The organism is Curtobacterium citri, assembly GCF_030362955.1.
Taxonomy (GTDB): Bacteria; Actinomycetota; Actinomycetes; order Actinomycetales; family Microbacteriaceae; genus Curtobacterium; species Curtobacterium citri.
On the sequence record NZ_JAUCML010000003.1, the window covers coordinates 113,722 to 169,485 of the forward strand.

Consider the following 55,764-nt stretch of genomic DNA (forward strand, 5'->3'; position numbering starts at 1 on the left):
GAGGTCGTGAGGACCCGGAGGCCCGGCACGGCGGCGAGCAGGTCGGCGGTGCAGCGGGCCACGTCGTGCAGCAGGTGCTCGCAGTTGTCGAGGACGAGCACCGTCGGCCCGTCGTCGAGGGCCCGGACCACGCGGCCCCACAGGTCGGTGACGACGGCGTCCTGGAGCATCCGCGCCGACCGGACCTCCGCGATCCCGAGCAGCGCACCGAGCGCGGGCAGCAGGTCCTGCCCGTCGCCGATCGGCGCGAGCTCGCACACGACCACACCCGTGGTGGCCGGCAGCGCTCCGGCGACGGCCTGCGCCAGCCGGGTCTTCCCGAGTCCGCCCGGGCCGAGCACGGTGACCAGGCGGTGCTCGTCGAGGAGCCCCGAGACCGCGGCGAGGTCGTCCTGCCGGCCGACCAGCTCGTTCGGCGCGACGCGGAGGCCGACCCGTCGGACCGGGTCGTCGGCGGCCACGGACCGCCGGAGCAGTTCGGCGTTGAGCCGCACCAGTTCGCCGGACGGGTCTGCGCCGAGCCCGTCCGCCAGGCGTTCCCGGTGCGCGGCGAACACCGCGAGCGCCTCGGCCGTGCGGCCGTCCGCGTCGAGCGCCCGCATCGCCCCCGCCGCCGCGGTGTCGTCGTAGGGCGACGCCTCGGCCTCGGCGACCCAGATCGTGGCCGCCGCACCGGTGTCCCCGTCCGCGAGCAGCAGCGCGCCGAGCCGCCGACGCAGGGCGTGCTCGGTCGTCGCGGCCCGGTCGGTCAGCGCGGTGCCGAGGTCGCCGTCGACGTCGGCGCCCGGGCTGCCGCGCCAGCGGTCCAGGGCGTCGCGCACGGTCGTCGGGTCGGCGTCGTGCACGGCCTGTTCCGCGGCCACGAGGTCGATGCCGTCGGGGTCGCCGCCGAGTGCGTACCCCGTGCTCGTCGAGACGACCAGGCCGTCCGCGGTCGTGCGGCGCAGGCGCGAGACGAGGGTCTGCAGCGCGGCCCGGGCGCCCTTCGGCCGGTCCTCGCCCCAGAGCTCGTCGATGAGCGCATCGGTGCCGAGGGCGTGCCCGGGGGCGAGCACGAGCGCCGTCAGGAACGACCGGGCGAGCGCTCCCGGCACCGGGAGCGCGGTGCCGTCCGGACCCGCGACCGTGACCGGTCCGAGGACGGCGACACGGGAGGCGACGGGCACGGCCCGATCCTAGTGAGCGTGGCCGCCGGTCGAGCGGCCGAACGGCCCGGTCTTCGTGTCGACGTCCTCCGTCGCCCGCTTCTCCGACTCGAGGATCCCACGCAGCGCCACGATCGCACTCGCCGTCACGGTGACGTGCGACGGGTTCGAGCGGCTGGCGTCGAGCGCCTCCTCGAGCCGTGCGATCGCCTCGTCGCCCTCGTCCTCCGGGCAGTCCCCGCGTACCACGCAGGCGACCTGACGCAGCGCCCCGGCCATCGGCTCCGCGAACGTCGGGTCCGGCCGGCCGATGTTGTCGGCCACCGGACCGGACCGTGCCACGAGCTCGGTGAGGTCCGTCGTGTACCAGGCCGCCCGTTCGAGCGCGCGGAAGCGTGCCCCGTCCGTCGCCAGCCGGGCGCGGGAACCACGGAGGGCGCTGCGCGGGTTCATCCGACGACTCTCCTGCGCCACCGAGACCCGGTCCCGGACGTCGGCGATCGCCTTGTCGAGGCGCCCCTGCTGCCGGTCCCAGGCCGCGGTGTCCGGCTCCCCCTGGTCGAGCACGTCCGCGAGGTCGTCGAGGTGCTGCGCGAGCACCGCGTTCACCTGGTCGATGCGACGTTCGGCGTCCCAGAAGTGCAGCGGCGGCACGATCGCGAAGTTCACCGCGAGGCCGATGGCGATCCCGATGGCCATCTGCACGACGTACGCGAACGAGTAGCCCTCGGCGTTGCCGCCTCCGATGAGGAGCACGAACAGCGCCGCCATCGGCACCCAGGAGTACCCCTCGCCGAGGATCCGGAAGCCGCTGACGAGGACACCCAGGCCCACGACCAGCGCCACGGCGACGACCCCGGGGGCGTCCACGAGCATCGTGAAGCCGGCGATCAGGATGCCGAGCGTGATGCCGACCAGCGTCTGCACGCCCGCGCGGATGCCGGCGAACACCGTCGTCCGCATGGCGACGATGGCCCCGAGCGGTGCGTAGTACGGGTACTCGGCGGCGACGCCGGGCGCGTACTTCGCGAGGGTCCACGCGATCACGGCGGCGACCGCGGCCTTGGCCGCGAGGAGCAGGCGCGGTTGCGTCCCCGAGTCGCGGCTCCACTGCCACAGTCGGCGCCCCGCGCCGGTGATCCGTTCTGCTCGTGCCATGACGGGATCACCGTAGGCGCGGTCGGCTGTGAGGGCGGACGGGAGGCGCTGCGCACGACCGGCGCGCGCCTCCCGTCCGCCCGTGGTCACCTCCGGACGCGACGGAACCCCCGCGACGTGCGTCGCGGGGGTTCCGTCGTGTGGTGGTGCTGGACCTACTTGGCTGCGTCGTCCGACTTGGCAGCGGCGTCGGCCTCGACCTCGGCGGCAGCCGGGGTCTCGGTCTCGGCCTCGACGGGAGCGGACTCCTCGGTCGTCTCGGTCTCGTCGACCGGGGTCTCCTCGGCGGGCGTCTCGTCCGCGACCGGCGCAGCGGCAGCGGCCGGGGCGGCGTCGCGCTTGACCGGGGCAGGCCCGCCCGAGACCGGCTCGAGCACGAGCTCGATCGAGGCGAGCGGCGCGTTGTCACCCTTGCGGAAGCCGAGCTTCGTGATGCGGGTGTAACCGCCCTGGCGGTCCTCGACCTGCGGCGCGATCTCCGTGAACAGCGTGTGCACGACGGACTTGTCACGCAGCTGTGCGATGACGCGACGGCGCGCGTGCAGGTCGCCACGCTTCGCGAACGTGATGAGACGCTCGGCGACGGGACGGAGGCGCTTGGCCTTCGTCTCGGTGGTGGTGATGCGGCCGTGCGTGAACAGGGCGTTGGCGAGGTTGCTCAGGAGCAGGCGCTCGTGGGCGGGGCCGCCACCGAGGCGGGGGCCCTTGGTGGGCTTCGGCATGTCAGTTCTCCAGTGGTGATGGTGGTGCGCACCGACTCATCGGTGCGCGTGCGCGTGAGCGCGAGGTCAGTTGTTGGACTCGTCCTCGTCGTACCCGCTGTAGAAGTGGGCGCCGTCGAATCCGGGGACGGTGTCCTTGAGGGACAGGCCGAGCTCGGTGAGCTTGTCCTTGACCTCGTCCACCGACTTCTGACCGAAGTTGCGGATGTTCATGAGCTGCGTCTCCGACAGGGCGACGAGCTCGGACACCGTGTTGATGCCCTCCCGCTTGAGGCAGTTGTAGCTGCGGACCGACAGGTCGAGGTCCTCGATCGGGGTCTGCAGCTCGTTCGAGAGCACCGCGTCGACCGGCGCGGGGCCGATCTCGATGCCCTCGGCCGCCGTGTTCAGCTCGCGGGCGAGACCGAACAGCTCGACCAGCGTGCGGCCTGCCGACGCGATGGCGTCGCGCGGCGTGATCGCCGGCTTCGACTCGACGTCGACGACCAGGCGGTCGAAGTCCGTGCGCTCACCGGCACGCGTCGCCTCGACGCGGTAGGTGACCTTGAGGACCGGCGAGTAGATCGAGTCGATCGGGATCTGACCGGCTTCGCTGAACTCGGAACGGTTCTGCGTCGCCGACACGTAGCCGCGGCCACGCTCGATCGTCAGCTCGAGCTCGAACCGCGCGGTGTCGTTCAGGGTCGCGATGACGAGGTCCGGGTTGTGGATCTCGACGCCGGCCGGGGCGGAGATGTCCGCCGCGGTGACCTGACCGGCACCCTGCTTGCGCAGGTACGCGGTGATCGGCTCGTCGTGCTCGCTGGAGACGACGAGGCTCTTGATGTTGAGGATGATCTCGGTGACGTCTTCCTTGACACCGGGGACGGTGCTGAACTCGTGGAGGACGCCGTCGATGCGGATGCTGGTGACAGCCGCGCCGGGGATCGAGGAGAGGAGCGTGCGGCGCAGCGAGTTGCCGAGGGTGTAACCGAAGCCCGGCTCGAGCGGCTCGATGACGAAGCGCGAGCGGTACTCGGAGATCGACTCCTCGGTCAGGGTGGGGCGCTGTGCAATGAGCACTGTGGGATTCCTTTCGGCGGAGTGTCCGCTATATGACACTCGGCGGTACGACGGGGCCGACCGGGCCCCGACGGGTCTGTTGAGTTGTGATCACGCGGACGGGCGGACCGGAACGGCCCACCGCCCGCGATCGAACGACCAGGAATGGCCGGCCCCGCTCGCCCCGGTCAGGGGACGAGCGGGGAACGGCCGGTTGCTCCTCGCGTCAGACGCGGCGACGCTTCGGCGGGCGGCAGCCGTTGTGCGCCTGCGGGGTGACGTCGTTGATCGAACCGACCTCGAGGCCGGCGGCCTGCAGGGAACGGATCGCGGTCTCGCGACCCGAGCCCGGGCCCTTGACGAAGACGTCGACCTTCTTGACGCCGTGCTCCTGCGCCTGACGCGCAGCGGACTCGGCGGCGAGCTGCGCCGCGAACGGCGTCGACTTGCGCGAACCCTTGAAGCCCACGGCACCCGAGGACGCCCAGCTGAGGACGGCACCCGACGGGTCGGTGATGCTGACGATGGTGTTGTTGAACGTGCTCTTGATGTGGGCCTGGCCCACGGCGACGTTCTTCTTCTCCTTGCGACGCGGCTTGCGCGCGGCAGTCTTGGGGGTAGCCATGATGATCTCCTATCGGGCCTTCTTCTTGCCTGCCACGGTGCGCTTCGGTCCCTTGCGGGTACGCGCGTTGGTCTTGGTGCGCTGACCACGCACCGGGAGACCACGACGGTGGCGGAGACCCTCGTAGCTACCGATCTCGACCTTGCGGCGGATGTCGGCGGCGACCTCGCGGCGGAGGTCACCCTCCACCTTGAAGTTGCCCTCGATGAAGTCACGGAGGGCGACGAGCTGGTCGTCGGTCAGGTCCTTGACGCGGATGTCACCGGAGATACCGGTCTCGGCGAGTGCCTGGACCGCGCGGGTACGGCCGACGCCGTAGATGTACGTGAGTGCGATCTCCACGCGCTTCTCGCGCGGGATGTCGACGCCTGCTAGACGTGCCATGTGCTGGCTGCTCCTGTTGTCGATGGAGGTCTGGCGCAGTACCGGTGCCCGGGCCTCCGCCCCGAGGTGTCCCCCGCGGCCGGAGCCACGGGATCTGGTACTGCGTGTTCAGTGTTGAGTTGTGGGTCCTGCTGGGAGCTCAGCCCTGGCGCTGCTTGTGGCGCGGGTTGCTCTTGCAGATCACCATGACGCGGCCCTTCCGGCGGATCACTCGGCAGTGCTCGCAGATGGGCTTGACGCTGGGGTTGACCTTCATGGTTGTTTCCTCGTGCTCGCTGGCTTCGTGCCCGGCGGGTTCGCCGAGCCGTTCCTTTCCAGCTCGCGGATCACTTGTAGCGGTAGACGATCCGGCCGCGGGTCAGGTCGTACGGGCTCAGCTCCACGATCACGCGGTCCTCGGGGAGGATGCGGATGTAGTGCTGGCGCATCTTCCCGGAGATGTGCGCGAGGACCTTGTGTCCGTTGGTCAGCTCAACGCGGAACATCGCGTTGGGCAGAGCTTCGAGCACCGAGCCCTCGATCTCGATGACGCCGTCTTTCTTGGCCATAGCCTCACTGTCGCTTGGTTGGATTACCGGTGTGATCCCCGAGCCGGTCTGCGGGTCGGGCGCCACGCCGAAGGGCATGGCACACCAAAGGTCGATCCTATGTGATGGCGGCGGTATTGCCAAGTGCCGGCTCCCTCCGGCCGCGCGCCACGAGGCTGAGTGTTCCCCAGTGGACCGTCGGCGACTTCCCGGTTCCCCGCTCCGGGTCCGCCCGTAGCCTGGCGATCGACGTCCGTCCCCCGCGCCGGACCACCGATCGGAGTCCCCGTGCCCCACGCACCACGCCGTCCCCTCGCCCGTCACGGCCGCCTGCGCCGCCACCGCGGCTGGGGCACCGCACTGGGCCTCGTGGCATCGGCCCTGGCGGTCGTCCTGGTCAGCGGGACGAGCGTCGCGGCGATCGCCGGCGCGCAGCTCGCCGCGGCACCGCACACGGTCGAGCTGAGCTCGGACGACCAGGACACGGCGAAGACCGCCGACATCACCGCGATCAAGGGCGGCGCGAACATCCTGGTCGTCGGGAGCGACACCCGGATCGGGCAGTTCGACTCCGACGAGAAGGTCGAGGGTGCCCGGAACGACGTCACGATCCTCGTCCACATCTCCCAGGACCACCAGCAGCTCACGGCCGTGAGCTTCCCGCGCGACCTCGAGGTGCCGATCCCGGCCTGCACGAACCCCGAGACCGGGACGACCTACCCGGCCTCCGACGGCGAACTGCTCAACGAGTCCCTCGGCCACGGCGGGCTCTCCTGCGTCGTCGACACCGTCGAGAACCTGACCGGCCTCACGATCCCCTACGCCGGGCTGATCACCTTCGACGGCGTCGTCTCGATGTCGAACGCCGTCGGCGGCGTGGACGTCTGCGTGGCCAAGCCCATCGACGACACGTACACCGGCCTCCAGCTCTCGGCCGGGCAGCACACCCTCGCCGGGCAGGACGCCCTCGCCTTCCTGCGCAGCCGTCACGGTGTGGGCGACTCGAGCGACCTCGCCCGCATCAGCTCGCAGCAGGTGTTCCTCTCCGCCCTGCTGCGCAAGGTGACCTCGGACGGCACCCTGTCGAACCCGGTCACGCTCTACAAGCTCGCCGGCGCCGCCCTCGGCAACATGACGCTCTCCGACGGGCTCGCGCAGACCCGGACCCTCGTCGGCCTCGCCTCCACCCTCCGCGGGATGAGCACGGCGAACATGCTGTTCGTGCAGTACCCGGTGGTCGACGACCCGCAGGACAGCGCGCACGTGCTCGTCTCCACGGACCCCGCGCACGCGCTCAACGTGGCGCTGCAGGAGGACCGGAGGACGTCGTTGTCCGACTCGACGACCGGGCGGGCCTCGGAGGAGTCCCCGACGGCCGGCAGCACGCCGACGCCGAGCACCGGCACCGCTCCGTCCACCGGCACGGCACCGTCGAGCCAGTCGCCGGCGACCGGCACCGCGCCGTCGAGCAGCACGGGGTCGGGCGGCAGCGGGACGACGACGACCGCTCCGAGCGCGACGCCGCTGCCGTCGAGCATCTCCGGACAGGCCGCGTCCGAGCAGACCTGCACGGTCGGGAACTGACACCTTGCGGAGGGTCCCCGCCGTTCCACGGCGGGGCGCGCCTCCAGGCCGGTGCGACCGGGGGGACTCGCGCTACGTGATCGGGACGGGCGTGACGCCGAGCGGCACGAGGCCGGAGGCCCCGCCGTCGGTGGCGGTCAGGACCCAGATGCCGTCCGCGTGCACGGCGACCGAGTGCTCCCAGTGCGCCGCGTCCGAACCGTCGAGCGTGCGGATCGTCCAGTCGTCGTCGTCCGTCGAGCTGTCGATCGTGCCGGCGGTGATCATCGGTTCGATCGCCACCACCAGACCGGGCTTCACCGCCGGACCCGCACCGCGGACCCGGTAGTTGAAGACCGGCGGCTCCTCGTGCATCGAACGGCCGATGCCGTGCCCCGTGAAGTCCTCGACGATGCCCCACGCACCGGTCTCGTCGACGGCGTCCTCGACGACCGCGCCGACCTCGTTCAGGGAGCGCGCGTGGGCGAGGGCCGCGATGCCGTGCCACAGCGCTCGCTCGGTCGTGTCGGAGAGCGTCTGGCGCGCCGCGGTCAGCGGGGCGTCACCACCGGGCAGCACGGTCGTGAACGCGCTGTCGCCGTTCCACCCGTCGACCTCGGCACCGGCGTCGACCGACACGATGTCGCCCGGCTGGAGCACGCGGTCGCCGGGGATCCCGTGCACGATCTCGTCGTTCACCGAGACGCACAGCGTGTGCCGGTAGCCCGGCACGAGCTGGAAGTTCGGGATGCCGCCACCGTCACGGATCGTCCGCTCGGCGATCGCGTCGAGCTCACCCGTGGTCACCCCCGGCCGGAGCGCCTCACGGACCGCGGTGAGCGCGGCCTCGGTCAGCAGCCCCGGACGGACCATCGCCCGGAGTTCCTCGGGCGACTTGTAGATCGACGGCTTCCGACGGCGCACGACGCGGACTCAGACGCCCGCGGTGAGCCCGCGGGACGTCAGGGCCGCCTGGATGCGGTCGCCGACCTCGTCGATGCCGCCGAGGCCGTCGACGTCCACGACGAGCCCGCGCTCCGCGTAGGCCGCGACGATCGGCGCCGTCTGCTCCGTGTAGACCTGCTGGCGACGACGGATGGTGTCCTCGTTGTCGTCGGTGCGACCCTGGTCCTGGGCGCGCTTGAGCAGGCGCTCGACCAGGGCGTCCTGGTCGGCGACGAGCTGCACGACGGCGTCGATCCCGGTGCCCTGCTCGGCGAGGAGTGCGTCGAGGTACGCCACCTGACCGACGGTGCGGGGGTAGCCGTCGAGCAGGAAGCCCTGCTCGGCGTCCGCCTCCGCCAGGCGGGACTTGACGAGCTCGTTGGTCAGCTCGTCCGGCACGTAGTCGCCGGCGTCCATGATCGCCTTCGCCTGCACCCCGAGCGGCGTGCCCTCGGAGACGTTCTTGCGGAAGATGTCACCCGTGGAGATCGCGGGGACGCCGAAGCCCTCCGCGATGCGACCGGCCTGGGTGCCCTTCCCGGCTCCGGGAGGTCCGACGATGATGAGACGTGCGCTCAACGGAGAAGCCCTTCGTAGTGACGTTGCTGCAGCTGCGAGTCGATCTGCTTCACGGTCTCGAGACCGACACCCACGATGATGAGGATGCTCGCGCCGCCGAACGGGAAGTTCTGGTTCGCGCCGAACAGCGCCAGTGCTGCCAGCGGGATGAGCGCGATGAGACCGAGGTAGAGCGAACCGGGCAACGTCACCCGGGTCAGGACGTAGTCGAGGTACTCGGCCGTCGGACGACCGGCCCGGATGCCCGGGATGAAGCCGCCGTACTTCTTCATGTTGTCGGCGACCTCTTCGGGGTTGAAGGTGATCGCGACGTAGAAGTACGTGAACCCGACGATGAGCAGGAAGTACAGGACCATGTAGAACCAGTTGTCACCCGAGGTCAGGTTGTTCTGGATCCAGGTCACCCACGCGGCCGGCTCGGTGCCGTCGGAGGGCTGGTTGAACTGCGCGACCAGGGCCGGCAGGTAGAGCAGCGACGAGGCGAAGATGACGGGCACGACGCCGGCCATGTTCACCTTGATCGGGATGTAGGTGTTGTTGCCGCCGTAGGTGCGACGACCGACCATGCGCTTGGCGTACTGCACGGGGATGCGCCGCTGCGACTGCTCGACGAACACGACGGCCATCATGATCACCAGGCCGACGAGGATCACGAACAGGAAGAGCTCGAAGGACTGCGACTGCTCGATGGCCCAGAGCGCCGACGGGAACTGCGCCGCGATCGAGGTGAAGATGAGGAGCGACATGCCGTTGCCGATGCCGCGCTCGGTGACGAGCTCGCCCATCCACATGATGAGGCCGGTGCCGGCGGTCAGCGTGACGACCATGAGCATGATCGCGTACCAGCTGTCGTTCGAGATGATCGACGAGCAGGACGCCGAGGCGTTCGTGCCGAACAGGGCGCCGGAGCGGGCGACCGTGATGAGCGTGGTCGACTGCAGCACACCGAGCGCGATGGTGAGGTAGCGCGTGTACTGCGTCAGCTTCGCCTGGCCCGACTGCCCCTCCTTGTAGAGGGCGTCGAAGTGCGGGATCACGACGCGCAGGAGCTGCACGATGATCGACGACGTGATGTACGGCATGATGCCGAGCGCGAAGACCGAGAGCTTCAGCAGCGCGCCGCCGGAGAACAGGTTGATCAGGTCGTAGAGGCCGCCGGAGGACGACGCGCTGGCGAGGCAGCTCTGCACGGCGGCGTAGTCGACGAACGGTGCGGGGATGTACGACCCCAGGCGGAACAGCGCGATGATCGCGAGGGTGAAGCCGATCTTCTTCCGAAGATCTGGGGTGCGCATGATGCGCGCGACCGCTCTGAACACGAGGACTCCGAACTTCTGGGACCGCGCGACCCGACCGGGCGTCACGGTTCGGTCGGCAGCGCCGACCAGGCCGTCGGACGACGGCCACTGTCAAGGAAACCGTAACGGCGGCCCGTGCGCAAACGCACGGGCCGCCGACGGGGGTTACTGGGAGACGGTGCCGCCAGCAGCCGCGATCTTCTCGGCGGCGGACGCCGAGACCTTGTCGACCGAGACCGTGAGCTTCACGCTGATGTCACCCTGACCGAGAACCTTGACCTTCTCGTTCTTGCGGACGGCGCCCTTGGCGACCAGGTCCGCGACGGTGACGTCGCCACCGTTGGGGTAGAGCTCCGCGATCTTGTCCAGGTTCACGACCTGGTACTCGACACGGAACGGGTTCTTGAACCCGCGGAGCTTCGGGGTGCGCATGTGCAGCGGCATCTGCCCACCCTCGAAGCCGACCTTGACCTGGTAACGAGCCTTCTGGCCCTTGGTACCACGGCCGGCGGTCTTGCCCTTGGAGCCCTCACCACGGCCGACACGGGTGCGGTCCTTCTTGGAACCGGCAGCCGGGCGGAGGTGGTGCAGCTTCAGCACCTGGACCCGCTCGTTCTTCTCGTCGCTCATGCGTCGACCTCCTCGACCTTCACGAGGTGCGCGACCGTCGCGACGTACCCGCGGTTCTGGGCGTTGTCCTCACGCAGGACCGTACGGCCGATGCGCTTGAGGCCCAGGCTGCGCAGGGTGTCGCGCTGGTACTGCTTCTCGCTGATAACGGACTTCGTCTGCGTGATCTTCAGCATCGCCATCACGCACCTGCCTTCTCGGTCGCGGCACGCAGTGCTGCGGCCTCGGCCTGGAGCAGACGCGCCGGGACGACCCGGTCGACGTCGAGGCCACGACGGCTGGCGACGGCGCGGGGCTCCTCGAGCTGCTGCAGCGCCGTGACCGTCGCGTGCACGATGTTGATGGTGTTCGACGAGCCGAGCGACTTGCTCAGGACGTCGTGGATGCCGGCGCACTCGAGCACGGCGCGGACCGGACCACCGGCGATGACACCGGTACCGGCAGCGGCCGGACGCAGGAGCACGACACCGGCAGCGGCCTCACCCTGGGTGGGGTGCGGGATCGTGTTGCCGACGCGGGGGACGCGGAAGAAGTTCTTCTTCGCCTCCTCGACGCCCTTCGAGATCGCGGTGGGGACTTCCTTCGCCTTGCCGTAGCCGACACCGACGAGGCCGTTGCCGTCACCGACGACGACGAGCGCCGTGAAGCTGAAGCGACGACCACCCTTGACGACCTTCGAGACGCGGTTGATGGTCACCACGCGCTCGAGGAACTGGCTGTCGCCACCGCGGTTGTTGCGGTCGCGGCCCTGCTGACGGTCACGCCCGCCGCCACGACGGCCGCGCTGGTCGGCGTTGTCGCGGTTGTTCGACGCGGAACCCGCGGCGGTCTCGACCGGACGCTCGGCGACGGCGGCGGTGTCCGCCTCCTTGCCGGTCGTGGCCTTGGCCTCGGTCGTCGCCTCGGCCGCAGGAGCGGTCTCGGTCTCGGCCGCTTCGTTGTTGTTCGCGATGTCGCTCACAGGTTCAGCCCTCCTTCACGGGCACCATCGGCGATCGCGGCGACGCGACCGGCGTACTTGCTCCCACCGCGGTCGAAGACCACGGCCTCGACGCCGGCAGCCTTCGCACGCTCGGCGACGAGCTCGCCGATGCGACGGGCCTTGGCCGTCTTGTCGCCGTCGAACGAACGGAGGTCGGCCTCCATCGTCGACGCACTGGCCAGGGTGTGGCCCTTCGCGTCGTCGATGACCTGGACGAACACGTGACGCGACGACCGGGTGACGGCGAGACGCGGACGCGCCTCGGTGCCGGTGATCTTCTTGCGGAGACGGTTGTGACGGCGCGCCTTGGCGGCCGACTTGCTCTTTCCTCGGATACCGAGAGCCATGATCACTTACCTGACTTTCCGGCCTTGCGGCGCACGATCTCGCCCGCGTAGCGGACACCCTTGCCCTTGTAGGGCTCGGGCTTGCGCAGCTTGCGGATGTTGGCAGCCACCTCGCCGACGGCCTGCTTGTCGATGCCCGACACGGTGAGCTTGTTGTTGCCCTCGACGGCGAAGCTGATGCCCGCCGGCGGCTCGACCGTGATGGGGTGGGAGTAGCCGAGCGCGAACTCGACGTTCGAGCCCTTCGCCGCCACGCGGTAACCGGTGCCGACGACCTCGAGGCCCTTGGAGTAGCCCTGGGTGACGCCGACGATGTTGTTCGCGATGAGGGTGCGGGTCAGGCCGTGCAGGGCACGGGACTCGCGCTCGTCGTCCGGGCGCGTGACGAGGACCTGGTTCTCCTCGACCTTGGCCTGGATGGGCTCAGCGATGACGAGCGAGAGCTCGCCCTTCGGGCCCTTGACCGCAACGGTCGAACCGTCGACGGAGACGGTCACGCCGGCGGGGATGTCGATGGGAAGACGTCCGATACGAGACATTGTCGGTCACCACACGTAGGCGAGGACTTCCCCACCCACGCCCTTCTGCTCGGCTTCACGGTCGGTGAGCAGTCCCGACGAGGTCGAGAGGATCGCCACGCCGAGGCCACCGAGGACCTGGGGGATCTCCGTCGACTTCGCGTACACCCGGAGACCGGGCTTCGAGACGCGCTTGATGCCGGCGATCGAACGCTCGCGCTCGGGGCCGTACTTCAGGTCGATCGTGAGGGTCTGCCCGACGCGGGCGTCCTCGATCTTCCACTCGCTGATGTAACCCTCGCGCTTGAGGATGTCTGCGATGTTCTTCTTCAGCTTGGAGCTGGGCAGCGAGACGGCGTCGTGGTGCGCCGAGTTCGCGTTCCGCAATCTGGTCAGCATGTCTGCGACCGGATCGGTCATCGTCATGATGGTCGTCCATTCTTCGCCTGGTTTCGACACCCGTTCCACGAATGCCGACCTGAGCGATCGGGTGGTCTCCGAGCGGTTCCCGGAGACCTGGAGGCCGGCGGCTGACGCCGACGGCCGGTGTTCGTGCGTGCGGGCCGGAGGACGTGAATCCTCCGGCCCGCAACGCCCGGACTATCTTAGACCGTCTGGTCGGCCGAACGGAACGGGAAGCCGAGCTGGCGGAGCAGCGCGCGGCCCTCGTCGTCCGTCTTCGCGGTGGTCACGACGGTGATGTCGAAGCCACGCACGCGGTCGATGCGGTCCTGGTCGATCTCGTGGAACATCGACTGCTCCGTGAGACCGAAGGTGTAGTTGCCGTTGCCGTCGAACTGCTTGTCGCTCAGGCCGCGGAAGTCGCGGATGCGGGGCAGTGCGAGGGTGACGAGGCGGTCGATGAACTCCCACGCACGGTCACCACGGAGGGTGACGTGCGCGCCGATGGCCTGGCCCTCACGCAGCTTGAACTGCGCGATGGACTTGCGGGCCTTCGTCACGACCGGCTTCTGACCCGTGATCGCCGTGAGGTCCTTGACGGCCCCCTCGATGATCTTCGAGTCACGAGCCGCCTCGCCGACGCCGGTGTTCACGACGACCTTGACCAGGCCGGGGACCTGGTTGACGTTCGCGTACCCGAACTGCTCGGTGAGAGCGGTCTTGATCTCGTTCTTGTACTTCTGCTTGAGGCGCGGCTCGACCTTGGTCGCCGGCGCGGCAGTCGTGTCGGTCATCAGAGCTTCTCACCCGACTTCTTGGCGTAGCGGACGCGGACGGTCTTCTTGACGCCGTCCTTCTCCACCTCTTCGATGCGGAAACCGACGCGCGTCGGCTTCTTGGTCTTCGGGTCGACGATCGCGACGTTCGAGACGTGGATCGGAGCCTCGTGCTGCTCGATGCCGCCCGTCTTCGAACCACGCTGCGTCTGGCCGACGCGGACGTGCTTCGTGACGAAGTTCACGCCCTCGACGACGACCCGGTTCTTGTCCTTGAGGACCTCGATGACCTTGCCCTGCTTGCCACGGTCGCCGCCGCGCTCCTGCTTGGCGCCCGTGATCACCTGGACGAGGTCGCCCTTCTTGATGTTCGCCATGGCTTACAGCACCTCCGGCGCGAGCGAGATGATCTTCATGAACTTCTTGTCACGGAGCTCGCGACCGACCGGACCGAAGATGCGCGTACCGCGCGGGTCGCCGTCGGCCTTGAGGATCACTGCCGCGTTCTCGTCGAACTTGATGTAGGAGCCGTCCTGACGACGGGTCTCCTTCTTGGTGCGAACGATGACCGCCTTGACGACGTCACCCTTCTTCACGTTGCCGCCGGGGATGGCGTCCTTCACCGTGGCGACGATGACGTCACCGAGACCGGCGTAGCGACGACCCGAGCCACCGAGCACGCGGATGGTCAAGATCTCCTTGGCACCCGTGTTGTCGGCGACCTTCAGGCGGGATTCCTGCTGAATCACTGCTGTCTCCTATTCCGAAGCAGGCCGGGGCCTACTTGGCCTTCTCGAGGATCTCGACCAGGCGCCAGCGCTTGGAGGCGCTGAGGGGACGGGTCTCGCTGATGACGACGAGGTCGCCGACACCGGCGGTGCCGAGCTCGTCGTGCGCCTTCACCTTGGACGTGCGACGGATGATCTTGCCGTAGAGCGCGTGCTTCACGCGGTCCTCGACCTCGACCACGATGGTCTTGTCCATCTTGTCGCTGGTCACGTAGCCGCGACGCGTCTTGCGGTAGCCGCGGGTCGAGGCGGCGGAGTTGTTCTCTTCGTTCGCCATCAGTTCTCCTCGGCGGTAGCGGCCTCGGTCGACTCGGCGGGCTTGTCAGCCTTCTTCGTCGTCTTCTTGGCCTTGGTGGCGGTCTCGACGGGCGCGGGGGTGGCACGGATGCCGAGCTCGCGCTCGCGGAGGACGGTGTAGATGCGTGCGATGTCGCGCTTGACGGCACGGAGACGGCCGTGGCTCTCCAGCTGGCCGGTGGCCGACTGGAAGCGGAGGTTGAAGAGCTCCTCCTTGGCCTTCTTCAGCTCGTCAGCGAGACGCTCGTTCTCGAAGGTGTCGAGCTCCGTCGGACGGAGCTCCTTGGAACCGATCGCCATTATGCGTCGCCCTCCTCGCGCTTGATGATGCGTGCCTTGAGGGGCAGCTTGTGGATTGCACGGGTCAGCGCCTCGCGAGCGATGTCCTCGCTGACGCCGGAGAGCTCGAAGAGCACACGACCCGGCTTGACGTTGGCGACCCACCACTCGGGCGAGCCCTTACCGGAACCCATGCGGGTCTCAGCCGGCTTCTTGGTGAGCGGGCGGTCCGGGTAGATGTTGATCCAGACCTTGCCGCCACGCTTGATGTGACGCGTCATGGCGATACGAGCGGACTCGATCTGACGGTTGGTCACGTAAGCGGGGGTCAGCGCCTGGATGCCGTAGTCACCGAACGACACCTTGGTGCCACCGGTCGCCTGGCCCGAGCGCTTCGGGTGGTGCTGCTTGCGGTGCTTGACTCGACGGGGAATAAGCATGGTTACGCCTCAACTCCTGCGCCGGCCGGCGCGTCCTGCGGGGCCTGCTGCTGACGGCCGCCGCGGTCGCCGCCACGGCGGTCCCCACGGTCGCCGCGCTCGCCACGCGGGCCGCCACGACGCTCGGGGCGCGACGAACGCTGGTTCGCCTGCTCGCGAGCGAGCTCCTTGTTCGTGATGTCGCCCTTGTAGATCCAGACCTTCACGCCGATGCGGCCGAAGGTGGTCCGAGCCTCGTAGAAGCCGTAGTCGATGTTCGCGCGGAGCGTGTGCAGGGGCACGCGGCCCTCGCGGTAGAACTCCGAGCGCGACATCTCGGCGCCGCCGAGACGACCCGACACCTGGATGCGGACACCCTTGGCGCCGGCGCGCTGTGCACCCTGCAGGCCCTTGCGCATGGCGCGACGGAACGCGACACGAGCGGAGAGCTGCTCGGCGATGCCCTGCGCGACGAGCTGGGCCTCGGTCTCGGGGTTCTTGACCTCGAGGATGTTGAGCTGGATCTGCTTCTTGGTGAGCTTCTCCAGCTCGCTGCGGACGCGCTCCGCCTCGGCGCCGCGGCGACCGATGACGATGCCCGGACGCGCCGTGTGGATGTCCACGCGGACGCGGTCGCGGGTGCGCTCGAGCTCGATGCGGGCGACACCGGCGCGGTCGAGGGTCTTCTTCAGGTACTCGCGCACCTTGATGTCCTCGGCCACGTAGTCGGCGTAGCGCTGACCGGCCTTCGTGCTGTCGGTGAACCAGTGCGAGACGTGGTCCGTCGTGATCCCGAGACGGAAGCCGTACGGGTTGACCTTCTGGCCCATTACTTGCTCGCCTTCTTGCTCGTCGCGGCGACCTCGGCCTCTTCCGGCGTCGCGAGGACGACCGTGATGTGGCTGGTGCGCTTGTTGATGCGGAAGGCGCGGCCCTGTGCACGCGGCTGGAACCGCTTCAGGGTCGTGCCCTCGTCGACGAAGACGCGGCTCACGTAGAGGTCGCGCTCGTCGAGGAAGCTGTTCGTGCCGTCCGCCTTGACGCGTGCGTTCGCGATCGCCGAGGCGACCAGCTTGTACACGGGCTCCGAAGCGGCCTGGGGGGCGAACTTCAGGATGGCGAGGGCCTCGTGGGCCTGCTTGCCGCGGATCAGCTCGATGACGCGACGGGCCTTCTGAGGCGTGACGCGGATGTGTCGCACGCGTGCGATCGACTCCACCATTTCGTTCCTCCTCTTCGTCCCCGCGTTAGCGGCGACGGCCCTTCTTGTCGTCCTTCACGTGACCACGGAAGGTGCGGGTCGGCGCGAACTCGCCGAGCTTGTGACCGACCATCGACTCGGTGACGAACACCGGGATGTGCTTGCGGCCGTCGTGCACGGCGATCGTGTGTCCGAGCATGTTCGGGACGATCATCGAGCGACGCGACCAGGTGCGGATCACGTTCTTGGTGTTGGCCTCGTTCTGCGTGACGACCTTGCGGAGCAGGTGCTCGTCGACGAAGGGGCCCTTCTTCAGACTGCGTGGCATCTTCTGAACTCCTACTTGCGCTTCTTGCCGGCGTTACGGCGACGGACGATGAGCTTGTCGCTCGGCTTGTTCGACTTGCGCGTGCGACCCTCGGCCTGGCCCCAGGGGCTGACCGGGTGACGACCACCGGACGTCTTGCCCTCACCACCACCGTGCGGGTGGTCGACCGGGTTCATCGCGACACCACGCACGGTCGGGCGGACGCCCTTCCAGCGCATGCGGCCGGCCTTGCCCCAGTTGATGTTGGACTGCTCGGCGTTGCCGACCTCGCCGATGGTGGCGCGGCAGCGGGCGTCGACGTTGCGGACCTCGCCCGACGGCAGGCGGAGCTGCGCGTAGGGGCCGTCCTTCGCGACGAGACGCACCGAGGCGCCGGCCGAACGCGCCATCTTCGCGCCGCCACCGGGGCGGAGCTCGATGGCGTGGATGACCGTACCCACGGGGATGTTGCGCAGCGGCAGGTTGTTGCCGGGCTTGATGTCGGCGCCGGGGCCCTGCTCGATGACGTCGCCCTGCTTGAGCTTGTTCGGCGCGATGATGTAACGCTTCGTGCCGTCCACGTAGTGCAGGAGCGCGATGCGCGCGGTGCGGTTCGGGTCGTACTCGATGTGTGCGACCTTGGCGTCCACGCCGTCCTTGTCGTGACGACGGAAGTCGATCACGCGGTACTGGCGCTTGTGGCCACCACCGATGTGACGCGTGGTGATGCGGCCCGAGCTGTTGCGGCCACCGGTCTTCGGCAGCGGACGAAGCAGCGACTTCTCCGGCGTCGAACGGGTGATCTCAGCGAAGTCGGCGACCGACGAGCCGCGACGACCAGGGGTCGTCGGCTTGTAGTTACGAATAGCCATGATTTATCCCTTAAGGTCCTCAGCCGACAGCCGTGAAGATGTCGATCGAACCGGACTTGAGCGTCACGATGGCACGCTTGGTGTCCTTGCGCTTGCCCATGCCGAACTTGGTGCGGCGGGTCTTGCCCGGGCGGTTCAGCGTGTTGATGCTGGCGACCTTGACGTCGAAGATCTTCTCGATGGCGAGCTTGATCTCGGTCTTGTTCGAGCGGGGGTCCACGATGAACGTGTACTTGCCCTGGTCGATCAGGCCGTAGCTCTTCTCCGAGACGACCGGCGAGATGATGATGTCGCGCGGGTCCTTGTTGAAGCCGCTCATGCGGAGATCTCCTTCGCGGTCTTCGACGCGATGAAGGCGTCGAGTGCGCTCTTGCTGAAGACGAGGGCGTCGGCCTTGAGCACGTCGTAGGCGTTGAGCTGGCCGTACGACAGCGCGTGGACGTTCGCCAGGTTGCGGACCGACTTGAGCGTCAGCTCGTCGTCCGACTCGAGCACGACGAGCACGTGCTTGACGGGCGCGACCTTCTCGATGAGCGTCCGGGCGGTCTTGGTCGACGGCACCTCGGCCGCGACGAAGGACTCCACCGCGGAGATGCGGCCACCGCGGGCGCGGTCCGAGAGCGAGCCGAGCAGGGCTGCGGCGATCATCTTCTTCGGGGTGCGCTGCGAGTAGTCGCGCGGGGTCGGTCCGTGGACGACGCCACCGCCGGTGTGCTCCGGAGCGCGGACCGAACCCTGACGGGAGCGGCCGGTGCCCTTCTGCTTGAACGGCTTGCGACCGGCACCGCGGACCTCGCCGCGGTTCTTGGTCTTGTGCGTGCCCTGACGCGCGGCGGCGAGCTGCGCGGTGACGACCTGGTGGATCAGCGGGACGTTCGTCTCGACGTCGAAGAGCTCGGCGGGCAGCTCGATGCTGCCGGCGACGGCTCCGGTCGCGTCGAGGACGTCGATCGTGGTTGCGGTCTCGGTGGCCATGATCACTTACCCTTCACGGCGGTGCGGACGAAGACGGAGCGGCCACGAGCACCGGGGACGGCGCCCTTGACGAGCAGCAGACCCTTCTCGGCGTCGACGGCGTGCACCGTGAGGTTGAGGACGGTCACACGCTCGCCACCCATGCGACCGGCCATGCGCATGCCCTTGAAGACACGCGACGGGGTCGACGAAGCACCGATCGAACCGGGCTTGCGGTGGTTGCGGTGGGCACCGTGCGAAGCGGACACACCGGCGAAGCCGTGGCGCTTCATGACACCGGCGAAGCCCTTGCCCTTCGACGTCCCGACGACGTCGACCTTCTGGCCGGCCTCGAAGGTGTCGACGGTGAGCTCCTGGCCGAGGCTGTACTCGGCGGAGTCGTTGGTGCGGATCTCGGTGAGGGTGCGACGCGGGGTCACACCGGCAGCCTCGAAGTGGCCGGCGGCCGGCTTGTTCACCTTGCGCGGGTCGATGGCGCCGGCGGCGATCTGGATCGCCTCGTAGCCGTCGCGCTCGACGTTGCGGATCTGGGTGACCACGTTCGGGCCGACCTCGATCACGGTGACGGGGATGAACTTGTTGTTCTCGTCCCACACCTGGGTCATCCCGAGCTTCTTGCCGAGGAGGCCCTTGACGGTCTTGGTTGAGTTCGCCATTGGTCGGTCCCCCTTACAGCTTGATCTCGATGTTGACGTCGGCCGGGAGGTCGAGTCGCATGAGCGAGTCGACGGCCTTCGGCGTCGGGTCGACGATGTCGATGACCCGCTTGTGCGTGCGCTTCTCGAAGTGCTCGCGCGAGTCCTTGTACTTGTGAGGGGAACGGATCACGGTGACCACGTTCTTCTCGGTGGGGAGCGGCACCGGGCCGACCACGGTCGCACCGGCACGGGTCACCGTGTCGACGATCTTCCGGGCCGACGTGTCGATGACCTCGTGGTCGTACGACTTGAGCCGGATGCGGATCTTCTGTCCCGCCATGTGTCTCTCTGTCCTCTCTGCGCCGCGCACCCTCGGGCCGCCTGACGCCGCCGTCACCGTGCATTCCTGCAGGGCTTGGCTGTTTTCCTGAACCAACCGGCCGCATCCTCGGGGGATGACCGCTGTTCTCCTGTCAACCGCGCAGGGCGACCGTGGCCGTCCAGCGTGGGCATGTCGCTTCCCCCGCACCCGGACACAGCAGTGGCCAGGCGCTCACGAGGGACTCGATCGTGTTCTGCTGCCTGCGGCCCAACCCAGCTCCGCTGGACGGAGGGGTTGTGCACTGCCAGAGCAGTGATCCTGCGCGCGCGAACGCCCGCGGAATTCGGAACCGGACAAGTCTCGCACAGGCACGGCCATCCGTGCAACCCGGGCGTGTCGCGGTCCGGTGGGACCCCGGACCGCCCCGCTTCCCCGGAACCACGCGGTTCCGCCGGCCTGGAGGCCCGGGCCACCCCGGGCGCGTCGGCTGCGGTCGCCGAGGCGGTCGGCTGGGGCGGATCCAGCCCGCTCGGCGGAGCACCGTGGGACGGAACGTGCCCGCTCGGCGAGGCCGGGCGGGCACGGTGTCGGTTCCGGAACGGTCCGGGGTCAGAACTCTTCGGAGAGCGGCGGCACGAACCACGGCGGGAACACGGCGACGCGCGGCGCGTGCCCACGGTGCTCGGCCAGGAGTGCCTTGACCTGCTGCCGGACGCGGTCGTTCGGCACACCGACCACGGCGACCGAGGAGAACGGCACGCTCGGGCCCGCGAGGAGCTCGAGGTCGTGCATCTCCGGGTCGGTGAAGTCGGTCCGGCGGATCAGGTTCGTCGCCGCATCCGGGCCGACGGCGAAGCGCACGTCCTCGGCCTCGGCGTCCTGGTCGGCGACGATGACGGACGCCCCGAACGCCGTCACCGGCACGACGAGCACGACGTACTCGGTCGCGCGGGTACGGCGGGCGGCGTCCGACCACCGCTCCCCCTCCGCACCGTGGCGGAGCTCGTCCCACCGGGTCGCGTCGGGCGACAGGGTGAACGGGACGTGCCCGGAGACGGGGCCACCGTCGGGAGCGGACGCCTCGGCACGGGCGGTCCGCGTGGCGGTGGAGCTGACGTCGACGACCGGGGTGGCCGTGTCGGCCGCCAGGATCACGCCGTCGGTGACGATGGACGCCAGGTTGTCGACGTGCGTGGCGTGGTGCGCGCGGAGCGACGCCCACACGCGGGGCTCGGGCAGCTCGGGCGCGGCCGGTGACCGCAGGGACGAGGAGCCCCGGGGCGGCGCGGGGGTCGAGCGCAGGTCGGTGGTGATCCGGGTCCGGCGCGGAGCCGGGGTGGAGGTCGCAGGCACCTCGGCCTGACGGGGGGAACAGATGTCGCAGAGCTCGGTGGGGAAACCGTGGATGCACTCGTCGGTCACGACTGGGAGGGGTCCTTCCGTGCCCGTGTGGGGGTGGTCGGGCACGGTGACCAACCGTACGTCATCTCCCGCCTCCCCGCGGTCACTGTCGGTAGAGCAGGGCACGGACCTCGGACTCGGCCGCGTGCAGCCGCTCCGGGTCGATGGTCTCGCCGTGCTCGTAGGCATCGAGCAGGCGCGGGTCGATGTAGCTCTGGCGGCACACCGTCGGCGTGTTCCCGAGCTCCTCGCTCGCGGCCTTGACGGCGTGGGACACCGCCTTCTTGCGCTTGGCCTGGGTCGGCTGCGGCCCGGTCTTCGCCAGGTCGACCGCCGCGGAGACGGTCCCGTGCAGCGTCCGGAAGTCCTTCGCGGTGAACTCGTCACCGGCGCGCTCCTTCACGTACTCGTTGATGTCCTCGGCCGCCAGCGGCTCCCACTCCGCGCCACGCTCGGCCCGGAACGACAGCAGCCGGGCGTTGGGCCCGCGCCGCTTCATGCCGGCGATCACGCGGGCCAGGTCGTGGTCGTGGATCGTCGAGGACCACTCCTGCCCGCTCTTGCCGGGGAAGTCGAGCTCGATGTCGTCGCCGGACACGTGCGCGTGCGCACAGAGCAGCGTGGAGAGTCCGCGGCTGCCGTGCTCGGTGGCGTACCGCTCCGAGCCGACCCGCAGCGACCCCTGGTCGAGCATGCGGAAGGCGGCCGCGAGTGCACGGCGGCGGTCGGGCTCCGGCCGGCGGAGGTCCTGCGTCACCATGCGGCGCGCCGACGGCAGCGACTCCGCGAGGGCGAGCGCTCGGTCGTACTTGATCCGGTCCATGCGCTCGCGCCAGCCCGGGTGGTACATGTACTGCCGCCGACCGGCACCGTCGATGCCCGTCGCCAGGATGTGCCCGTTGTCGTACGGCGAGATCCACACGTCGTCCCACGCGGGAGGGATGACCAGCTCGTCGAGCTTGTGCCGGACCTCCTTGTCGGCGACGGTGGCGCCGTCCGGGTCGCGGTACGAGAACCCCTTGCCGCTGCGGACACGGTGGTACCCACGGCCGTTGGTCGCGGAGCGGCGGAGACGAGTCACCATGACGATGGTGCCCGGTCGCACCTGTGACCGACCCCCGGGAACGACGAAGCGGGGCCGAGCCCGAAGGCCCGACCCCGCTGACGCAGTGTCTTCCGGAGAACCGGGAGTTACTTGACGATCTCCTCGACCGTACCGGCGCCGACCGTACGACCACCCTCACGGATGGCGAAGCGGAGGCCGGCCTCCATGGCGATCGGCTGGATCAGCTCGACCGACATGGCGACGGTGTCGCCGGGCATGACCATCTCGGTGCCCTCGGGCAGCGTGATGACGCCGGTGACGTCCGTGGTGCGGAAGTAGAACTGCGGACGGTAGTTCGCGTAGAACGGGTTGTGACGACCGCCCTCTTCCTTGGTCAGGATGTACGCGTTCGCCTTGAACTCGGTGTGCGGCGTGACCGAACCGGGCTTGACGACGACCTGGCCGCGCTCCACGTCCTCGCGCTTGAGGCCACGGATGAGCAGACCGGTGTTGTCGCCGGCCTCGGCCTTGTCGAGCAGCTTGCGGAACATCTCGATGCCCGTGACCGTGGTCTTCTGCGTCGGGCGGATGCCGACGATCTCGACCTCGGAGTTCAGGTCGAGCGTGCCACGCTCGACACGACCGGTGACGACCGTGCCACGACCGGTGATCGTGAAGACGTCCTCGATCGGCATGAGGAAGGGCTGGTCGGTGGCGCGCACCGGGTCCGGCACGTTCTCGTCGACGGCGGACATCAGGTCCTGGACGGACTTGACCCACTTGTCGTCGCCCTCGAGCGCCTTGAGCGCCGAGACCTGCACGACGGGGGCGTCCTCGTCGAACTCCTGCGAGCCGAGGAGCTCACGGACCTCGAGCTCGACGAGCTCCAGGATCTCCTCGTCGTCCACCATGTCGGACTTGTTCAGCGCGACGACGATGTAGGGGACACCGACCTGGCGGGCGAGCAGGACGTGCTCACGCGTCTGGGGCATCGGGCCGTCGGTGGCGGCGACCACGAGGATCGCGCCGTCCATCTGGGCCGCACCGGTGATCATGTTCTTCACGTAGTCGGCGTGACCAGGAGCGTCGACGTGCGCGTAGTGGCGCTTCTCCGTCTGGTACTCGACGTGCGAGATGTTGATCGTGATGCCGCGGTCGCGCTCCTCGGGAGCGCTGTCGATCTGAGCGAAGTCACGGGCCTCGTTGAGGTCCGGGTACTGGTCGTGCAGAACCTTGGTGATCGCCGCCGTGAGCGTGGTCTTGCCGTGGTCGACGTGACCGATGGTTCCGATGTTGACGTGCGGCTTGGTCCGCTCGAACTTGGCCTTGGCCACTGTGGGTCCTCCTCAGGACTCGGAAAGCATGCCCCCGGTACTCGACCGTTGGCGTGCAGGGTGTGTGTCTAACTGTACTTGGTGGCGAGGGGCCCGTCGCCGGGCACCCTCGCCTGTGGAGAGAACGCCGGAGCGTTACTCTCCGCTGTTCTTCGCGATGATCTCCTCGGCGACCTTGGCCGGGACCTGGCTGTAGGTCTCGAAGGTCATCGAGTAGACCGCACGACCAGAGGTCTTGGACCGGAGGTCCCCGACGTAGCCGAACATCTCGGACAGCGGAACGCTCGCGCGGACCACCTTGACGCCCGAGGCGTCCTCCATCGAGGCGATCTGGCCACGACGGGAGTTGAGGTCACCGATGACGTCGCCCATGTACTCCTCGGGAGTACGCACCTCGACGGCCATGATCGGCTCGAGGATGGCGGGACCGGCCTTGCGGGCGGCCTCCTTGTAGGCGATCGAACCGGCGATCTTGAACGCCATCTCGGACGAGTCGACGTCGTGCGCCGCGCCGTCCTTGAGGATGGCCTTCACGCCGACGGTCGGGTAGCCCGCGAGGATGCCGACCTGCATGGCGTCCTGGATACCGGCGTCGACCGACGGGATGTACTCACGCGGGACGCGACCACCGGTGACGGCGTTCTCGAACTCGTAGACCTTCTCGGCCGTGACTTCCATCGGCTCGAGGGCGATCTGCACCTTCGCGAACTGGCCGGAACCACCGGTCTGCTTCTTGTGCGTGTAGTCGTAGCGCTCGACGACCTTGGTCAGCGTCTCGCGGTAGGCCACCTGCGGCTTGCCGACGCTGGCCTCGACCTTGAACTCGCGCTTCATGCGGTCGACGAGGATGTCGAGGTGGAGCTCGCCCATGCCCTTGATCGTCGTCTGACCGGTCTCGGCGTTGAGCTCGACGCGGAACGTCGGGTCCTCTTCGGCGAGCTTCTGGATGGCCGTGGAGAGCTTCTCCTGGTCGGCCTTCGTGTTCGGCTCGATGGCGACCTCGATGACCGGCTCCGGGAACGTCATCGACTCGAGGACGACCTGGTCCGACGGGTCGCACAGGGTGTCACCGGTGGTGGTGTCCTTGAGACCGATGACCGCGTAGATGTGGCCGGCGGTCACGTTGTCGACCGGGTTCTCCTTGTTGGAGTGCATCTGGAAGATCTTGCCGATGCGCTCCTTCTTGCCCTTGGTCGAGTTGATGACCTGGGCACCGGACTCGATCGAGCCGGAGTACACGCGGACGTAGGTCAGACGACCGAAGAAGGGGTGCACCGCGACCTTGAACGCCAGGGCCGAGAACGGCTCGGTGGCGTCGGGCTTGCGGATGATCTCCTTCTCCTCGTCCTTGACGTCGTGGCCGATCATCGGCGGCACGTCGAGCGGGGACGGGAGGTAGTCGATGACCGCGTCGAGCATCGGCTGGACGCCGCGGTTCTTGAAGGCCGACCCACAGAGGACGGGGTAGACCTCGGAGGCGATCGTGAGCTTGCGGATCGCGCCCTTGATCTCGTCCTTCGAGAGCTCCTCGCCACCGAAGAACTTCTCGAGCAGGGCGTCGTCGGTCTCGGCGACGCGCTCGATCAGCTTCGCGCGGTACTCCTCGGCGCGGTCCTTGAGGTCCGCGGGGATCTCCTGGACCTCGTACTGGGCGCCCATGGTGACGTCACCCTTGGCATCGCCCGGCCAGACCTTGGCGTGCATCTCGATGAGGTCGACGATCCCGACGAAGTCGTTCTCGGCACCGATCGGGAGCTGGAGCACGAGCGGCTCCGCACCCAGGCGGTTCACGATCGTGTCGACGGTGAAGTAGAAGTCGGCACCGAGCTTGTCCATCTTGTTGACGAAGCAGATGCGCGGGACGTCGTACTTGTCCGCCTGACGCCACACGGTCTCGGACTGGGGCTCGACGCCCTCCTTGCCGTCGAACACGGCGACCGCACCGTCGAGGACGCGGAGCGAGCGCTCCACCTCGACCGTGAAGTCCACGTGACCGGGGGTGTCGATGATGTTGATCTGGTTGTTGTCCCAGAAGCAGGTCGTCGCGGCCGACGTGATCGTGATGCCGCGCTCCTGCTCCTGCGCCATCCAGTCCATCGTCGCGGCGCCGTCGTGCACCTCACCGATCTTGTGCGTGATGCCCGTGTAGAACAGGATGCGCTCGGTGGTCGTGGTCTTGCCGGCATCGATGTGCGCCATGATGCCGATGTTGCGGACCTTGTTCAGGTCGGTGAGCACGTCCTGTGCCACAGGTTCCTCCGGAAGAGTTGTAGGAGAGGTTGGCGGCCGGGCGGGCGCCGACGGTTCATGACCGACGACGCCCGACCGGTGCCGGGACGACCAGCGCCGGACTTACCAGCGGTAGTGCGCGAAGGCCTTGTTCGACTCGGCCATCTTGTGCGTGTCCTCGCGGCGCTTGACCGCGGCACCGAGACCGTTCGACGCGTCGAGGATCTCGTTCATGAGACGCTCGGTCATCGTCTTCTCGCGACGGGCCTTGGCGTAGGAGGTCAGCCAGCGGAGCGCGAGGGTGTTCGCGCGGTGCGGCTTGACCTCGACCGGGACCTGGTAGGTCGAGCCACCGACGCGGCGGCTGCGGACCTCGAGGGTCGGACGGACGTTGTCGAGCGCCTTCTTCAGCGTCGCGACGGCGTCCTGCTGGTTCTTGGCGGTGACACCCTCGAGTGCATCGTAGACGATGCGCTCGGCGAGGCCCTTCTTGCCGTCCAGGAGGATCTTGTTGACGAGCTGCGAGACGATCGGCGCGCCGTACACCGGGTCGGCGACGACGGGACGCTTCGGGGCGGGACCCTTACGAGGCATCTACCTCAACCCTTCTTCGCGCCGTAGCGGCTGCGAGCCTGCTTACGGTTCTTGACGGCCTGGGTGTCCAGGGCACCACGGATGATCTTGTAACGCACACCGGGGAGGTCCTTCACACGACCGCCGCGGACGAGCACCATCGAGTGCTCCTGCAGGTTGTGGCCCTCACCGGGGATGTAGGCCGTGACCTCGGTGCCGTTCGAGAGCTTGACACGAGCGACCTTGCGCAGGGCCGAGTTCGGCTTCTTGGGGGTGGTGGTGTAGACGCGGGTGCAGACACCACGCTGCTGGGGGTTCGCCTTCAGTGCCGGCGCCTTGGTCTTGACGACCTTGGGCGTGCGACCCTTGCGAACGAGCTGCTGGATGGTAGGCAACTGTTCTCCTGGTTCTTCGCTCGTGCTCTGGCCGACGCGGTCCGTCGGCTTCCTCATCCCACGCTGATCACCGCCTGACGGCGGAGGAGAGACGGTGGGATGGATGGACCCCGGTACGGTCTCGTCGAGGTCGACGAGCATGGGCCGGGATTCCGGGCGCGCCCGAGGGCGCACACCCGGTAGAGACTACCCGCGTCACAGGGCGAAATCAATCCGGGCGCGTCGCCCGTGGAGGCCCGTGGTGACGCCACGGGCGGACACCCGCCCGGTGCGGGCGGGCCGGCCCCCGACGGGCGACCGGCGACCCCCGACCGGCGACCGACGTATGGCGACCACCGACCGGCGTGACCGGACCCGGGTCGGCGACCCGCGCCTCCCGTCCGACGGACCGACCACGCCGTGTCCGGAGCCGGACCCGAGACGGGCCGTCCTGCGGACCGTCGCCGGTCAGGACCCCGAGTCGGACGCGCCGTTGCCGATCGCCGACTCGAACGTGGCGCCGGAGTCGGAGAAGCCCGAGATGTACCCGCTGGCGTTGACGTTCATCGGTCCGGCCGAGGCGGTGCCCACGCCACCCGGTCCCGAGATGTCCGCGGTGTAGGTCGCCCGGCCCGCCTTCGTGGTCGAGACCGCCCAGCCGCGTGCCAGCCAACCGCCGACCGTCACCTCCGGTCGCTGCTCGAGGGACCACTTCTGGTTCGAGTAGGTGTACGCGGGGTCCTCGCCGTAGGCGTAGAAGCTGCACCCCGCGGGCGCCGCATCCGTCGACGCGACGCACCCGTCCACCCAGCGATCGACGGCCTGCTGCGCGGCCTGCTGCCCCGCGTCGGTGAGCGACGTGGTCATCGCCACCGGCGCGGACCCCGCCGCACCGAAGCCGGCCACCCGCGCCGAGCCGTCCTCGGCCGTGAACCACTTCCCGCCGTCGACCGTGACCGGGTAGGTCCCGGGCAGTGCCGCGAGCCGGGCGGTTCCGTCGCGGGAGGTCTCCACGCGCTCCCCCGCGACCTCGACCGCGGTGCTCGCCGGCCCCTCGACCGAGACCTCGACCCGACCGAGCTCCGGCGCCTCGAGCTGCCACACCGGGAAGACGCCCCAGTCGGTGTCCGTCCGGTCGAGCGTGAAGGTCGTCGGCACGTCACGCCCGTCCTGCCGCAGCACCGCCTGGACCGTCGCGGTGTCGCCGTCCGTCCGCGTTCCCGCGATGCGGTACCCGGTCACGTGGTCCGAGGCCTTCGCGTACGCCGCGTCGGTGAGCAGGACGTCCTGGTCGTCGTGGTCGATCCCCGCCGCGTCGAGGGCGTCGGTCACCCGACCCGCCGTCAGGTCGTCGAGGAAGGCCCGGACCGGCCGGTCCGCGGCGTGCGACGACGACTGCACGGTCCACCCGACGACACCGGTCACGGCGAGCAGGAGCACGACCGCGCCACCCGCGACGATGCCGACGAGCGTGCGCCGACGCAGTCGCCGGCGGGGCCGACCGGTCGCCGCGGGGGTCGGGACGGGGGCCGCGGGCTCGCGGGTGCCGCGGATGCCGTCGACGTGCGGGACCGCGGCCCACCCGTCCGGATGCTGGTCGGTCATGGGTCCCCCGTCGTGCTGCGTGCCTGCTCCGGGATCCTACCGCCGGCGGGGGTTCCGGTCCGGTGGCGCGGGGGTGCCGGTCGGGTGCGGGGGTGCCGGTCGGGCGCGGGTCGCCGGTCAGGCGCGGTCGTGGTCCGGAGCCGTGCCCGCGGTCGACGTGTCCCGGGCCTGGTGCCGCGCGGCCGCGATCCCGCCGACGACGCACAGGAGCGCGACCACCACGGAGCCGACCACGAACGGGCTGAGGGCGGAGCCCGCGGGGAAGACGAGCAGCTCCGTGCCGTCGCCCCGGACGATCGCGTACCCGACGGACCCGACGCCGAGCATGACGAGGTACGTGCCGGCGGCGGCGACGAGACCCGTCACGCCGGGGTTCCCCTCGCGGATGCCGGCCGCCGTGGCCAGGAAGACGACCAGCCCGGCGCCGACCACCATCGCGGGGCCGAGGTAGGGGCTCGCGTCGGGCTGCGGGATGGCCTCGACGTCGGCGAGCAGGGCCTCGAAACCCGTCACTGCGATGACGAGCGCGATGAAGAGCACGGACGTCATCGTCGCCACCAGCCATCGGGACATGGCACGAGCGTACTGCCGACAGGGGCGTGCGGGCCGGACGCCGCGGTCGGTCGCCCGCTCGCTGGCGCTGCTGGCTCGCCGGCGCGCTGGCTTGCTGGCTTGCTGGCTTGCTGGTCAGCGCTGCGCGGCGTCCTCGCGCTCGGGTGTCGGTTCCGGGTGCTCCTGCATCCCGTGCTCCGCGTGCTGCTGCGCGGCGGCCACGAGCGCGAGCGCGATCGTCGCCGTGATGACGGGGACAGACTCGGTCATCGGTGCGGCCGGGGCGGCGTCGGTGTCGGTGTCGGCCTGGAGGCGCGGCGCGGGCCCGGCGGCGTCGGTCGCCTCCGCCTCGTGGTCGCGGAGCGCAGGGCCCACCACCGGCAGGACCGCGGTCGTCGCCGGCGGCTCGGTGTGCAGGACGACGTGCTCGGCAGCCGCGGGCACCTGCGTCGCACCCTCCCTGGTCAGGCGACGGGCTCGCGCCGTCTTCACCAGGACGACGACCGCGATCACGGCCCACACCCCGTTGACGATCGTCGACGGGATCGCGTGGTGCGCCGCGACGTTGATCGCGACGGAGAGTCCGCCCACGAGGTTGAGCACCTGGTACAGCGGCCCGTTCGGGATCTTGCCCAGCGAGAAGAGCAGGTAACCTGCGAGAACGGTTACGGCACCGAACCAGCCGAGGAACTCCACGATTCCGACCAACACGCGCGACTCCGGGCACGACGAGGAACGGCCGTCCTGAGGCGACCGTCCGAGAGGGGGGTGAGCAGCCGCGAGTGCGGCGTCGGCAGCATCGTAGGCACACCGACGGGTGTCGCGGAAGTGGGTGCGGCGTGGCGCGGCGCACCCACTTCGCGGGGTGGTGTCCGGGGCGGTGTCAGCCCGCGGTGGGGGTGGCCGTGGCGGTGGCGGAAGCGGTCGCGGCGGCCGGCGCCGAGAGGACGTAGAGGAACCCGCCGAGCGTCCAGGTCTGGCGCCCGGCCCCGTCCGGTGCACCGTCCTCCGCCGAGGTCGAGGACGACGACGTCAGCGTCGTGATGAGGAAGAGCCGCTTGCCGTCCTGGACGCCGCCGGTGAAGGCGAGCGCCTGGTCGTAGGACCCCTCGATGCTGATCGAGACCGGGATGACGGAGAAGTTCGCCGGCGTGACCAGCGGGTTCGTCGTGACGCTGGGCGCTGCCGGCGCCGTGGGACTCGCCTCGGCCGACGGCTCGGCCGTGGCGGTGGCCGACGGCGAGGCCGCAGCGCCCGGCGCGGCCTCGGCGGTCGCCGGGGCGGTGCCGGACGCCGGGGCGGAGTACGCCTGGGCCTCCCCGACCGACACGGACGAGACGGCGGCACCGGACGTTCCCGCGACGGTGTCGAGGGAACGGATGAACGCGTCGGTGTCGGCCGTCGCCGGCACCGAGTCACGCAGCCCGTCGAGCGACGCCTGCATCGCGTCGAGCGTGGTGAAGCGCTCACGGAGCCGGTCGAGCTCCGCCCGGCTGGTCGCGTTCGTCTGGTCCGTCTGCGTCTGCTGCGCCTCGTCGGCCGACGCGGAGGCGAGCTGTGGCTGCACACCCAGGAAGAACCCGCCGACGGCGATCGCCACGGCGGTGAGCGCTGCCAGGATGAGGGAGAGCCGGTTCTTGTTCACGTCACTTGCTCTTCTCTGCGTACTTGCCGTCGTAGGCGCCGTCGTTGACGTGCAGCGAGATCGAGGCCTGGTACGTCGACGAGGAGGTGCCCGCCGTGTCGCCGACGACCGATCCGCGGCTGATCGAGTCGATGTTCGAGTCCACGTACCCGGGCAGCTTCGTGAGCCGCTCGTTCCAGTCGGGGACCGACGGGATGGAGGGGCTGCTGACGGTCACGTTCAGCGTGGCGACACGCATGCCCTGGAGCGGAGCGGTCGACTGGTCGAAGCTCTGCATCGGGCTCGACGAGTCGATGTTGAGCGCCGTGATGGCGACCCCCTCCGGCAGGAGCTGCTGCACCTGGCCGAGGTAGCTCTTCCAGTCGATCTCCGTCGACCCGCCGACCTCCTGCGCGGCAGCTGCGAGCGCCGTGTCCTGCTCGACCCGACGGACCTCGCCGTACTGCTGCTGCTGCTGCTGGATGGAGGTGGTCTCGGCCTGCGCCGCAGCCAGGTCCGAGCGAGCACCCATGCTCTGCACGGTCGCGGCCGCGGTCGCGATGACCACCAACGCGGCGACGATACCCGCACCGAACCACGTCCGACGGGCGATCGCGCGGCCACGGCGGTCCTGGTGGACCTCCACCGGGAGCAGGTCGACCCGTGGCTCCTGGCCCGGGGTCACCCCGGGCACGTTCCTGCCGCGGCGGGCACCGCGCTGCGGCGCTCGATCCTCGGCTGCCCCGGTCGCCGGCCGGCGCCCGATCCCGAAGACACCGGCACGCGCTGGTGCCGCGACGGACTGCACGGTCTCGGTCATGCTGCTCTGCTCCCGACTGCCAGGCCGAACGCGACGGCCACGGCGTTGCCGCGCTCGGCGAGCGCGTCCGGCGTGATGGACCGTCCACGTGCGACCCCGGCGAAGGGGTCCGTCATGTGGACGGGGATGCGTGTGTGGTCGCTGAGCGCCTGCGCGAACCCCGGCATCTTCGCTCCGCCGCCCGCGAGCATGACGCTGCGGACCTCCTGGCCTGGCCGGGTGTTGACGAAGTAGTTGATCGTGTTGCGGAGGCTGGCGAACAGTTCGCTGCACGACTCCGTGATCACCGCGACGGCGCGCGCGTCGTCCGTCGTCCGGGCGCCGCCGCCGAGCCCGAAGTGCCGCTTCACGGCCTCCGCCTGCTCCCAGTCGATGTCGAACCGGCCGGCGAGCACCTTCGTCATGTCGTTCCCGCCGGTCGGGATGATCCGGACGAACTGGGGGACGCCGTCCGTCAGGATCACGACGCTCGTCGTCTCCGCACCCAGCTCGACCATCGCGACGGTACCGGGGACCCGCTGTCGCGTGACGGCGACCCGGCTCAGCGCGAACGGGATGAGGTCGACCGCTGCCGGGTTGAGGCCGGCGAGCTGGACCGCGCGGACGTTCGCCAGCACCGCGTCCTTGATCGCGGCGACGAGCAAGCCGTGCAGGACCGGTCCGTTCTCGCTCTCCGCCTCGGCGACGGGGTAGAAGTCGAGGATCGCGTCACCGACCGGCACCGGCAGCATGTCCTGCACCTGGAACGGGAGCGACTCACGGATCTGCTCGCGGGAGCTCTTCGGGATCGTCAGGTCACGGGAGAGGACCCGCTGGTTCCCGACGCCGAGGACGACGTCCTTCGTGCGGAACCGACCGAGCTGCCAGAGCTGCTTGAGTGCTCCCGCGACGGTGTTCGGCTCGATGACCTCGCCCTTGCGGATCGCTTCCGGAGGCGTCGGCACCTCGGCGAACCGGACGACGGTCGGGCGTGCCTTGTCGGCGTCGGCGACCTCGACGGCGCGGATGGTGTCCGCGGTGAGGTCCAGCCCGACGATGCTCTTGCCCATGCTTGGCGTCCTTCTGGTTGGCAGGTGGTCGGCGTCAGCCGAGTCCGAGGGCGCCGAGGTAGGCAGCCCAGATCACGGGGCCGAGGAAGATGCCGAGCCACGCGCCGGCGAGCATCCAGGGGCCGAAGGGGATTCCGCTCCGTCGACCGGCCCGGCCGGTCGACATGAGCACGAGCGAGAAGGTACCGCCGAGCAGGAAGGCGGCGAAAGCTCCCACTGCGAGGGGTCCCCATCCGAGGTACGCGAGCACGAACCCGAGGACACCGGCGAGCTTCACGTCGCCCATGCCCATCCCCCCGGGTACCGCGAGCGCGAGCACGAGGTAGACGGTGCCGAGCCCGACGAGCCCGATCCCGGCACGCACGAAGGCGCCCCAGTCCCCGGTCACCGCCGAGGCTCCCCCGAGCAGCACCACGACGACCACGTAGGCCGGCAGCACGATCACGTTCGGGAGACGGTGGGTGTCGATGTCGATGAGCGCGAGCGCCACGCTGATCGCCATGAGGTAGAGCAACGCGAGCAACAGCCCGGCACCGCCAGCGGAGGACCCGCCGTCGGTGATCGTCGGCACGAACACCACCGCCACGACGGTGAAGAGGACCGCCGTCGCCAGCTCCACGGCCGGGTACCGGGCCGAGATCGGCGCACGGCAGTCGCGGCAGCGCCCGCGGAGGGCGATCCACGAGAGCACCGGCACGTTGTCGAACCCGCGGATCTCGTGGCCGCAACCCGGGCAGGCGCTCGGCGGGCGGACCACGGAGATCCCCGCGGGGACACGGTGGACGACGACGTTGAGGAAGGACCCGACGAGCAGGCCCATCAGCGCCGTCGCCCCGGTGACGACGGCGATCACTGGCACGTCCCCGAGCTCGTCCTCGAGCACGAGCCGTCCGCGTTGAAGGCGGCGTTGACCTCGACCTGGGTGGTGATGCCGTAGCTCGTGCTCACCGGCTGCAGGAACTTCGGCGGTGCGATGCTCTGGAACCGGTTGTCGTACCCGTACGCCTTCGTGAAGCCCGTCTGGTGGTCGACGACGGTCTGACCCCAGCCGTTCGTCGTGGAGTAGGTGACGCCGACCGCGCCGCGGTACTTCTGTGCGATCGAACCGAGCACCGTGAGGTCACCCATCTGCGGTCCGTACCCGTAGTTCTGCACCTGGAACGTCCCGGTGTTGCTCGCGATGGCCGCGTTGATCGTGACCTTGCTCCCGGCGCCGTACTGGAGCTGCGAGGTCGACGACACCGCGGTGTCGCAGGTCTTGAGCGTGACGGTCTGGGTGCCGCTCCGGGCGGTCTGGTACTTGTTGCAGGAGATCGGGTTGGAGACGGTCACGGCCCGCTGGCCGACGAGCCCGAGCACGCTCTGTGTTCCCGGCGCGTAGGTGATGTTCGACGTCACGTAGAGGAAGTTGGCCGCGCCGACCGTCATCTTGCCGTTGACGACCCCGGACACGAACGCATCACCGGCCCGGCAGTTGTAGAGCCCGTCCGCGCCGGCGTTGCCCACGTACTCGTTGGCGCGGGGGTAACCGAGGCCGTTGCTGTAGGACTGACCGACCTGGCACATCGCTCCGCTGGCCGACCGCTCGTCTCCCGGCTTCGTGTAGTTGGGGTCCCCGGTGTCGGTGGGTACGCCCTGCACGTACGCCAGGTTGTCGTCGAGGACGGGGATGGTCGCACCGGAGGAGCTCTTCAGAGCGGACGGGGATCCGCAGAGCACGTCGCCAGAGCCGTCCGGCTGCGGGCGACCGGCGTTGTCGAGCCGGTACTGCGTCGCCTTCGTCAGCGGGGACTTGATCGTGACCTTGTTCCCGGAGAACACGAACGAGGTGGGACCCGTGTAGAGACAGCCGGGACGCGGGACGTTGACCCGGTCGTTGGTGCGCGCCTCCTGCGCCATGTTCGCGATCGTCGACGGCGGGTCGATCGACTGCACGTTCTTGGGCGGACCGCCCGTGAAGGTCGCGGTGGACCGGCACCGCCGGTCGTCGGTCGACCCGTTGGAGTACGGCGTGCGGTAGACGCCGTCCGCCGCGGTCGACTGCACGGTCGAGGTGAAGGTCGTCCCGCACAGCATGAAAGTGTCGTTCGTCCGGACGGGACCCGTCAGGGTGTCCCGCTCGGTGAACCGGACGGGCGCGCACGCCCTGCTCGAGTCGTACTGCCCGGCGAGGGTGCTGTAGTGCTGCGGGATGCAGAGCTTCGAGCCGTCCGCGGTCTGCGTCTCGCCGGTGATCGTCGGGTCGCTCGACTCGAAGTCGGTGAAGTACAGGTAGTCGACGAAGCCGTCGCCCTTGAGGTCGGCGACGATGGACCGCGTCACGCCACCGGCCTTGCCCGTGACCCGAACACGCACGACGCCCTCGGCCGTGTAGTCGGTGTTGTCCACCTCGTACCGGTACTGCGCGCGTCCGCCACCGTTGGCGACCTCCGCCCACCGGGACCCCGACGTGGCGAAGGCCGGGTTCGACGACCAGTCCTTCGAGAAGGCACTGCTGCTGCTGAAGGAGGCGCCCGAGTTGCCGACGAGCTCGTAGCTGTTGTCGGCCGTCAGCCGGCTCTGGTAGTCGGCGAGCCCGGCGTACGCGGCCTGGATGGCGAGGTTCCAGCTGCGGTCCGCCGCGGTCTTGACCGAGCCGCTCACCGAGACCGACGCCATCGTCGCGACGAGGATCATGAGCACCGCGCCGAGACCGACGACGGATGCGAGGGCCATGCCCTCGTCCCCACGGACGCGGCCGTCGCGGGCGCGGCTGAAGAAGGCGGCGATCCGACGCATCACGGTGTAGCTCCTGCACGTCCGAGGTTGAGGAGTCCGACCATGTTCTGCAGGTGCGCGTTGCTCCCTGCTCCGGCCGTCGCGGATCCGAGTTCGAGGTTCACGGTGACGAAGCGCACGGCCGTCCGCTGGGTCGCGCTGAGTTGGCCGTCGTCCCCGATCGCGAGCTGGTCCTTCTTCCCGCCGGCGCCCTGGTAGGTGAAGAGGGGGACGTCGTCGGAGGTCGGCGACGCGATCGGTCCGCCCAGGCGGGTCGTACTGGTGACGGATGGGCACGAGTAGTAGCCGTTGGCATCCGCGCCGCACGCCGAGAGCTGCTGGACGAGCTGCCGCGACGTCGGGTCGACGAAGTACCGCGCGAGCACCGGTCGTTCGGCGGTGCGCTTGGCGATGTCCGGATCCTCGATCAGGTTGATGTACGCGTAGAACGTCAGGTCGGTCGGGGTGGCCTTGACGATCGCGCTGTCCGGCACGAGGCTCGAGGGCACGTCGCGGGTCGTGGCCGCGCGGAGGTAGCGGGACATCGCGTTGATCGCGTTCGTGGCCTGCCGGATGTTCGTGTCCGCGCCGGCGTTCGACGCGCTTCCCTTGATCGCCGCCACGAAGAACCCGGCGAGCGTTGCGAGGATGATGACGGTGACCGACGCCGCGACGAGCAGCTCGGCCATGCTGACCCCGCGGTCGTCGCGGTGCGCACGACGGAGCGCCCGCGCCAGCATCACGGCGCCTTCCGCGGGTCGAGCGTGACGGTGTCGCCCCACTTGAAGATCAGGAAGCCGGCGTTGTTCGTCTGGCCGCCGCCGTTCGGGTAGGTGATCTTGTTCGACGCGGTCTGCACGATGTTCTTGCTGTTCGACGACGCCGTCGAACCGGGGCTCTTCGACTGGTAGATCGACCACGTGCCGTAGGGCAGCGCGATGCCGACGTTGCCCGCGGTTGTCCCGGAGAACGTGAGTGTCTTGGGACTCGGGGCGTTGCACCCGGGGTCGAAGTCCGGCGCCGCGCTGTCGCTCACCGCCGTGATGTACGGGTAGTCCTTGTCGACGGGGACGACCACGATGCCCATCGGCACGGTGACCTTCTGTGAGGCGGAGTCGACCACGCCCGCTGGGGCGTTCATCGCCTCCGGCGCTTGTCCGATCGCTCCGTTCGTCGCCGTGGTCCACTTGCCGGGATTGGGGCTGAGGCAGGTCGCACTCCCACCGCCGTCGGCGGTCACGAACGCGCCCGCCATGAACTGGTACCCGTCCCGGTAGGGGAACGCCTTGATCGTCCTCGGGGTGCCCGGGAAGACCGAGCTGCCTCCGACGCCGTTGTAGAGCGTGGTGCTGAGGTTGGTCGGCAGCTTCGCCGTCCCGCCCGGGTAGCTCGTGGCGTAGTCGACCTGGAACGTGTGCGCCTGGTCGTAGGTGAACGTCACGGCGGCGTCGGTACCGGCGGCAACCGTCACCGTCTTGTTCGTCGCGACTTCCTGCTGCGTGGTGTCGATCCCGCCCGGCGTCGACGCCGAGACCGTGTAGCTCCCCGGCTGGACCTGCAGGGCGTAGGTGCAGCCCGAGCCGTCGGTCGGTGCGGGCTGCTTGACCGTCGCGCCCCCGCCGCCCGGGTTCGCCGCGATCGTGACGGGGATGCCCGAGGCGCCGGTCCCCGCGGCGTTGCGGATGGTCACCAGGATCGCCCCGGTCCCGTCGGCGTTGATACGGGAGTTCGGCGCGACGAGCGTGTCGAGGGCCACGGAGAGGGGCTTGCCCTTGCCGTTCTGCCAGGTGACCGTGCTGGTGATGCTCTTGTACGCGAGGGTCGTGCCGTCGGTCCCGCACGAGCTGGAGTTGCCGGCGCTGTCGACCCATTGGGTGGTGCGGGTGAGCACGTACTTCTGGCCGCCCACGGTCGACTCCAACCGCTCGTCCGTGGCTGTCGACCGGATGTCGAACGGGTTCGCGTAGGACCGCAACTGGTCGAGGTCCTCGGACGCCAGGTTGAGCGCGGTCTGACGCGCGCGACTCTCCTGTGTCAGCACGAGGGCGTTCGTGATGCCGTACGCGAGGCCGATCGACATGAGGGCGAAGACCATCATGGCGACCAGGACCTCGGTGATCGAGAAGCCGCCGTCAGCAAGGAGACGCCGTTGCAGCGCGAGGAGAAGGCTGCGCATGACTACTCCGTTCCTGGTTCTCGACGGCGTGCAGCCGAAGCCGCGACACCAAGCGATGTCGCGGCCTCGGCTGGCATCAGGGTGATCAGGCCTTGCAACCTGCGGGAATGCTGTCGGACTTCACCTTCGTCGTGCCGACCTTGTCAGTCGCGTAGAAGTAGGTGTCGTTGGTGCTCTGCCCGATGACGCAGTAGGTGCCCGTGCCCGTGAAGAGGGTCACCGACTTGGTGTTGCTGGAGCCGGTGACGCCGGCGTCGGTCCAGGACTGCGTGCTTCCCGCACCGGGCGACGTGGTCGAGACGGTACCGTTCGTGACGAGGGCACCAGCAGTCGGCATCGCACCGAGGTTGGTCTGCACCGACACGACCGCGATCTTCGCGTTCGTCACGTCGGTCTGCGTCGCCGAGTCCTGCGCGTTCTTCTGCACACCCAGGTACACCGGGATGGCGATGGCGGCGAGGATGCCGATGATGATGACGACGACGAGGAGCTCGATCAGGGTGAAGCCCTTGTCGTTCTCTTCGAGGAGGCCCTTGCGGCGAGCATCGAGCTTGCCCATGAGTGCTGCGTACATTGTCTTCCACTCTTTCGGGAGTTGGGTGCGGAATGGGATCGGGGCTGTGCTCTGCCGCCACCGTCGAGCGTATTCAGGGGAGATTTTCCGCATAATCCCGAGAACGGGGGCCAAACGGCAGGAAAATGCCCCCAGTACCGGGGGTCCGGTGTCGATGAATGCACCCCGATAGAGGGTCGTCGGCACCGGACGAGCGTGTGCGCGCACACGACGAACGCCCCCGACGGTCGGGGAATCCGAGGTGAACCGGGCGTCAGTGGATGAGCGAGGTGATCTGGAAGATCGGCAGGTAGAGGGCGACGATCATTCCACCGATGACCACACCCAGGAATGCGATGAGGAGTGGTTCGATCAATGACGTCAGCGCTTCTGTCGTCGATTCCACTTCGGCGTCGTAGAACATTGCGATCTTCTCGAGCATGATCTCCATCGAACCGGCGTCTTCACCGACGGCGATCATCTGCGAGACCATCTGCGGGAAGACCGGTTCCTTGCCGAGCGGCTCCGAGATCGATTCGCCCTTGCGAACGGATTCCGCCACCCGCCCGAGCGCCCGCTCGACCACGAAGTTGTTGGACACCTCGCCGACGATCTTGAGCGCTTGCAGGATGGGCACACCGGCGCCGATCATGTTCGAGAAGTTCCGGGCGAACCGAGCGATGACGATCTTCTTGCTGAGCGGACCGAAGACCGGGAGCTTGAGCCGGATCGGGTCGAGGAACCCGCGGACCCGGTCGGTGTTCTTGTTCGCCCGGTACCAGATCCAGGTGACGGCGATCGCCACGGCGAGGATCGGGCCGACCCACACCATCGCGTGTGACGCGTAGACGAGCATCATCGTCGGGAGCGGGAGCTTGCCGCCCAGCGAGGAGAACATGTCCTGGAAGATCGGGACGATGAAGATGAGCATGATCACGACGCTCAGCAGCGACATGATCAGGACGACGGTCGGGTAGGTCATCGCCGACTTGATGGTCGAGCGGAGCTTGTGCTCCTTCTCGAAGTTCGTCGCGATCGAGTCCATCGCCTTGTCGAGGAAGCCGCCCGTCTCGCCGGCGCGGATCATGTTGATCATGATCGGGGGGAAGTCGACCGGGTACTTGGCGACAGCGTCCGAGAAGGCGACACCCTGCTCGACCTCGTCGCGGACCTTGCCCAGGATGCCCTTGAGCTTCTTGTTCTCGGTCTGGTCCGCCAGGATCGTCAGCGCCCGGAGCAGGGAGAGTCCCGACGAGAGCATCGTCGACGCCTGCCGAGCCATGATCGACAGGTCCTTGAGCCCGGCGTGCTTCTCGAACCCGGGGATCTTGATCTCGGTCTGCAGCCCGGTGCCGGCCTTGACCTCGGCGAGCGAGATCGGCGAGATGCCCATGAGGCGGAGGCGCGCGACCGCGGCTCCCTCGCTCGCTGCGTCGAGCTTGCCCTTGACGAGCTTGCCGCCGCCGTCACGACCGCGGTAGTCGAATGCCAGTGACATCAGTAGCCCCCTGAGAACTTGTCGCCGAAGTCGATGCCGCTCGCGGCGATGGCGGACGCGGACTCCTCGGACGGCGACTCGACACGCTGGACCAGCCGATCGAAGCCCTCCTCGTCGTGCACCTTCTCGAGCGCGGCCTTGCGGGTGATCGTGCCGACGTTGACCAGCTCGGCGAGGTCCTGGTCCATCGTGTGCATGCCCGTGTCGCGCCCGGCCTGCATGGCCGAGGTGATCTGGTACGTCTTGCCCTCGCGGATGAGGTTACCGATCGCCGGCGTGGTCTTCATGATCTCGGTCGATACGACGCGGCCGACCCCGGTCGCCTTCGGCACGAGCGTCTGGCACACGACGCCCTCGAGCGTCGCGGCGAGCTGCGTGCGGATCTGCCCCTGCTGGTGCGGCGGGAACACGTCGATCACGCGGTCGATCGTGCCGGGCGCGCTCTGCGTGTGCAGGGTCGCGAAGACGAGGTGGCCGGTCTCGGCGGCGGTGAGCGCGACGGAGATGGTCTCGAGGTCGCGGAGCTCGCCGATGAGGATGACGTCGGGGTCCTGGCGGAGGACGTGCTTGAGCGCCCGCGCGAACGAGTGCGTGTCCGCACCGACCTCGCGCTGGTTGATGATCGCCTTCTTGTGCTCGTGCATGAACTCGATCGGGTCCTCGACCGTCACGATGTGGTCGGCACGGGTCTCGTTGACGAGGTCGATGAGCGCCGCCAGCGTGGTCGACTTGCCGGAACCGGTCGGACCGGTCACGAGCACGAGACCGCGGGGCAGCTTCGCGAAGTCGCCGACCTGCTCGGGGATGCCGAGCTGCTTCAGCGTCTTGATCTTCGTCGGGATGATGCGGAAGGCGGCACCCCAGTTCCCGCGCTGCTGGTAGTAGTTCACGCGGAAGCGGTACTCGGGCGACAGCGAGTACGCGAAGTCGAGCTCCTGCTCGTGGTCGAACTGGCCGGCCTGCTCGGCGCTCAGCAGCGTCTTGAGTGCCGCGACGACCTTGTTCCGCGCCCACGGGCCTCCCGGCACGGCCGGTCGGAGCGAGCCGTCGACGCGCACCGTGGGGGCGGCGTCGGCGGTGACGTGGAGGTCGGACGCACCCTGGTAGACCACCTGGGCGAGCGCGGTGACCAGGTCGGCGTCCGCGACCTCGCGTGCGTGCCGGGTGAAGGCGATCTCGGCCTGCCCCTCGGGGGCACGCCCGCGCAGCGTGGCAGTCGTCGCGACCGGAGCACCGAGTGCCTCGGTCTCCGCCTGCGCGTAGCCGTAGGAGGCCGTGGACGGCGGGACGGCGGCGGGGGGCGTCGCGGGGACGGAGTGCGGCTGCGCGACGGGCACGGCGACGGCCTGGCCGGTCGGAGCCGGCCACGAGGCGGCGTCGCTCTGCAGGTCGTAGACCGGGCCGGCCGCGGCCGGGGCGGTCTGGTGGCCGTGCGTGGCGGGTGCCACCGGAGCCGAGCTGGCGGCCAGCCGGGCGGCACGACGGCCGCCGATCTCACCGGCGGGCTGTGCGGGGTGCCAGCCCGCGACGGGCTCGCCCTCGGGCACGGAGATGTCGTAGACAGAATCGGTCATCGTCCCACTCCCACGCCTACGCGACCACGCGCAGGATCTCGTCGATGCTCGTCATCGCGAGCTTCGCCTTCTCGAAACCGTCCTGCCGGAGCGTGAGCATGCCCTGCTCCTGCGCGACCCGGCTGATCTCGGCGCTGGACGCCCGCGCCACTGCGAGCCGCTCGATCTCCTCGGTCACGGTCATCACCTCGTGCAGGGCGATGCGGCCCCGGTAGCCGGTGTTCGAGCAGACGGCGCAACCGACCGGCCCGAAGAGCGCCGGCGCCTGGTCGCCCGGAGCGATGAAGCCCATCGCGACGAGCTGCTCGGCGCTGTACACCGACGGCGCCTTGCACCGGTCGCAGAGGCGGCGTGCGAGACGCTGCGCGACCACCGAGTCGAGCGCGGACCCGACGAGGAACGGCTCGATGTCCATCTCGGTCAGTCGCGTCACGGCCGAGGGGGCGTCGTTCGTGTGCAGGGTCGAGAGCACGAGGTGGCCGGTCAGCGAGGCCTCGATCGCGATCTGCGCGGTCTCGTGGTCGCGGATCTCACCGAGGAGCACGACGTCCGGGTCGGAGCGCAGGATCGAGCGCAGCGCGGATGCGAAGGTCAGACCGGCCTTCGGGTTGACCTGCACCTGGTTGATGCCGCCCATCCGGTACTCGACCGGGTCCTCGACGGTGATGACGTTGATCTCGGGCTTCGCGACGGCGTTCAGCGTCGTGTACAGGGTCGTCGACTTGCCCGAACCGGTGGGGCCGGTCACGAGGATCATGCCGTACGGCTTGGAGTACGAACGTCGGTAGGCCTCGGCGTTCTGCTCGAGCAGGTTGAGGTCCTTGAGCGTCAGCGACGTGTTCGTGTTGTCGAGGATCCGCATGACGACCTTCTCGCCCCACACGGTCGGCAGCGTCGCCACGCGGAGGTCGATCTGCCGGCCGCCGTGCCGCACCGACATGCGGCCGTCCTGCGGCTTGCGTCGCTCGGCGATGTCGATGTCGCTCATGATCTTCAGGCGGCTGATGACGCCGTTCTGGATGTTCTTCGGTGCCGGGGCCATCTCGTGCAGCACGCCGTCGATGCGGTAGCGGACGCGCACCTCGTGCTCGCCGGGCTCGATGTGGATGTCGGACGCGTGGTCCTGGATCGCCTGCGAGACGAGCAGGTTCACGAACCGGACGATCGGGACGTCGTCGAGCGAGCCGTCGGTCAGGTCGGCCTGCTGCTGTGCCTGCGCGCCCGCTTCCTCACCCATCGACGAGGTCAGGTCGCTGAGCTCGTCGTCGGCGCGCAGGTAGCGGTCGAGCGCGGCCTGCAGGTCACGCTCCTCGACCTGTAGCGGCTTGACGGTCCGGCCGGAGGCGGCGCGGGCGTCGTCGATGGCGAGGACGTTGGTGGGGTTCACCATGGCCAGGACGAGCGTCTCGCCCTCGAACCCGATGCCGAGCACCCCGTGCCGACGGCACAGTGCCGCGGGCAGCATCGACACCGCGGTGCCGTCGACCGGGTAGTCGGTCAGCGGGACGGTCCGGGAGTTGTGCGACGCGGCGCGGGCGGTGACGAACTGCGCCTCGCTCACGACCCCTTGGTCGACGAGGGTGCGGATCGCGCGCTCGTCGATCTCCTCGTCCCCGGTCATGGCGTCGAGGTGCTCGATCGGGAGCGCGCCGTTGAGGATGAGGATCTCGGACAGCGTGGCCATGTGCCCCGCACCTCCTTGGACTCGCTGGTGCGAGGGTCTTCGGGTAGTGCGCCGCCAGGGACGCGACGCCCGATCACGGTACTTGCGCGACAGTCGTCGAATGCAGTCCCACAACGAGGGGGCGGGGCCGCGAGGGGTGGCCCCAGTGCGGGGGTACCGGTGGGTATCGGGCTGCACGGAGGTGGTCGTCATGTCGGGATCATCGCGCTCTGCACGCCCCGACGAGCGGCCCGGGGACGGTCCTGTGGAGGCGGGTCCGGAGGGCGATCCTGTGCAGGAAGACCCTCGACGCGCGGGCCACCGGCGGGACATGATGGGGCATGGACATCACGAGCGTGACCGTGGGGTTGCCCGTCTCCGACATCGAGGCGTCCTGCCTCTGGTACGGCGCCGTGTTCCAGCGCTCCGACCCGGACCTCGAGCCGGAGGACGGCGTCGTCGAGTACGAGATCGGCGGCATCTGGCTGCAGCTGTTCCGGGCGACGGACGCCGAGCAGCGTCCCGCGACCGTCCGCTTCGGCGTCGACGACGTCCGCGCGCAGCACGCCCGCATCGGCTCGCTCGGCATCGACGTCGGCCCGGTGGAGTGCGTCGACGGCGCGGTCGACTGGTTCGACGTCCGCGACCCCGACGGCAACGTGCTCAGCCTGTACTCGCTGGTCGACGAGAAGGGCCGCACCGCCTGACGGCGGGACCACCTGACGGACGGGAGGCGCGGGGCGAGCCCGCACCGCGCCTCCCGGCCGCCACCGGTACCGTCCGGCAACGAGGAAGGCCCCCGCATCCGAGGATGCGGGGGCCTCCCGGGTTCAACTCACACTCAGTTGTAGGTCCCGGGCGTGAAGTCGTCCGACGAGAAGCTGTCGAAGTCGACGAAGCTCAGGTCGGCGTCCGAGAACGAGGAGTCGTCGGCGAAGATGCGGTTGGGGTACCGCTCCGCCTTGGCTTCCTCGGTCGCGGCGACGTCCACGTCACGGTACCGGCTGAGGCCCGTCCCGGCGGGGATGAGCTTACCGATGATGACGTTCTCCTTGAGGCCGACGAGGTGGTCCTGCTTGCCCTCCATGGCCGCCTGCGTGAGGACGCGGGTGGTCTCCTGGAAGGACGCGGCGGACAGCCACGACTCGGTCGCGAGGGACGCCTTCGTGATGCCCATGACCTCCTGGCGAGCCGAGGCGGTCTTGCGACCCTCCTGCAGCGCCGCACGGTTCAGCGCGTTGTAGCGCGACCGGTCGACGAGCTCACCCGGCAGCAGGTCGGTGTCGCCGTGGTCGACGACGGTGACCTTGCGGAGCATCTGGCGGACGATGACCTCGATGTGCTTGTCGTGGATCGGCACGCCCTGCGAGCCGTACACGTCCTGCACACCGTTGACGAGGTGCTTCTGGACCTCGCGCACACCCTTGACCCGGAGGACCTCCTTCGGGTCCACCGTGCCGGCGATGAACTGCTCGCCGAGCTCGACGTGCTGGCCGTCCTCGATGAGGAGGGTCGCACGCTTGAGCACCGGGTAGATGAACGGCTCGTCGCCGTTGTCCGGCGTGAGGATGATCCGACGACCCTTGTCCGTGTCCTCGATCGTGACGCGGCCGGGGGCCTCGGCGATCGGGGACGCGCCCTTCGGGGTGCGGGCCTCGAAGAGCTCCGTCACGCGGGGCAGACCCTGCGTGATGTCGTCGGCCGAGGCCGAACCACCCGTGTGGAAGGTACGCATCGTCAGCTGGGTACCGGGCTCACCGATGGACTGGGCGGCGATGATGCCGACCGCCTCGCCGATGTCGACGAGGTTGCCCGTGGCGAGCGAACGGCCGTAGCACTTCGCGCAGACACCGACGGCCGACTCGCAGGTCAGGACCGAGCGCACCTTGATGCTCTCGACACCGGCGGCGAGCAGCGTGTCCAGCAGGACGTCACCGACGTCCTCGCCGGCCTCGGCGACCTGGGTGCCCGAGGCGTCGGACGCCGGGGTGGCCAGGGTGCGCGAGTACACGGTGTTCTCGACGCGCGGGTCGCGGACGAGGGCGCCGTCGGCACCCACGGTCGCGATCGGCAGCTCGAGGCCACGGGTCGTGCCGCAGTCGTCCTCACGGATGATGACGTCCTGCGAGACGTCGACGAGACGACGCGTCAGGTAACCCGAGTCGGCCGTACGGAGAGCCGTGTCGGCCAGACCCTTGCGGGCACCGTGCGTGGCGATGAAGTACTCCGCCACGGTCAGGCCCTCGCGGTACGAGTTGATGATCGGGCGGGCGATGATCTCGCCCTTCGGGTTGTTCACCAGACCACGCATACCGGCGATGTTGCGCACCTGCAGCCAGTTACCACGAGCACCCGACGACACCATGCGGTTGATGGTGTTGTCGACGGGGAAGTTGTCGCGCATCTCCTGCGCGATCTCGTTCGTGGCCTCGGTCCAGATCTTGATCAGGTCGGCGCGGCGCTCCGCGTCGGTGATCAGACCCTTGTCGAACTCGCCCTGGACCTTGGCGGCCTGGACCTCGTAGCCCGCGATGATCTCCTTCTTGCGAGGAGGCGTCACGACGTCCGAGAGCGCCACGGTCACACCGGAGCGCGTGCCCCAGTAGAAGCCCGCGTCCTTGATCCGGTCCAGCGCGGCGGCCGTCTCGGTCTTGGAGTAGCGCTCGGCGAGGTCGTTGACGATCGCGGAGAGGGTGCCCTTGTCGGTGACGCGCTGGACGAACGGGTAGTCCGCCGGCAGCGTCTCGTTGAAGAGCGCGCGGCCCAGGGTGGTCTCGAGGAGGATCGGCTGACCGACCTCGTAGCCCTCCGGCGCCTCGCCCTCGGCGAAGTGGACACCCGACATGCGGATCTTCACCATCGCGTTGAGGTGCAGCGTGTTCTGGTCCTTCGCGAGGATCGCCTCGGCGACGGAGGAGAACGCACGGCCCTCGCCCGTCGCACCCTCGCGCACCGTCGTGAGGTGGTGCAGACCGATGATCATGTCCTGCGCGGGCAGGGTCACCGGACGGCCGTCGGACGGCTTGAGGATGTTGTTCGAGGCGAGCATCAGGATGCGGGCCTCGGCCTGGGCCTCGACCGACAGCGGCAGGTGCACGGCCATCTGGTCACCGTCGAAGTCCGCGTTGAACGCAGCACACACGAGCGGGTGGAGCTGGATGGCCTTGCCCTCGACGAGCTGCGGCTCGAACGCCTGGATGCCCAGACGGTGCAGCGTCGGCGCACGGTTCAGCAGCACGGGGCGCTCGCGGATGATCTCCTCGAGCACGTCCCACACCTGCGGACGCGAACGCTCGACCATGCGCTTGGCCGACTTGATGTTCTGCGCGTGCGACAGGTCGATGAGGCGCTTGATGACGAACGGCTTGAACAGCTCGAGCGCCATCTGCTTCGGCAGACCGCACTGGTGGAGCTTGAGCTGCGGGCCGACGATGATGACCGAACGGCCCGAGTAGTCGACGCGCTTGCCGAGCAGGTTCTGGCGGAAACGACCCTGCTTGCCCTTGAGCATGTCGCTCAGGGACTTCAGGGCGCGGTTGCCGGTACCCGTGACCGGACGACCACGACGACCGTTGTCGAACAGCGCGTCGACCGCTTCCTGCAGCATGCGCTTCTCGTTGTTCACGATGATCTCGGGGGCACCGAGGTCGAGCAGGCGGCGGAGACGGTTGTTGCGGTTGATCACACGACGGTAGAGGTCGTTGAGGTCCGACGTGGCGAAGCGGCCACCGTCGAGCTGCACCATCGGGCGGAGCTCCGGCGGGATGACCGGCACGACGTCGAGCACCATCGCGGCCGGCGAGTTGCCGGTGGCGAGGAAGGAGCTGACGACGCGCAGGCGCTTGATCGCGCGGATCTTCTTCTGGCCCTTGCCCTCGGCGATCTGCAGACGCAGCGCCTCGGCCTCGGCGGCCAGGTCGAAGGCCTCGAGCCGCAGCTTGATCGCCTCGGCGCCCATGTAGGCGTCGAAGTAGATCCCGAAGCGGTCCTGGAGCTCGTGGAACACGGCGTCCTCGGGCTTGAGGTCGCCGACCTTGAGGTTGCGGAAGTCCTCCCACACGCGCTCGAGCCGGGTGATGTCCTCGTCGAAGGACTTGCGGACCTGGGACATCTCCTTCTCGGCGGTGTCCTTGGTCCGGCGCTTCACGTCGGCCTTGGCGCCCTCCTCCTCGAGCGCTGCGAGGTCGTCCTCGAGCTTCTTGAGGCGGTCGGCGATGATCGAGTCGCGCTGACCCTCGAGGTTCTTGATCTCGAGGCGCATCTCGTTCTCGAGGCCGGGCATGTCGGCGTGGCGGCCCTCTTCATCGATGTCGATGATCATGTACGCCGCGAAGTAGATGACCTTCTCGAGGTCCTTCGGCGCCATGTCGAGGAGGTAGCCGAGGCGCGACGGGACGCCCTTGAAGTACCAGATGTGCGTGACGGGCGCGGCGAGCTCGATGTGGCCCATGCGCTCACGGCGGACCGAGGACTTGGTGACCTCGACGCCGCAGCGCTCGCAGACGATGCCCTTGAAGCGGACCCGCTTGTACTTGCCGCAGGCGCACTCCCAGTCGCGGGACGGACCGAAGATCTGCTCACCGAACAGACCGTCCTTCTCGGGCTTCAGGGTGCGGTAGTTGATGGTCTCCGGCTTCTTGACCTCGCCGTACGACCACTGACGGATGTCCTCGGCGGTCGCGAGGCCGATCCGGATGGCGTCAAATGACGTTGCTTCGAGCAATGTTCTTCTCTCTTGCTGAGTTCGAAACGTGTTCGGTACGGGCCGGCTCAGATGTCGTCGACGGACGACGACTCGAACCGCGAGGAGATGTTGATGCCGAGCTCTTCAGCGGCACGGAAGACCTCGTCGTCCGTGTCGCGGAGGCTGACCGCCTGGCCGTCCGCCGAGAGGACCTCGACGTTCAGGCAGAGCGACTGCATCTCCTTCATGAGGACCTTGAACGACTCGGGGATGCCGGGCTCCTGGATGTTCTCGCCCTTGACGATCGCCTCGTAGACCTTCACGCGGCCGAGGATGTCGTCGGACTTGATCGTCAGGAGCTCCTGGAGGGCGTAGGCGGCGCCGTACGCCTCGAGCGCCCACACCTCCATCTCACCGAATCGCTGGCCACCGAACTGCGCCTTACCACCCAGCGGCTGCTGCGTGATCATCGAGTACGGACCGGTCGAACGGGCGTGGATCTTGTCGTCGACCAGGTGGTGCAGCTTGAGGATGTACATGTAGCCGACCGAGACGGGCTCCGGGAACGGCTCGCCGGAGCGGCCGTCGAAGAGCTGCGCCTTGCCGGAGGAGCCGATCAGGCGCTCCCCGTCGCGGTTCGGGAGGGTGCTGTCGAGGAGGCCCTCGATCTCACGCTCGTACGCACCGTCGAACACCGGGGTGGCGACCTTCGTGCCGGGCTCGGCGCTGTGCGCCGCTTCCGGCAGGGCGGATGCCCACTCCTGGATGCCCTCGACGTTCCAGCCCTGCTTCGCGAGCCACCCGAGGTGGATCTCGAGGACCTGGCCGAAGTTCATGCGGCCGGGGACGCCGAGCGGGTTGAGCACGATGTCGACCGGGGTGCCGTCCGCGAGGAACGGCATGTCCTCGACCGGCAGGATCGTCGAGATGACGCCCTTGTTGCCGTGACGACCGGCGAGCTTGTCACCCGCGGTGATCTTGCGCTTCTGGGCGATGTAGACGACCACGCGCTGGTTGACGCCCGAGCCGAGCTCGTCGTCGCCGTCCTGCGCGTCGAAGACCTTGACGCCGATGATCGTGCCCTCTTCACCGTGGGGCACCTTCAGCGAGGTGTCGCGCACCTCGCGCGACTTCTCGTTGAAGATCGCGCGGAGCAGGCGCTCCTCGGCGGAGAGCTCGGTCTCGCCCTTCGGCGTGACCTTGCCGACCAGGATGTCGCCGGGGCGGACCTCGGCACCGATGCGGATGATGCCGCGCTCGTCGAGGTCGGCCAGGAGGTCCGGGCTGACGTTCGGGAGGTCGCGGGTGATCTCCTCCTTGCCGAGCTTCGTGTCGCGGGCGTCGACCTCGTACTCCTCGATGTGGATCGAGGAGAGCGTGTCGTCCTTCACGAGGTTCTGCGACAGGATCATCGCGTCCTCGTAGTTGTAGCCCTCCCACGGCATGAACGCGACGAGGAGGTTCTTGCCGAGCGCGAGCTCGCCGTTCTCCGTCGCGGGACCGTCGGCGATGACCTCGCCCTGCTCCACGCGCTCGCCTGCGGAGACGATGACGCGGTGGTTGTAGCTCGTGCCCTGGTTCGAGCGGTCGAACTTGCGCAGGTAGTAGGTCTGCGTGCCGCCCTCGTCGAGCTGCAGGGTCACGGCGTCGGCCGAGACCTCGGAGACGACACCGGCCTTGTCGGCGGTGACGACGTCACCGGCGTCGATGGCGGTGTAGCCCTCCATGCCGGTGCCGACGAGCGGCGACTCGGAGCGGAGGAGCGGCACGGCCTGGCGCTGCATGTTCGCACCCATGAGGGCGCGGTTCGCGTCGTCGTGCTCGAGGAACGGGATGAGCGAGGTCGCGACCGACACCATCTGGCGCGGCGAGACGTCCATGTAGTCGACCTCGTCCTTGCCGACGAGCTCGACCTCGCCGCCCTTCTTCCGGACGAGCACCTTGTCGTCCTGGAAGTGGAAGGAGTCGGTGAGCGGCGCGTTGGCCTGGGCGACGACGAAGTCGTCCTCCTCCGACGCGGTCAGGTAGTCGATCTGCGTCGTGACCTGGCCGTCGACGACGCGACGGTACGGGGTCTCGATGAAGCCGAAGGAGTTGATCCGACCGAACGACGCGAGCGAGCCGATCAGGCCGATGTTCGGGCCTTCCGGGGTCTCGATCGGGCACATGCGGCCGTAGTGCGACGGGTGGACGTCGCGGACCTCGACGCCAGCACGCTCACGGGACAGACCACCCGGGCCGAGGGCCGACAGGCGACGCTTGTGCGTCAGACCCGCGAGCGGGTTGTTCTGGTCCATGAACTGCGACAGCTGGGACGTCCCGAAGAACTCCTTGATCGCGGCGACGACCGGACGCACGTTGATGAGCGTCTGCGGCGTGATCGCCTCGATGTCCTGCGTGGTCATGCGCTCGCGGACGACGCGCTCCATGCGGGACAGACCCGTGCGGACCTGGTTCTGGATGAGCTCGCCGACGGCGCGGATTCGACGGTTGCCGAAGTGGTCGATGTCGTCCACGTCGAGGCGGAGCTGGACGGGCTCGCCGTCGCGGACGCCGTCGAGGTTCGTCTTCTCGGCGTGCAGCGAGACGAGGTACTTGATCGTGCGGACGATGTCCTGCACGGAGAGCACCGAGTCCGACAGCGGCGCGTCGATGCCGAGCTTGCGGTCGAGCTTGTAGCGACCGACCTTCGCCAGGTCGTAGCGCTTCGGGTTGAAGTAGAAGTTGTCGAGGAGCGCACGCGCGGCCTCGGCGGCGACCTGCTCGCCCGGACGCAGCTTGCGGTAGATGTCCTTGAGCGCCTCCTCCTTGGTGAGGACGGCGTCCTTCTCGAGCGTCGACTCGATCGAGGCGAAGCCCTGGAACTCCTCCATGATCTCCTCGCTCGTCAGGCCGAGGGCCTTGAGGAAGACGGTCACGGACTGCTTGCGCTTGCGGTCGATGCGCACGCCCACCTGGTCGCGCTTGTCGATCTCGAACTCGAGCCAGGCACCGCGCGAGGGGATGATGCGCGCGGAGTAGATGTCCTTGTCGGACGTCTTCTCCTGCTGGCGCTCGAAGTACACGCCCGGCGAGCGGACGAGCTGCGAGACGACGACGCGCTCGGTGCCGTTGATGATGAACGTGCCGCGCTCGGTCATGAGCGGGAAGTCACCCATGAAGACGGTCTGCGTCTTGATCTCACCGGTCATGTGGTTCATGAACTCGGCGTTGACGTAGAGCGGCGCGGCGTAGGTCTTGCCACGCTCCTTGCACTCGTCGATGGAGTACTTCGGGTCCTCGAGCTCCGGGGACGTGAACGAGAGCTGCATGGTCTCGCCGAGGTCCTCGATCGGGGAGATCTCCTCGAAGATCTCCTCGAGGCCGGAGTGCAGCGCGAGGTCGGTGCGACCCTGCTCCTGTCCTTCGGCGAGGCGGGCCTTCCAGACGTCGTTGCCGACGAGCCAGTCGAAGCTCTCCGTCTGGAGGGCGAGCAGATCAGGAACCGTGAGGGTGTCCGTGATCTTGGCGAACGAGAGTCGCGAGTGGTTGCGACCGTTCTTGGGGTTGGTGGATGCGTTGGGCGCAGCAGCCAAGGGTGTGACCTCCGGTAGGCCCCGTCGGGCCGGTACTGACGAGCAGCACGTAGGTGAGTGGATTGATCGCTCGGCGCGACCCCGGGACCGACGCACGTTGTACCCCGCGACCTGCACGCCAGGGGGCGTGCCTGCCGGTGGGCTGTGCGAAGATCAGTGAGCGGGTCCCGCCGCCATATACGGGACCGGCTGACCAGGGCGCGTGTTCGACCGCAATATGACGACACACGAATGCCAGGGAGCGCGAACTGCAAGCATAGGTCGCCCTGCGTGCGCTGTCCAGTCCTGGCTTGACCGGATTCGCCAGTGGCGTGTATAAGCACACCGACCACCCTGCGGAGGGCGACACGGGGTGCCGCGGATGCCGATGCTCAGGCGGCCAGGGCGAGCACCAGACGCTCCGGGTGCTCGGCCCGCACGAAGGTCACGCGCCCGCGGTCGTCCGTGATGCGCACGCCGCGACCGGGCGTCAGGATGAGCGCCCGGACCCCGCGGTGCAGCCGGAGCCCGATACCGCCGTAGGTCCGCGCGTCGGCCTCGACGACGGTCACCTCGGCGATGCGACGGCGGGCGATGCGGCGCGCGGGCAGCGGCCGGAAGCCCAGGACGACGTCGGTCTCGGTCACCGCGATCCGCGACCGGGCGAGCAGCAGCAGCGCCCCGGCGACGAGCGCGACGACGCCCGGCACCAGCAGGGCGACCTCGGGCGCGTCCCCCGGCCAGCCGAGGACGGCCGCCGTGAGCACGAAGCCTGCGAGCAGGAGGGTCGCGCCGAGCAGCCGCATCCACGCGGGCGCCGTCTCGCCGTCGCTGGTCGGCGCGGGATGCCGGGGACGGGACGCGTCGACGGGCAGCGGCCGGGAGGCGCGGGTTGCCCGGTCGGGTCGGGTCGGGTCGACGAGGCGGTGCGTGGGCACGCTGACGGTGTCGGTCACGGGGACTCCAGGGGTGGATCCGGTCCGCGTGCCGCGCAGGGTGGGGTCCGGGCGCACGCGTGGGGGCGGTGCGCCGTCGCACGGGGCGGCGCACCGGGACGCGCGCCGTCGGCGGGGCGGGACCGTGCCGTGCGGCACCCGTGTGGGGAGGGTGCCGATCGGCGGCCGGTCGGGGCCGCGCCGTGGTCACGACGACGGGTGCGGAGCTCCTGCGTCCGGCGCTGCCGGGCGGAGTACTCGACACCTGTCGGGTGACGACCGGGTGAACGGTACGTGACGATCCTCGACGCCGGCTGGGTGGTGTCGCCGGGTGGTGCCACCGGGTGGTGGTCAGCGGAGGACGAGGGCCACGGCCTCGGCACGGGTCCGCACACCGAGCTTCGCGAAGACCTGGTTGACGTACGACTTCACGGTCGGCACCGTCAGGAACAGCTCCGCGGCGATCTCCGGGTTCGTCCGGCCGTCGGCGATGCGCTCGAGGACGTCGGCCTCGCGCGGGGTGAGCGCGGGGAACCGGTCGCGTAGTCCGGTCCGGCGGCCCTCGTCCGACGGTGTCGCCGCGTGCCCGCCCCCGGCCAGCCGCGCGACGAGCCGGGCCCCGACCCCGGCGTCGAAGGTCGTCTGGCCCGTGGCGACCGCACGGACGGCCGTGACGAGCTCGGCCCGGCCGGCGTCCTTGGTCAGGTACCCGCGGGCGCCCGCCCGGAGCGCCCCGACGATCGACTCGTCGTCGGCGTAGGTGGTGAGGACGAGCACCGCGACCCCGGGGTGCGCGGCCGTGATCGCCGCCGTCGCGGTCGGGCCGTCCGTACCCGGCATGCGCAGGTCCATGAGCACGACGTCCGGCGGGTCGGCCGCGACCATCGCGACCGCCTCGGCGCCGTCGGTCGCCTCGCCGACGACCTCGAGGTCGGGCACGAGCGAGAGCACCGTCACCAGGCCGTCCCGGACGATGGCCTGGTCGTCCACCACGAGCACGCGGATCGTCACCCGGTCACCGCCGGGACCCGCATCGCGACGACGAACGAGCCGTCGACCGGCCCGGCCTCGACCGATGAACCGTCGCCGAGCTCCGCGAACCGTTCCCGCATCCCGGCGAGGCCGTGCCCGTCGGCGGCGGCACCGTCCGTCTCGTCGGGAGCCGCGCCGGAGCCGTCGAGGGCGTTCGACACCGTCACCCGCACGGCGGGACCGTCCCGGTCGACGGACAGCACCACGGGACGGCCGGGGGCGTGCCGGCGGGCGTTGCTCAGTGCCTCCCGGGCGGCCGCGACCACGACGTGCCGGTGGGCCGCGTCGACGGCGGTGAGCGCCGTGTCCCCACGCGTCGTGACGGTCCCGCCGAACGAGCGGTGGGCGACGACCAGGCCGGCGAGGTCCGTCGACTGCGCGGGTGCCGCGGGGACGGTGTCCTCGCGCAGGGCGTGCACGGCCCGCCGTGCCTCGGCGAGACCGCTGGCGGCGAGGGCCCGCGCGTCGCCCGCGCGCCGGGTGGCCTCGTCGACGCGGCCGGCCTCGAGCAGGGCCTCCACGGCGTCGAGCTGGAGCACGAGGCCGCCGAGGGAGTGGGCGAGCACGTCGTGGACCTCCCGGGCGGTGCGCGACCGGTCCGCCAGGAGCTCGGCGCGCTGCCGCTCGGCATCGGCACGGCGCGTGCGCTCCTCGACGATCCGGGCCTGCCGGCGGCTGAACCCGACCACGGCGGCGAGGAGCAACCCGGCGCCGGCGCCGAGCACGGTGCCGACGGGTGCGTCCGCGACGGCGGCGGTGGCCGCGACCACCACGAGCGCGACGGTGGCGGCGACCGGTCCGTCCCACACCGGGCGGGACCGACTCGCACCGAGGGCCACGACGGCCACGATCGGCACGGCGACGACCACCGCGCCCGACGGCACGACGACGGCCGACCCGGCGAGGACCATGCCCCAGGTCGCGACGAGCCGCACGCGCTCGGAGCGGGCGGCGACCCGCAGCGCCCACGCGGCGAGCGCCACGGTCTCCAGGACCCACACCCACGCGGGTGCGTCCCCGGCGAGCGCGGTCCGGACGACCCAGTACGTCACGACGGCGATGCCCAGGAGGTTGAGCACGGGGGCGAACGCGGAGCCGGGGCGGTCCTGCCCGGGCTCGGCGCGCACGGCGCTGGACTCGTGCGGGCCGGTGGTCACCGGACCATCATGCCGCGCGCGGTGTGCGGGATCCGCTGGTCGACGACGAGGGCGCGGGCGGCCCGGTTCAGCGCCAGGACGAGCAGGACCGCCCCCGTCGACGTGAGCAGGTGCGCGCCGAGGTGCCCGCCGACGACGTCGAGCCCGATGCGGACGACGACGACGAGGACCCAGAGCCCGGCCCCGGCCCAGCCCGTGCGCGCCTGCAGCGTCCGGCCGTGGTCGTCCGGCGTCGGGGCGGTGCGGAAGCGGGTCATCGCGCCCATCGCCAGTCCGGCGGCGGCGGAGACCAGGGCCTCGACGCCGAGCAGGAGGACGTCGAGCGTGGTCACCACGGCGACGGACTGCGCGAGCACGACCACCCCGACCACGCCGAGCACGATCGGCGTCCGCCAGACCCGTGCGGGGTCGAGGGAGCGCCAGGTGGCCTGACGGTACGCCAGGAAGCCGACGAGGACGATGCCGACGACGGTGTTCGCGAGCAGCTGGGCGGTCATGGTGGGCCTTCCGGGAGCCGGGTCCGGCGGGGGTCCCCGACCGGTGGAACCAGCCTCGCGAGCGGACCGCGACGGGCACACCACCCACGGGTGGTGGTCCGGGTGGGGATCGACGGTGGTGTTCCATGGGGGCATGGCTGATGCGTTCGACGGGTTCCGGATCGGTGCGGGCTGGGCGTCGGTGGAGCCGGACCGGCACCGACCGGGCTCGTTCACGCTCGTCGTGGACGGGACGCCGCAGTCGCACGTCGACCTCGAGGACCCCACGCACCTGGCCTTCGAGTACATCCGGCGGATCGGGCACGCGATCGACCTGCTGCCGGAGGGGCCGGTCACGGCGCTGCACCTCGGCGCCGGTGCCCTGACGCTGCCCCGCTACGTCGCGGTCACCCGCCCGGGCTCGCGGCAGCAGGTGGTCGAGCTCGAACGCGACCTGGTCGAGCACGTCCGCGAGGTCCTGCCGTTCCCCCGCGGCGCGTCGATCCGCGTGCGGTACGGCGACGCCCGCGAGGTGCTCGGCAAGCTGCCCGCCGGCCTCCGCGGGACGGTCGACCTGGCGGTCGTCGACGTCTTCGGCGGCTCGCAGATCCCCGCACACGTGACGAGCGTCGAGTTCTACCGGAGCGTCGCCGAGTTCCTCTCCCCCACCGGGATCGTCGCGGTGAACGTCGCCGACGGTGCGGGCCTCGCCTTCGCGCGGGGACAGGCCGCGACGCTCCAGGCCGTGCTGCCCTCGGTCGCCGCCGTCGCCGACACCGGGATGCTCAAGGGGCGGCGCTTCGGCAACATCGTGCTGCTCGGGTCGAAGGCCGAGCTGCCGCTGGCGGACATGCCCCGGCGGTACTCGTCCGACCCGATGCCCGCCAAGGTCGTGCACGGCCAGGAGCTGCGGGCGTTCACGGCCGGGGCGCCGATCGTGACGGACCAGACGGCGGTCGCGTCGCCGGAGCCGAACCGCAGCGTGTTCGGCGGCTGACCGCACGGTCGCGACGCGACCGCCCACCGGACGGGAGGCACGGGGCGGTCGTGCGCCGCGCCTCCCGTCCGACGGCGGTCACCGCACCCGCCCGCCGCACCTGAACGTTCCCGGCGGTCGGCTGCCAGGATGGGGCGACGACCGCGCAGCAGCGCGACCGAGCAAGGGAGCCCCCTGATGACGAACGACGACCGGAGCAACGACGACCGGACGGGCGGCGGCGACGCGCCGGTCTGGGGCCGTCCCCAGGACCACGACCGGTCGGACGCCGACCGGACCGGCTCGGACCAGGACCGGCCGCGCTACGGCGAGTACGACCAGCAGCAGCCGCGGTACGGCGAGCGCGACGAGCAGCAGCCGCG

61 protein-coding genes (2 of these 61 cut by a window edge) are annotated in these 55,764 nt (G+C 69.5%); 4 read left to right on the forward strand and 57 right to left on the reverse strand.

Annotation, left to right across the window (positions count from 1 at the left end):
* From QUG92_RS05330 to infA, 8 genes are all read right to left on the reverse strand, one after another.
* A protein-coding gene (locus QUG92_RS05330; RefSeq protein ID WP_289457971.1) for an AfsR/SARP family transcriptional regulator crosses the window boundary here: on the reverse strand, positions 1-1,166 show its 5' end (the start). It extends 2,041 nt beyond the left edge of the window; only the first 1,166 of its 3,207 coding nucleotides appear in the window; it begins with the start codon at positions 1,164-1,166; its stop codon lies beyond the left edge, outside the window.
* Between the two features lie 9 nt (positions 1,167-1,175).
* Positions 1,176-2,303 carry an FUSC family protein gene (locus tag QUG92_RS05335; RefSeq protein ID WP_182045391.1) on the reverse strand — a complete coding sequence of 376 codons (1,128 nt, stop codon included), beginning with the start codon at positions 2,301-2,303 and terminating at the stop codon, positions 1,176-1,178.
* 155 nt (positions 2,304-2,458) lie between these two features.
* Positions 2,459-3,025: a 50S ribosomal protein L17 gene (rplQ, locus tag QUG92_RS05340; RefSeq protein WP_289457972.1), complete on the reverse strand. Its 567-nt coding sequence runs from the start codon at positions 3,023-3,025 to the stop codon at positions 2,459-2,461.
* A 66-nt stretch (positions 3,026-3,091) separates the two neighbouring features.
* A complete protein-coding gene (locus QUG92_RS05345) occupies positions 3,092-4,087 on the reverse strand; it encodes a DNA-directed RNA polymerase subunit alpha (RefSeq protein WP_069712814.1) in 996 nt (331 codons plus the stop codon).
* A 205-nt stretch (positions 4,088-4,292) separates the two neighbouring features.
* Entirely contained in the window at positions 4,293-4,691 is a 399-nt protein-coding gene (rpsK, locus tag QUG92_RS05350; protein WP_017885507.1) for a 30S ribosomal protein S11, read from the reverse strand.
* A 9-nt stretch (positions 4,692-4,700) separates the two neighbouring features.
* Positions 4,701-5,075 (reverse strand): 30S ribosomal protein S13, encoded by a 375-nt coding sequence (gene rpsM / locus QUG92_RS05355; RefSeq protein ID WP_058728274.1) that lies wholly within the window; start codon positions 5,073-5,075, stop codon positions 4,701-4,703.
* Positions 5,076-5,214: 139 nt separating this feature from the next.
* Entirely contained in the window at positions 5,215-5,331 is a 117-nt protein-coding gene (gene rpmJ, locus QUG92_RS05360; RefSeq protein ID WP_022903266.1) for a 50S ribosomal protein L36, read from the reverse strand.
* Positions 5,332-5,401: 70 nt separating this feature from the next.
* Positions 5,402-5,623, reverse strand: coding sequence for a translation initiation factor IF-1 (gene infA / locus QUG92_RS05365; protein ID WP_017885509.1), 222 nt, complete (start codon positions 5,621-5,623; stop codon positions 5,402-5,404).
* 267 nt (positions 5,624-5,890) lie between these two features.
* Between infA and QUG92_RS05370 the strand changes: the two genes are divergently transcribed.
* The gene (locus QUG92_RS05370) at positions 5,891-7,186 is read left to right on the forward strand and encodes an LCP family protein (protein WP_289457983.1); all 1,296 of its coding nucleotides are present in this window, start codon (positions 5,891-5,893) and stop codon (positions 7,184-7,186) included.
* A gap of 72 nt (positions 7,187-7,258) precedes the next feature.
* On the opposite strand, the gene map is transcribed toward QUG92_RS05370, so the two are convergent.
* From map to QUG92_RS05585, 43 genes are all read right to left on the reverse strand, one after another.
* Complete coding sequence (gene map / locus QUG92_RS05375) at positions 7,259-8,089, reverse strand: type I methionyl aminopeptidase (protein WP_289457985.1); 831 nt, start codon at positions 8,087-8,089, stop codon at positions 7,259-7,261.
* A 9-nt stretch (positions 8,090-8,098) separates the two neighbouring features.
* Positions 8,099-8,689 carry an adenylate kinase gene (locus QUG92_RS05380; protein WP_069712813.1) on the reverse strand — a complete coding sequence of 197 codons (591 nt, stop codon included), beginning with the start codon at positions 8,687-8,689 and terminating at the stop codon, positions 8,099-8,101.
* Positions 8,686-10,008: a preprotein translocase subunit SecY gene (gene secY, locus QUG92_RS05385; protein WP_058728271.1), complete on the reverse strand. Its 1,323-nt coding sequence runs from the start codon at positions 10,006-10,008 to the stop codon at positions 8,686-8,688. The genes QUG92_RS05380 and secY overlap by 4 nt, the downstream gene beginning before the upstream one ends.
* 144 nt (positions 10,009-10,152) lie before the next feature.
* Positions 10,153-10,617 (reverse strand): 50S ribosomal protein L15, encoded by a 465-nt coding sequence (rplO, locus tag QUG92_RS05390; RefSeq protein ID WP_220456166.1) that lies wholly within the window; start codon positions 10,615-10,617, stop codon positions 10,153-10,155.
* A complete protein-coding gene (gene rpmD, locus QUG92_RS05395; protein WP_022906355.1) occupies positions 10,614-10,799 on the reverse strand; it encodes a 50S ribosomal protein L30 in 186 nt (61 codons plus the stop codon). The genes rplO and rpmD overlap by 4 nt, the downstream gene beginning before the upstream one ends.
* The gene (rpsE, locus tag QUG92_RS05400; RefSeq protein WP_259346016.1) at positions 10,799-11,578 is read right to left on the reverse strand and encodes a 30S ribosomal protein S5; all 780 of its coding nucleotides are present in this window, start codon (positions 11,576-11,578) and stop codon (positions 10,799-10,801) included. Before rpsE ends, rpmD begins: the two co-directional genes overlap by 1 nt.
* Positions 11,575-11,946, reverse strand: a complete 372-nt coding sequence (rplR, locus tag QUG92_RS05405; protein ID WP_066657014.1) for a 50S ribosomal protein L18 — start codon at positions 11,944-11,946, stop codon at positions 11,575-11,577. The genes rpsE and rplR overlap by 4 nt, the downstream gene beginning before the upstream one ends.
* 2 nt (positions 11,947-11,948) lie before the next feature.
* The gene (rplF, locus tag QUG92_RS05410) at positions 11,949-12,485 is read right to left on the reverse strand and encodes a 50S ribosomal protein L6 (protein ID WP_069712810.1); all 537 of its coding nucleotides are present in this window, start codon (positions 12,483-12,485) and stop codon (positions 11,949-11,951) included.
* A gap of 6 nt (positions 12,486-12,491) precedes the next feature.
* A complete protein-coding gene (gene rpsH, locus QUG92_RS05415) occupies positions 12,492-12,890 on the reverse strand; it encodes a 30S ribosomal protein S8 (protein ID WP_069712809.1) in 399 nt (132 codons plus the stop codon).
* 179 nt (positions 12,891-13,069) lie between these two features.
* Entirely contained in the window at positions 13,070-13,660 is a 591-nt protein-coding gene (rplE, locus tag QUG92_RS05420; RefSeq protein ID WP_069712808.1) for a 50S ribosomal protein L5, read from the reverse strand.
* Positions 13,660-14,019, reverse strand: a complete 360-nt coding sequence (gene rplX / locus QUG92_RS05425) for a 50S ribosomal protein L24 (RefSeq protein WP_069712807.1) — start codon at positions 14,017-14,019, stop codon at positions 13,660-13,662. The genes rplE and rplX overlap by 1 nt, the downstream gene beginning before the upstream one ends.
* A gap of 3 nt (positions 14,020-14,022) precedes the next feature.
* On the reverse strand, positions 14,023-14,391 hold the full coding sequence (rplN, locus tag QUG92_RS05430; protein WP_017885523.1) for a 50S ribosomal protein L14: 369 nt from the start codon (positions 14,389-14,391) through the stop codon (positions 14,023-14,025).
* Between the two features lie 31 nt (positions 14,392-14,422).
* Positions 14,423-14,707 carry a 30S ribosomal protein S17 gene (gene rpsQ, locus QUG92_RS05435; protein WP_066657023.1) on the reverse strand — a complete coding sequence of 95 codons (285 nt, stop codon included), beginning with the start codon at positions 14,705-14,707 and terminating at the stop codon, positions 14,423-14,425.
* Positions 14,707-15,027 (reverse strand): 50S ribosomal protein L29, encoded by a 321-nt coding sequence (rpmC, locus tag QUG92_RS05440; RefSeq protein WP_065960029.1) that lies wholly within the window; start codon positions 15,025-15,027, stop codon positions 14,707-14,709. The genes rpsQ and rpmC overlap by 1 nt, the downstream gene beginning before the upstream one ends.
* The gene (rplP, locus tag QUG92_RS05445) at positions 15,027-15,446 is read right to left on the reverse strand and encodes a 50S ribosomal protein L16 (RefSeq protein ID WP_065960031.1); all 420 of its coding nucleotides are present in this window, start codon (positions 15,444-15,446) and stop codon (positions 15,027-15,029) included. The genes rpmC and rplP overlap by 1 nt, the downstream gene beginning before the upstream one ends.
* A gap of 2 nt (positions 15,447-15,448) precedes the next feature.
* Positions 15,449-16,255, reverse strand: a complete 807-nt coding sequence (gene rpsC / locus QUG92_RS05450; protein ID WP_069712806.1) for a 30S ribosomal protein S3 — start codon at positions 16,253-16,255, stop codon at positions 15,449-15,451.
* A complete protein-coding gene (rplV, locus tag QUG92_RS05455; protein WP_069712805.1) occupies positions 16,255-16,647 on the reverse strand; it encodes a 50S ribosomal protein L22 in 393 nt (130 codons plus the stop codon). The genes rpsC and rplV overlap by 1 nt, the downstream gene beginning before the upstream one ends.
* Before the next feature lie 25 nt (positions 16,648-16,672).
* Positions 16,673-16,954 carry a 30S ribosomal protein S19 gene (gene rpsS, locus QUG92_RS05460; RefSeq protein WP_017885529.1) on the reverse strand — a complete coding sequence of 94 codons (282 nt, stop codon included), beginning with the start codon at positions 16,952-16,954 and terminating at the stop codon, positions 16,673-16,675.
* Between the two features lie 11 nt (positions 16,955-16,965).
* The gene (rplB, locus tag QUG92_RS05465; protein ID WP_065960035.1) at positions 16,966-17,805 is read right to left on the reverse strand and encodes a 50S ribosomal protein L2; all 840 of its coding nucleotides are present in this window, start codon (positions 17,803-17,805) and stop codon (positions 16,966-16,968) included.
* 19 nt (positions 17,806-17,824) lie between these two features.
* The gene (gene rplW / locus QUG92_RS05470; RefSeq protein WP_065960036.1) at positions 17,825-18,124 is read right to left on the reverse strand and encodes a 50S ribosomal protein L23; all 300 of its coding nucleotides are present in this window, start codon (positions 18,122-18,124) and stop codon (positions 17,825-17,827) included.
* Positions 18,121-18,780, reverse strand: a complete 660-nt coding sequence (gene rplD / locus QUG92_RS05475) for a 50S ribosomal protein L4 (protein ID WP_182045389.1) — start codon at positions 18,778-18,780, stop codon at positions 18,121-18,123. Before rplD ends, rplW begins: the two co-directional genes overlap by 4 nt.
* 2 nt (positions 18,781-18,782) lie before the next feature.
* Entirely contained in the window at positions 18,783-19,436 is a 654-nt protein-coding gene (gene rplC / locus QUG92_RS05480) for a 50S ribosomal protein L3 (protein ID WP_022906340.1), read from the reverse strand.
* Positions 19,437-19,449: 13 nt separating this feature from the next.
* Positions 19,450-19,758 carry a 30S ribosomal protein S10 gene (gene rpsJ, locus QUG92_RS05485; protein ID WP_022903286.1) on the reverse strand — a complete coding sequence of 103 codons (309 nt, stop codon included), beginning with the start codon at positions 19,756-19,758 and terminating at the stop codon, positions 19,450-19,452.
* Positions 19,759-20,349: 591 nt separating this feature from the next.
* Positions 20,350-21,162, reverse strand: coding sequence for a DarT ssDNA thymidine ADP-ribosyltransferase family protein (locus QUG92_RS05490; protein WP_182045388.1), 813 nt, complete (start codon positions 21,160-21,162; stop codon positions 20,350-20,352).
* 82 nt (positions 21,163-21,244) lie between these two features.
* Positions 21,245-22,225 (reverse strand): DNA topoisomerase IB, encoded by a 981-nt coding sequence (locus tag QUG92_RS05495; protein WP_220456165.1) that lies wholly within the window; start codon positions 22,223-22,225, stop codon positions 21,245-21,247.
* A 107-nt stretch (positions 22,226-22,332) separates the two neighbouring features.
* Positions 22,333-23,520 carry an elongation factor Tu gene (tuf, locus tag QUG92_RS05500; protein WP_069712802.1) on the reverse strand — a complete coding sequence of 396 codons (1,188 nt, stop codon included), beginning with the start codon at positions 23,518-23,520 and terminating at the stop codon, positions 22,333-22,335.
* 135 nt (positions 23,521-23,655) lie between these two features.
* Complete coding sequence (gene fusA / locus QUG92_RS05505; RefSeq protein WP_069712801.1) at positions 23,656-25,770, reverse strand: elongation factor G; 2,115 nt, start codon at positions 25,768-25,770, stop codon at positions 23,656-23,658.
* 102 nt (positions 25,771-25,872) lie between these two features.
* Entirely contained in the window at positions 25,873-26,343 is a 471-nt protein-coding gene (gene rpsG / locus QUG92_RS05510; protein WP_058742332.1) for a 30S ribosomal protein S7, read from the reverse strand.
* Positions 26,344-26,348: 5 nt separating this feature from the next.
* Positions 26,349-26,717: a 30S ribosomal protein S12 gene (gene rpsL, locus QUG92_RS05515; protein WP_058728453.1), complete on the reverse strand. Its 369-nt coding sequence runs from the start codon at positions 26,715-26,717 to the stop codon at positions 26,349-26,351.
* 447 nt (positions 26,718-27,164) lie between these two features.
* Positions 27,165-28,301 (reverse strand): hypothetical protein, encoded by a 1,137-nt coding sequence (locus tag QUG92_RS05520; RefSeq protein WP_289457990.1) that lies wholly within the window; start codon positions 28,299-28,301, stop codon positions 27,165-27,167.
* Positions 28,302-28,418: 117 nt separating this feature from the next.
* On the reverse strand, positions 28,419-28,874 hold the full coding sequence (locus QUG92_RS05525; RefSeq protein WP_289457991.1) for a DUF6121 family protein: 456 nt from the start codon (positions 28,872-28,874) through the stop codon (positions 28,419-28,421).
* A 114-nt stretch (positions 28,875-28,988) separates the two neighbouring features.
* Positions 28,989-29,564, reverse strand: a complete 576-nt coding sequence (locus QUG92_RS05530) for a CBU_0592 family membrane protein (RefSeq protein ID WP_289457992.1) — start codon at positions 29,562-29,564, stop codon at positions 28,989-28,991.
* A 172-nt stretch (positions 29,565-29,736) separates the two neighbouring features.
* Complete coding sequence (locus QUG92_RS05535) at positions 29,737-30,498, reverse strand: hypothetical protein (RefSeq protein WP_289457993.1); 762 nt, start codon at positions 30,496-30,498, stop codon at positions 29,737-29,739.
* 1 nt (position 30,499) lies between these two features.
* Positions 30,500-31,297, reverse strand: a complete 798-nt coding sequence (locus QUG92_RS05540; protein ID WP_182045383.1) for a hypothetical protein — start codon at positions 31,295-31,297, stop codon at positions 30,500-30,502.
* On the reverse strand, positions 31,294-32,346 hold the full coding sequence (pilM, locus tag QUG92_RS05545; protein WP_182045382.1) for a type IV pilus assembly protein PilM: 1,053 nt from the start codon (positions 32,344-32,346) through the stop codon (positions 31,294-31,296). Before pilM ends, QUG92_RS05540 begins: the two co-directional genes overlap by 4 nt.
* A 34-nt stretch (positions 32,347-32,380) precedes the next feature.
* A complete protein-coding gene (locus QUG92_RS05550; protein WP_289458385.1) occupies positions 32,381-33,166 on the reverse strand; it encodes a prepilin peptidase in 786 nt (261 codons plus the stop codon).
* 29 nt (positions 33,167-33,195) lie between these two features.
* A complete protein-coding gene (locus QUG92_RS05555; protein ID WP_289457995.1) occupies positions 33,196-35,127 on the reverse strand; it encodes a hypothetical protein in 1,932 nt (643 codons plus the stop codon).
* Positions 35,124-35,846 (reverse strand): type IV pilus modification PilV family protein, encoded by a 723-nt coding sequence (locus tag QUG92_RS05560; RefSeq protein ID WP_289457996.1) that lies wholly within the window; start codon positions 35,844-35,846, stop codon positions 35,124-35,126. The genes QUG92_RS05555 and QUG92_RS05560 overlap by 4 nt, the downstream gene beginning before the upstream one ends.
* On the reverse strand, positions 35,843-37,279 hold the full coding sequence (locus tag QUG92_RS05565; RefSeq protein WP_289457997.1) for a hypothetical protein: 1,437 nt from the start codon (positions 37,277-37,279) through the stop codon (positions 35,843-35,845). Before QUG92_RS05565 ends, QUG92_RS05560 begins: the two co-directional genes overlap by 4 nt.
* An 85-nt stretch (positions 37,280-37,364) precedes the next feature.
* Positions 37,365-37,838, reverse strand: a complete 474-nt coding sequence (locus QUG92_RS17100; protein ID WP_353062760.1) for a type II secretion system protein — start codon at positions 37,836-37,838, stop codon at positions 37,365-37,367.
* A gap of 268 nt (positions 37,839-38,106) precedes the next feature.
* Positions 38,107-39,330, reverse strand: a complete 1,224-nt coding sequence (locus tag QUG92_RS05575) for a type II secretion system F family protein (RefSeq protein WP_182045377.1) — start codon at positions 39,328-39,330, stop codon at positions 38,107-38,109.
* The gene (locus QUG92_RS05580) at positions 39,330-40,904 is read right to left on the reverse strand and encodes a type IV pilus twitching motility protein PilT (RefSeq protein ID WP_289457998.1); all 1,575 of its coding nucleotides are present in this window, start codon (positions 40,902-40,904) and stop codon (positions 39,330-39,332) included. Before QUG92_RS05580 ends, QUG92_RS05575 begins: the two co-directional genes overlap by 1 nt.
* Positions 40,905-40,920: 16 nt before the next feature.
* Entirely contained in the window at positions 40,921-42,588 is a 1,668-nt protein-coding gene (locus QUG92_RS05585) for a GspE/PulE family protein (RefSeq protein ID WP_069712791.1), read from the reverse strand.
* Positions 42,589-42,908: 320 nt separating this feature from the next.
* Between QUG92_RS05585 and QUG92_RS05590 the strand changes: the two genes are divergently transcribed.
* On the forward strand, positions 42,909-43,274 hold the full coding sequence (locus QUG92_RS05590) for a VOC family protein (protein ID WP_182045375.1): 366 nt from the start codon (positions 42,909-42,911) through the stop codon (positions 43,272-43,274).
* A 134-nt stretch (positions 43,275-43,408) separates the two neighbouring features.
* Here the strand turns inward: QUG92_RS05590 and QUG92_RS05595 are convergent, their stop codons facing one another.
* From QUG92_RS05595 to QUG92_RS05620, 6 genes are all read right to left on the reverse strand, one after another.
* Positions 43,409-47,290 carry a DNA-directed RNA polymerase subunit beta' gene (locus QUG92_RS05595; protein ID WP_069712789.1) on the reverse strand — a complete coding sequence of 1,294 codons (3,882 nt, stop codon included), beginning with the start codon at positions 47,288-47,290 and terminating at the stop codon, positions 43,409-43,411.
* Positions 47,291-47,337: 47 nt separating this feature from the next.
* On the reverse strand, positions 47,338-50,826 hold the full coding sequence (rpoB, locus tag QUG92_RS05600; RefSeq protein WP_069712788.1) for a DNA-directed RNA polymerase subunit beta: 3,489 nt from the start codon (positions 50,824-50,826) through the stop codon (positions 47,338-47,340).
* A 371-nt stretch (positions 50,827-51,197) separates the two neighbouring features.
* Positions 51,198-51,761, reverse strand: a complete 564-nt coding sequence (locus QUG92_RS05605) for a hypothetical protein (protein ID WP_289457999.1) — start codon at positions 51,759-51,761, stop codon at positions 51,198-51,200.
* Positions 51,762-52,091: 330 nt separating this feature from the next.
* Entirely contained in the window at positions 52,092-52,751 is a 660-nt protein-coding gene (locus QUG92_RS05610; RefSeq protein ID WP_289458000.1) for a response regulator transcription factor, read from the reverse strand.
* On the reverse strand, positions 52,748-53,929 hold the full coding sequence (locus QUG92_RS05615; RefSeq protein WP_289458001.1) for a sensor histidine kinase: 1,182 nt from the start codon (positions 53,927-53,929) through the stop codon (positions 52,748-52,750). The genes QUG92_RS05610 and QUG92_RS05615 overlap by 4 nt, the downstream gene beginning before the upstream one ends.
* On the reverse strand, positions 53,926-54,426 hold the full coding sequence (locus tag QUG92_RS05620) for a hypothetical protein (RefSeq protein WP_182045371.1): 501 nt from the start codon (positions 54,424-54,426) through the stop codon (positions 53,926-53,928). The genes QUG92_RS05615 and QUG92_RS05620 overlap by 4 nt, the downstream gene beginning before the upstream one ends.
* A gap of 133 nt (positions 54,427-54,559) precedes the next feature.
* On the opposite strand from QUG92_RS05620, the gene QUG92_RS05625 reads away from it, so the two are divergent.
* Entirely contained in the window at positions 54,560-55,402 is an 843-nt protein-coding gene (locus QUG92_RS05625; protein ID WP_289458002.1) for a spermidine synthase, read from the forward strand.
* A 177-nt stretch (positions 55,403-55,579) separates the two neighbouring features.
* Positions 55,580-55,764, forward strand: partial view of a hypothetical protein gene (locus QUG92_RS05630; RefSeq protein ID WP_289458003.1) — the 5' portion only. Its footprint extends 619 nt past the window's final position; the window shows 185 of its 804 coding nt (coding positions 1-185); it begins with the start codon at positions 55,580-55,582; its stop codon lies off the right edge, out of view.

Excerpts from the sequence above, each read along its gene's own strand:
- QUG92_RS05335 (WP_182045391.1), bottom strand. The coding sequence starts at position 2,303 with ATGGCACGAGCAGAACGGATCACCGGCGCGGGGCGCCGACTGTGGCAG.
- rplQ (WP_289457972.1), bottom strand. The coding sequence starts at position 3,025 with ATGCCGAAGCCCACCAAGGGCCCCCGCCTCGGTGGCGGCCCCGCCCAC.
- rpsK (WP_017885507.1), bottom strand. The coding sequence starts at position 4,691 with ATGGCTACCCCCAAGACTGCCGCGCGCAAGCCGCGTCGCAAGGAGAAG.
- rpsM (WP_058728274.1), bottom strand. The coding sequence starts at position 5,075 with ATGGCACGTCTAGCAGGCGTCGACATCCCGCGCGAGAAGCGCGTGGAG.
- rpmJ (WP_022903266.1), bottom strand. The coding sequence starts at position 5,331 with ATGAAGGTCAACCCCAGCGTCAAGCCCATCTGCGAGCACTGCCGAGTG.
- infA (WP_017885509.1), bottom strand. The coding sequence starts at position 5,623 with ATGGCCAAGAAAGACGGCGTCATCGAGATCGAGGGCTCGGTGCTCGAA.
- rplO (WP_220456166.1), bottom strand. The coding sequence starts at position 10,617 with ATGAGCGACGAGAAGAACGAGCGGGTCCAGGTGCTGAAGCTGCACCAC.
- rpmD (WP_022906355.1), bottom strand. The coding sequence starts at position 10,799 with ATGGCGATGCTGAAGATCACGCAGACGAAGTCCGTTATCAGCGAGAAG.
- rplR (WP_066657014.1), bottom strand. The coding sequence starts at position 11,946 with ATGGCTCTCGGTATCCGAGGAAAGAGCAAGTCGGCCGCCAAGGCGCGC.
- rplF (WP_069712810.1), bottom strand. The coding sequence starts at position 12,485 with ATGTCTCGTATCGGACGTCTTCCCATCGACATCCCCGCCGGCGTGACC.
- rpsH (WP_069712809.1), bottom strand. The coding sequence starts at position 12,890 with ATGACGATGACCGATCCGGTCGCAGACATGCTGACCAGATTGCGGAAC.
- rplE (WP_069712808.1), bottom strand. The coding sequence starts at position 13,660 with ATGACCGACACGACTGCCGCGCCGGCGACCAAGGTCGAGCCGCGCCTC.
- rplX (WP_069712807.1), bottom strand. The coding sequence starts at position 14,019 with ATGGCGAACATCAAGAAGGGCGACCTCGTCCAGGTGATCACGGGCGCC.
- rpsQ (WP_066657023.1), bottom strand. The coding sequence starts at position 14,707 with ATGGCGAACGAAGAGAACAACTCCGCCGCCTCGACCCGCGGCTACCGC.
- rpmC (WP_065960029.1), bottom strand. The coding sequence starts at position 15,027 with ATGGCGATCGGTTCCAAGGAGCTCCGTCCGACGGAGCTCGACACCTTC.
- rplP (WP_065960031.1), bottom strand. The coding sequence starts at position 15,446 with ATGCTTATTCCCCGTCGAGTCAAGCACCGCAAGCAGCACCACCCGAAG.
- rpsC (WP_069712806.1), bottom strand. The coding sequence starts at position 16,255 with ATGGGCCAGAAGGTCAACCCGTACGGCTTCCGTCTCGGGATCACGACG.
- rplV (WP_069712805.1), bottom strand. The coding sequence starts at position 16,647 with ATGGTGGAGTCGATCGCACGCGTGCGACACATCCGCGTCACGCCTCAG.
- rpsS (WP_017885529.1), bottom strand. The coding sequence starts at position 16,954 with ATGCCACGCAGTCTGAAGAAGGGCCCCTTCGTCGACGAGCACCTGCTC.
- rplB (WP_065960035.1), bottom strand. The coding sequence starts at position 17,805 with ATGGCTATTCGTAACTACAAGCCGACGACCCCTGGTCGTCGCGGCTCG.
- rplW (WP_065960036.1), bottom strand. The coding sequence starts at position 18,124 with ATGAGCGGCTTCAACAAGGACCCGCGCGACATCATCATCTCGCCGGTC.
- rplD (WP_182045389.1), bottom strand. The coding sequence starts at position 18,780 with ATGGCCACCGAGACCGCAACCACGATCGACGTCCTCGACGCGACCGGA.
- rplC (WP_022906340.1), bottom strand. The coding sequence starts at position 19,436 with ATGGCGAACTCAACCAAGACCGTCAAGGGCCTCCTCGGCAAGAAGCTC.
- rpsJ (WP_022903286.1), bottom strand. The coding sequence starts at position 19,758 with ATGGCGGGACAGAAGATCCGCATCCGGCTCAAGTCGTACGACCACGAG.
- QUG92_RS05495 (WP_220456165.1), bottom strand. The coding sequence starts at position 22,225 with ATGGTGACTCGTCTCCGCCGCTCCGCGACCAACGGCCGTGGGTACCAC.
- rpsG (WP_058742332.1), bottom strand. The coding sequence starts at position 26,343 with ATGCCTCGTAAGGGTCCCGCCCCGAAGCGTCCCGTCGTCGCCGACCCG.
- QUG92_RS05520 (WP_289457990.1), bottom strand. The coding sequence starts at position 28,301 with ATGACCGACCAGCATCCGGACGGGTGGGCCGCGGTCCCGCACGTCGAC.
- QUG92_RS05525 (WP_289457991.1), bottom strand. The coding sequence starts at position 28,874 with ATGTCCCGATGGCTGGTGGCGACGATGACGTCCGTGCTCTTCATCGCG.
- QUG92_RS05540 (WP_182045383.1), bottom strand. The coding sequence starts at position 31,297 with ATGACCGAGACCGTGCAGTCCGTCGCGGCACCAGCGCGTGCCGGTGTC.
- pilM (WP_182045382.1), bottom strand. The coding sequence starts at position 32,346 with ATGGGCAAGAGCATCGTCGGGCTGGACCTCACCGCGGACACCATCCGC.
- QUG92_RS05550 (WP_289458385.1), bottom strand. The coding sequence starts at position 33,166 with ATGGGCCTGCTCGTCGGGTCCTTCCTCAACGTCGTCGTCCACCGTGTC.
- QUG92_RS05565 (WP_289457997.1), bottom strand. The coding sequence starts at position 37,279 with ATGCGCAGCCTTCTCCTCGCGCTGCAACGGCGTCTCCTTGCTGACGGC.
- QUG92_RS17100 (WP_353062760.1), bottom strand. The coding sequence starts at position 37,838 with ATGGGCAAGCTCGATGCTCGCCGCAAGGGCCTCCTCGAAGAGAACGAC.
- QUG92_RS05575 (WP_182045377.1), bottom strand. The coding sequence starts at position 39,330 with ATGTCACTGGCATTCGACTACCGCGGTCGTGACGGCGGCGGCAAGCTC.
- QUG92_RS05580 (WP_289457998.1), bottom strand. The coding sequence starts at position 40,904 with ATGACCGATTCTGTCTACGACATCTCCGTGCCCGAGGGCGAGCCCGTC.
- QUG92_RS05585 (WP_069712791.1), bottom strand. The coding sequence starts at position 42,588 with ATGGCCACGCTGTCCGAGATCCTCATCCTCAACGGCGCGCTCCCGATC.
- QUG92_RS05590 (WP_182045375.1), top strand. The coding sequence starts at position 42,909 with ATGGACATCACGAGCGTGACCGTGGGGTTGCCCGTCTCCGACATCGAG.
- QUG92_RS05620 (WP_182045371.1), bottom strand. The coding sequence starts at position 54,426 with ATGACCGCCCAGCTGCTCGCGAACACCGTCGTCGGCATCGTCCTCGTC.
- QUG92_RS05625 (WP_289458002.1), top strand. The coding sequence starts at position 54,560 with ATGGCTGATGCGTTCGACGGGTTCCGGATCGGTGCGGGCTGGGCGTCG.